Annotated in this window: 51 protein-coding genes and 3 rRNA genes (2 of these 54 cut by a window edge); 33 read left to right on the top strand and 21 right to left on the bottom strand. The window is 70.7% G+C overall.

The window, feature by feature from the left end:
* On the bottom strand, window positions 1-253 hold the beginning of the coding sequence (locus tag ACTXG6_RS26355; protein ID WP_445182065.1) for a hypothetical protein. It extends 497 nt beyond the left edge of the window; the window shows 253 of its 750 coding nt (coding positions 1-253); the start codon lies at window positions 251-253; its stop codon lies off the left edge, out of view.
* 51 nt (window positions 254-304) lie between these two features.
* On the opposite strand from ACTXG6_RS26355, the gene ACTXG6_RS26360 reads away from it, so the two are divergent.
* The 9 genes from ACTXG6_RS26360 to ACTXG6_RS26400 all read left to right on the top strand — a co-directional run bounded on the left by ACTXG6_RS26360 (window position 305) and on the right by ACTXG6_RS26400 (window position 7,652).
* Window positions 305-499, top strand: coding sequence for a hypothetical protein (locus ACTXG6_RS26360; protein WP_445182066.1), 195 nt, complete (start codon window positions 305-307; stop codon window positions 497-499).
* Window positions 500-663: 164 nt separating this feature from the next.
* Window positions 664-1,245: a hypothetical protein gene (locus ACTXG6_RS26365; protein ID WP_445182067.1), complete on the top strand. Its 582-nt coding sequence runs from the start codon at window positions 664-666 to the stop codon at window positions 1,243-1,245.
* Entirely contained in the window at window positions 1,179-1,517 is a 339-nt protein-coding gene (locus ACTXG6_RS26370; protein WP_445182068.1) for a hypothetical protein, read from the top strand. Before ACTXG6_RS26365 ends, ACTXG6_RS26370 begins: the two co-directional genes overlap by 67 nt.
* Window positions 1,518-1,607: 90 nt before the next feature.
* Window positions 1,608-2,555, top strand: coding sequence for a hypothetical protein (locus ACTXG6_RS26375; protein ID WP_445182069.1), 948 nt, complete (start codon window positions 1,608-1,610; stop codon window positions 2,553-2,555).
* Window positions 2,552-3,808: an Ig-like domain-containing protein gene (locus tag ACTXG6_RS26380; protein WP_445182070.1), complete on the top strand. Its 1,257-nt coding sequence runs from the start codon at window positions 2,552-2,554 to the stop codon at window positions 3,806-3,808. The genes ACTXG6_RS26375 and ACTXG6_RS26380 overlap by 4 nt, the downstream gene beginning before the upstream one ends.
* 99 nt (window positions 3,809-3,907) lie before the next feature.
* Window positions 3,908-5,098 carry a nucleotide disphospho-sugar-binding domain-containing protein gene (locus ACTXG6_RS26385; protein ID WP_445182071.1) on the top strand — a complete coding sequence of 397 codons (1,191 nt, stop codon included), beginning with the start codon at window positions 3,908-3,910 and terminating at the stop codon, window positions 5,096-5,098.
* Between the two features lie 587 nt (window positions 5,099-5,685).
* Window positions 5,686-6,447, top strand: a complete 762-nt coding sequence (locus ACTXG6_RS26390; protein ID WP_445182072.1) for an SDR family oxidoreductase — start codon at window positions 5,686-5,688, stop codon at window positions 6,445-6,447.
* Window positions 6,448-6,485: 38 nt separating this feature from the next.
* Window positions 6,486-7,346, top strand: coding sequence for an alpha/beta fold hydrolase (locus ACTXG6_RS26395; RefSeq protein WP_445182073.1), 861 nt, complete (start codon window positions 6,486-6,488; stop codon window positions 7,344-7,346).
* Window positions 7,347-7,433: 87 nt separating this feature from the next.
* Window positions 7,434-7,652: an FDXHR family putative zinc-binding protein gene (locus tag ACTXG6_RS26400; RefSeq protein ID WP_445182074.1), complete on the top strand. Its 219-nt coding sequence runs from the start codon at window positions 7,434-7,436 to the stop codon at window positions 7,650-7,652.
* A 39-nt stretch (window positions 7,653-7,691) separates the two neighbouring features.
* Here the strand turns inward: ACTXG6_RS26400 and deoC are convergent, their stop codons facing one another.
* From deoC to ACTXG6_RS26440, 8 genes are all read right to left on the bottom strand, one after another.
* The gene (gene deoC / locus ACTXG6_RS26405) at window positions 7,692-8,408 is read right to left on the bottom strand and encodes a deoxyribose-phosphate aldolase (protein WP_445182075.1); all 717 of its coding nucleotides are present in this window, start codon (window positions 8,406-8,408) and stop codon (window positions 7,692-7,694) included.
* 100 nt (window positions 8,409-8,508) lie between these two features.
* Window positions 8,509-9,297: a creatininase family protein gene (locus tag ACTXG6_RS26410; RefSeq protein ID WP_445182076.1), complete on the bottom strand. Its 789-nt coding sequence runs from the start codon at window positions 9,295-9,297 to the stop codon at window positions 8,509-8,511.
* Window positions 9,279-10,655 (bottom strand): FAD-binding oxidoreductase, encoded by a 1,377-nt coding sequence (locus ACTXG6_RS26415; RefSeq protein WP_445182077.1) that lies wholly within the window; start codon window positions 10,653-10,655, stop codon window positions 9,279-9,281. The genes ACTXG6_RS26410 and ACTXG6_RS26415 overlap by 19 nt, the downstream gene beginning before the upstream one ends.
* Window positions 10,655-11,830 carry an ABC transporter substrate-binding protein gene (locus tag ACTXG6_RS26420; protein WP_445182078.1) on the bottom strand — a complete coding sequence of 392 codons (1,176 nt, stop codon included), beginning with the start codon at window positions 11,828-11,830 and terminating at the stop codon, window positions 10,655-10,657. The genes ACTXG6_RS26415 and ACTXG6_RS26420 overlap by 1 nt, the downstream gene beginning before the upstream one ends.
* A 29-nt stretch (window positions 11,831-11,859) precedes the next feature.
* Entirely contained in the window at window positions 11,860-12,789 is a 930-nt protein-coding gene (locus ACTXG6_RS26425) for an ABC transporter permease (RefSeq protein WP_445182079.1), read from the bottom strand.
* The gene (locus ACTXG6_RS26430) at window positions 12,786-13,580 is read right to left on the bottom strand and encodes an ABC transporter ATP-binding protein (protein WP_445182080.1); all 795 of its coding nucleotides are present in this window, start codon (window positions 13,578-13,580) and stop codon (window positions 12,786-12,788) included. The genes ACTXG6_RS26425 and ACTXG6_RS26430 overlap by 4 nt, the downstream gene beginning before the upstream one ends.
* The gene (locus tag ACTXG6_RS26435; RefSeq protein ID WP_445182081.1) at window positions 13,577-14,839 is read right to left on the bottom strand and encodes an amidohydrolase family protein; all 1,263 of its coding nucleotides are present in this window, start codon (window positions 14,837-14,839) and stop codon (window positions 13,577-13,579) included. Before ACTXG6_RS26435 ends, ACTXG6_RS26430 begins: the two co-directional genes overlap by 4 nt.
* The gene (locus ACTXG6_RS26440) at window positions 14,836-15,846 is read right to left on the bottom strand and encodes an MBL fold metallo-hydrolase (protein WP_445182082.1); all 1,011 of its coding nucleotides are present in this window, start codon (window positions 15,844-15,846) and stop codon (window positions 14,836-14,838) included. Before ACTXG6_RS26440 ends, ACTXG6_RS26435 begins: the two co-directional genes overlap by 4 nt.
* A gap of 71 nt (window positions 15,847-15,917) precedes the next feature.
* Here ACTXG6_RS26440 and ACTXG6_RS26445 point away from each other — a divergent pair, with 71 nt between their 5' ends.
* Both ACTXG6_RS26445 and ACTXG6_RS26450 read left to right on the top strand, forming a co-directional pair.
* The gene (locus ACTXG6_RS26445) at window positions 15,918-16,595 is read left to right on the top strand and encodes a helix-turn-helix domain-containing protein (protein WP_445182083.1); all 678 of its coding nucleotides are present in this window, start codon (window positions 15,918-15,920) and stop codon (window positions 16,593-16,595) included.
* Window positions 16,596-16,648: 53 nt separating this feature from the next.
* Window positions 16,649-17,281, top strand: a complete 633-nt coding sequence (locus ACTXG6_RS26450; RefSeq protein ID WP_445182084.1) for a pyridoxine/pyridoxamine 5'-phosphate oxidase — start codon at window positions 16,649-16,651, stop codon at window positions 17,279-17,281.
* A gap of 59 nt (window positions 17,282-17,340) precedes the next feature.
* Here ACTXG6_RS26450 and ACTXG6_RS26455 read toward each other — a convergent pair whose 3' ends face one another.
* A complete protein-coding gene (locus tag ACTXG6_RS26455) occupies window positions 17,341-17,787 on the bottom strand; it encodes a cupin domain-containing protein (protein ID WP_445182085.1) in 447 nt (148 codons plus the stop codon).
* A gap of 71 nt (window positions 17,788-17,858) precedes the next feature.
* Here ACTXG6_RS26455 and ACTXG6_RS26460 point away from each other — a divergent pair, with 71 nt between their 5' ends.
* The 5 genes from ACTXG6_RS26460 to rrf all read left to right on the top strand — a co-directional run bounded on the left by ACTXG6_RS26460 (window position 17,859) and on the right by rrf (window position 25,827).
* Window positions 17,859-19,445 (top strand): AtzH-like domain-containing protein, encoded by a 1,587-nt coding sequence (locus ACTXG6_RS26460; protein ID WP_445182086.1) that lies wholly within the window; start codon window positions 17,859-17,861, stop codon window positions 19,443-19,445.
* Between the two features lie 76 nt (window positions 19,446-19,521).
* Complete coding sequence (locus tag ACTXG6_RS26465) at window positions 19,522-20,334, top strand: cysteine hydrolase family protein (RefSeq protein ID WP_445182087.1); 813 nt, start codon at window positions 19,522-19,524, stop codon at window positions 20,332-20,334.
* Window positions 20,335-20,638: 304 nt separating this feature from the next.
* Window positions 20,639-22,163 (top strand): 16S ribosomal RNA (locus ACTXG6_RS26470).
* Between the two features lie 321 nt (window positions 22,164-22,484).
* Window positions 22,485-25,602: ribosomal RNA gene (locus ACTXG6_RS26475) — 23S ribosomal RNA — on the top strand.
* Between the two features lie 108 nt (window positions 25,603-25,710).
* Window positions 25,711-25,827: ribosomal RNA gene (rrf, locus tag ACTXG6_RS26480) — 5S ribosomal RNA — on the top strand.
* The 16S, 23S and 5S rRNA genes sit together here, the layout of an rRNA operon.
* A gap of 66 nt (window positions 25,828-25,893) precedes the next feature.
* Here rrf and ACTXG6_RS26485 read toward each other — a convergent pair.
* Complete coding sequence (locus ACTXG6_RS26485; protein ID WP_445182088.1) at window positions 25,894-26,229, bottom strand: IclR family transcriptional regulator domain-containing protein; 336 nt, start codon at window positions 26,227-26,229, stop codon at window positions 25,894-25,896.
* Between ACTXG6_RS26485 and ACTXG6_RS26490 the strand changes: the two genes are divergently transcribed.
* Entirely contained in the window at window positions 26,154-26,441 is a 288-nt protein-coding gene (locus tag ACTXG6_RS26490) for a CoA transferase (protein ID WP_445182089.1), read from the top strand. The genes ACTXG6_RS26485 and ACTXG6_RS26490 overlap by 76 nt on opposite strands.
* 5 nt (window positions 26,442-26,446) lie before the next feature.
* Window positions 26,447-27,226, top strand: a complete 780-nt coding sequence (locus ACTXG6_RS26495) for an enoyl-CoA hydratase/isomerase family protein (protein ID WP_445182090.1) — start codon at window positions 26,447-26,449, stop codon at window positions 27,224-27,226.
* 12 nt (window positions 27,227-27,238) lie between these two features.
* Here ACTXG6_RS26495 and ACTXG6_RS26500 read toward each other — a convergent pair whose 3' ends face one another.
* Window positions 27,239-27,790: a response regulator gene (locus ACTXG6_RS26500; protein ID WP_445182091.1), complete on the bottom strand. Its 552-nt coding sequence runs from the start codon at window positions 27,788-27,790 to the stop codon at window positions 27,239-27,241.
* Window positions 27,787-31,395, bottom strand: a complete 3,609-nt coding sequence (locus tag ACTXG6_RS26505; protein WP_445182092.1) for a HAMP domain-containing protein — start codon at window positions 31,393-31,395, stop codon at window positions 27,787-27,789. The genes ACTXG6_RS26500 and ACTXG6_RS26505 overlap by 4 nt, the downstream gene beginning before the upstream one ends.
* Window positions 31,396-31,505: 110 nt before the next feature.
* Here ACTXG6_RS26505 and ACTXG6_RS26510 point away from each other — a divergent pair, with 110 nt between their 5' ends.
* On the top strand, window positions 31,506-33,605 hold the full coding sequence (locus tag ACTXG6_RS26510) for a SpoIIE family protein phosphatase (RefSeq protein ID WP_445182093.1): 2,100 nt from the start codon (window positions 31,506-31,508) through the stop codon (window positions 33,603-33,605).
* A 34-nt stretch (window positions 33,606-33,639) separates the two neighbouring features.
* On the opposite strand, the gene ACTXG6_RS26515 is transcribed toward ACTXG6_RS26510, so the two are convergent.
* Complete coding sequence (locus tag ACTXG6_RS26515; RefSeq protein WP_445182094.1) at window positions 33,640-34,770, bottom strand: NYN domain-containing protein; 1,131 nt, start codon at window positions 34,768-34,770, stop codon at window positions 33,640-33,642.
* A 153-nt stretch (window positions 34,771-34,923) separates the two neighbouring features.
* Here ACTXG6_RS26515 and ACTXG6_RS26520 point away from each other — a divergent pair, with 153 nt between their 5' ends.
* Complete coding sequence (locus tag ACTXG6_RS26520) at window positions 34,924-35,877, top strand: hypothetical protein (protein ID WP_445182095.1); 954 nt, start codon at window positions 34,924-34,926, stop codon at window positions 35,875-35,877.
* A gap of 527 nt (window positions 35,878-36,404) precedes the next feature.
* Here the strand turns inward: ACTXG6_RS26520 and ACTXG6_RS26525 are convergent.
* Window positions 36,405-37,016: a TetR/AcrR family transcriptional regulator gene (locus tag ACTXG6_RS26525; protein ID WP_445182096.1), complete on the bottom strand. Its 612-nt coding sequence runs from the start codon at window positions 37,014-37,016 to the stop codon at window positions 36,405-36,407.
* 141 nt (window positions 37,017-37,157) lie between these two features.
* Here ACTXG6_RS26525 and ACTXG6_RS26530 point away from each other — a divergent pair, with 141 nt between their 5' ends.
* Window positions 37,158-37,967 (top strand): class II aldolase/adducin family protein, encoded by an 810-nt coding sequence (locus tag ACTXG6_RS26530; RefSeq protein ID WP_445182097.1) that lies wholly within the window; start codon window positions 37,158-37,160, stop codon window positions 37,965-37,967.
* A gap of 225 nt (window positions 37,968-38,192) precedes the next feature.
* Here the strand turns inward: ACTXG6_RS26530 and kstR are convergent, their stop codons facing one another.
* On the bottom strand, window positions 38,193-38,831 hold the full coding sequence (kstR, locus tag ACTXG6_RS26535; protein ID WP_445182098.1) for a cholesterol catabolism transcriptional regulator KstR: 639 nt from the start codon (window positions 38,829-38,831) through the stop codon (window positions 38,193-38,195).
* 176 nt (window positions 38,832-39,007) lie between these two features.
* On the opposite strand from kstR, the gene ACTXG6_RS26540 reads away from it, so the two are divergent.
* From ACTXG6_RS26540 to ACTXG6_RS26580, 9 genes are all read left to right on the top strand, one after another.
* The gene (locus ACTXG6_RS26540) at window positions 39,008-41,182 is read left to right on the top strand and encodes an acyl-CoA dehydrogenase (protein WP_445182099.1); all 2,175 of its coding nucleotides are present in this window, start codon (window positions 39,008-39,010) and stop codon (window positions 41,180-41,182) included.
* A gap of 68 nt (window positions 41,183-41,250) precedes the next feature.
* A complete protein-coding gene (locus ACTXG6_RS26545) occupies window positions 41,251-42,381 on the top strand; it encodes an acyl-CoA dehydrogenase family protein (RefSeq protein WP_445190112.1) in 1,131 nt (376 codons plus the stop codon).
* Complete coding sequence (locus ACTXG6_RS26550) at window positions 42,366-43,544, top strand: acyl-CoA dehydrogenase family protein (RefSeq protein ID WP_445182100.1); 1,179 nt, start codon at window positions 42,366-42,368, stop codon at window positions 43,542-43,544. The genes ACTXG6_RS26545 and ACTXG6_RS26550 overlap by 16 nt, the downstream gene beginning before the upstream one ends.
* A gap of 129 nt (window positions 43,545-43,673) precedes the next feature.
* Window positions 43,674-44,588 (top strand): alpha/beta hydrolase, encoded by a 915-nt coding sequence (locus ACTXG6_RS26555; RefSeq protein WP_445182101.1) that lies wholly within the window; start codon window positions 43,674-43,676, stop codon window positions 44,586-44,588.
* Window positions 44,563-44,934 carry an MFS transporter gene (locus tag ACTXG6_RS26560; protein WP_445182102.1) on the top strand — a complete coding sequence of 124 codons (372 nt, stop codon included), beginning with the start codon at window positions 44,563-44,565 and terminating at the stop codon, window positions 44,932-44,934. Before ACTXG6_RS26555 ends, ACTXG6_RS26560 begins: the two co-directional genes overlap by 26 nt.
* Window positions 44,931-45,209 carry a hypothetical protein gene (locus ACTXG6_RS26565; protein WP_445182103.1) on the top strand — a complete coding sequence of 93 codons (279 nt, stop codon included), beginning with the start codon at window positions 44,931-44,933 and terminating at the stop codon, window positions 45,207-45,209. Before ACTXG6_RS26560 ends, ACTXG6_RS26565 begins: the two co-directional genes overlap by 4 nt.
* A gap of 106 nt (window positions 45,210-45,315) precedes the next feature.
* On the top strand, window positions 45,316-46,278 hold the full coding sequence (locus ACTXG6_RS26570; RefSeq protein ID WP_445190113.1) for a bifunctional MaoC family dehydratase N-terminal/OB-fold nucleic acid binding domain-containing protein: 963 nt from the start codon (window positions 45,316-45,318) through the stop codon (window positions 46,276-46,278).
* Window positions 46,275-46,712 carry a MaoC/PaaZ C-terminal domain-containing protein gene (locus ACTXG6_RS26575; RefSeq protein ID WP_445182104.1) on the top strand — a complete coding sequence of 146 codons (438 nt, stop codon included), beginning with the start codon at window positions 46,275-46,277 and terminating at the stop codon, window positions 46,710-46,712. Before ACTXG6_RS26570 ends, ACTXG6_RS26575 begins: the two co-directional genes overlap by 4 nt.
* Window positions 46,709-47,881 carry a lipid-transfer protein gene (locus ACTXG6_RS26580; RefSeq protein WP_445182105.1) on the top strand — a complete coding sequence of 391 codons (1,173 nt, stop codon included), beginning with the start codon at window positions 46,709-46,711 and terminating at the stop codon, window positions 47,879-47,881. The genes ACTXG6_RS26575 and ACTXG6_RS26580 overlap by 4 nt, the downstream gene beginning before the upstream one ends.
* 108 nt (window positions 47,882-47,989) lie before the next feature.
* Here the strand turns inward: ACTXG6_RS26580 and ACTXG6_RS26585 are convergent, their stop codons facing one another.
* Genes ACTXG6_RS26585 through kstD form a run of 5 tightly spaced genes read right to left on the bottom strand, consistent with a single transcriptional unit; the run spans window position 47,990 to window position 53,180 of the window.
* The gene (locus ACTXG6_RS26585; protein ID WP_445182106.1) at window positions 47,990-48,850 is read right to left on the bottom strand and encodes a MaoC/PaaZ C-terminal domain-containing protein; all 861 of its coding nucleotides are present in this window, start codon (window positions 48,848-48,850) and stop codon (window positions 47,990-47,992) included.
* A gap of 8 nt (window positions 48,851-48,858) precedes the next feature.
* Window positions 48,859-49,971 (bottom strand): 2Fe-2S iron-sulfur cluster-binding protein, encoded by a 1,113-nt coding sequence (locus ACTXG6_RS26590; RefSeq protein ID WP_445190114.1) that lies wholly within the window; start codon window positions 49,969-49,971, stop codon window positions 48,859-48,861.
* A 1-nt stretch (window position 49,972) separates the two neighbouring features.
* The gene (locus ACTXG6_RS26595; protein WP_445182107.1) at window positions 49,973-50,290 is read right to left on the bottom strand and encodes a hypothetical protein; all 318 of its coding nucleotides are present in this window, start codon (window positions 50,288-50,290) and stop codon (window positions 49,973-49,975) included.
* A complete protein-coding gene (locus ACTXG6_RS26600; RefSeq protein WP_445182108.1) occupies window positions 50,287-51,438 on the bottom strand; it encodes a Rieske 2Fe-2S domain-containing protein in 1,152 nt (383 codons plus the stop codon). Before ACTXG6_RS26600 ends, ACTXG6_RS26595 begins: the two co-directional genes overlap by 4 nt.
* The gene (gene kstD, locus ACTXG6_RS26605; protein WP_445182109.1) at window positions 51,435-53,180 is read right to left on the bottom strand and encodes a 3-oxosteroid 1-dehydrogenase; all 1,746 of its coding nucleotides are present in this window, start codon (window positions 53,178-53,180) and stop codon (window positions 51,435-51,437) included. The genes ACTXG6_RS26600 and kstD overlap by 4 nt, the downstream gene beginning before the upstream one ends.
* A gap of 126 nt (window positions 53,181-53,306) precedes the next feature.
* On the opposite strand from kstD, the gene ACTXG6_RS26610 reads away from it, so the two are divergent.
* The 3 genes from ACTXG6_RS26610 to hsaD all read left to right on the top strand — a co-directional run.
* Window positions 53,307-54,923 (top strand): FAD-binding protein, encoded by a 1,617-nt coding sequence (locus ACTXG6_RS26610; protein ID WP_445182110.1) that lies wholly within the window; start codon window positions 53,307-53,309, stop codon window positions 54,921-54,923.
* A gap of 68 nt (window positions 54,924-54,991) precedes the next feature.
* Window positions 54,992-56,155 (top strand): 3-hydroxy-9,10-secoandrosta-1,3,5(10)-triene-9,17-dione monooxygenase oxygenase subunit, encoded by a 1,164-nt coding sequence (hsaA, locus tag ACTXG6_RS26615; protein ID WP_445182111.1) that lies wholly within the window; start codon window positions 54,992-54,994, stop codon window positions 56,153-56,155.
* A 2-nt stretch (window positions 56,156-56,157) separates the two neighbouring features.
* Window positions 56,158-56,620, top strand: the 5' portion of a protein-coding gene (hsaD, locus tag ACTXG6_RS26620) for a 4,5:9,10-diseco-3-hydroxy-5,9,17-trioxoandrosta-1(10),2-diene-4-oate hydrolase (protein WP_445182112.1). Its footprint extends 392 nt past the window's final position; the window shows 463 of its 855 coding nt (coding positions 1-463); its start codon is at window positions 56,158-56,160; its stop codon lies beyond the right edge, outside the window.

Here is a 56,620-nt window from a genome sequence, read left to right on the forward strand (position 1 = left end):
CCCGCAGCACGTGCAGCTGCACGCCGCGCTGGTGGGTGCCGGCCCACATGTCGGGCAGCGACCTACCGAGCTCGGCGTGCCACATCAGCGGCGGGAGGTCGTCGATCACCACGGACATGCCCACGTGGTTGACCGGGCTGTTCGTGGTGACCCGGATGGCGCGGTCGGCCGCCGAAGTGCCCCGGAACAGCCAGATGTCGCCGGTGCGGGTGAGCTCCAACGCCGCATCGAGCTCGAGGGGTGTGCCGCTCACGGGCGATACCCTAGACAGCTCTACTGTCGCGCAATGCGGTGGTGGAAGGTTGTGGGTCTTGCCGGGCTCGCCGGAGTGGCGGCAACCGGCGTCGTGGTGGCCAGGGCCGAGCGGCAGCGGCGGGCGTACACCCCCGACGAGATCAGGTCCCGGCTGCACGAGCGGGCCGCCGAGATCGACCCCGAGATCGACCCCGAGATCGACCCCGAGATCGACTCCGGCGGACCCGGTGACCAGCACCGCTGACCCGGCGAAATCGCCACGTCAACGGCACTTCCGCGACCCGCCAGATATAACAAAGCAGACCCTAATAACCCGACTCGTGGCAGTAGCCGATCCCGGCCGAGGTCGTTGATGTTGACAGGACCCCCGGCCGCCCCGGCTCGTGGCGGGCTGGGAGGAATCGGGTCGTGGAACGTGTGCTCGAAGGTGTCGATCCCCGGCAGCGGAGCCTGTGGGGTCGGCACACGGTGAAGCTCCGTCACACGCTGGCCGACCGGGCGATGTTCAGCGACGAGTCGCTGGCCGACCTGATCGAGACCATCGAACCGAGACACATGGACATCAGCACCATGGGCGACGACGTGTCGACGTGGGGCCACTGCGACCGAGCCGGGCCGTCCGGTGCGCAGGTGCTCGAAGCCGTCCGGGGCGGCCGCATCTGGATCAACATGATGGCGATCGAGAAGGTCGACCCCCGCTTCGCCGAGGTGCTCGAGGGGATGTACGCCGAGATCGAGGCCGTCGTGCCGGACTTCAAGACCTTCAAGCGCAAGCTCGGCCTGCTGATCTCCTCGCCGGGCGCGAAGGTCTTCTACCACTTCGACGTACCCGGTCAGGGCCTCTGCAGATCCGGGGCCGGAAGCGGATCTGGATCTCGTGGTACGACGAGCACGCCGAGGCCCACGACATGGAGCCCGGCGACATGCTGCACTGGGCACTCAACGGCCCGCACCGGGTGGAGAACTACGACGTTCGAAACGTCTCGCTGACCACCGAGCACTGGACCGACGAGATCCGCTGCTCCTACGCGATGAACTACGGCAACGGCGTGCTGCGCCGGGACGTCAGGTGGCAGCCCCGCTCGCGCAACACCAGCGGCCCGGCGTTCTGGGCCAAGGCCGGACTGACCGCCGCCTACCGGTTCAGCGGAGTCCAGAAGAAGACGAGCTACCAGCGGCTGCTCAGCTACCGCATCGATCCGAGGGCCCCACTCGGCCGCAGGCTGCTCGACGAGAAGGATCGCGTCGCGATCAGCATCTGAGCGCCGGGTGGCCGACCACCGGCGAGGCGGTCGGCCACAACGGGGTCTGTCCAGCTAACATCAACACGCCCGCTCACCCAAGGGACCGCCGTGGACCACGTGCTAGAGAAGATCGACCCGCGCCACGTGGCGTTGTGGGGCCAGCACACCGTGAAGCTGCGCCACACGCTGGCCGATCAGGAGATGTTCTCCGACGAGTCGATCGCGGGCCTGATCGACACTGTCGACCCGTCCCACCTCAAGATCGAGACGATGCCCGACGACGGGTACGACGTGCGGGCCTGGAGTTCCTGCGACCGCACCGGCCTGACCGGGATGCAGGTGCTCGAGGCGGTCCGGAACGGCAGGATCTGGATCGAGCTCAAGGCACTCGAGGAGATTGACGACCGGTTCGCCGACGTGCTGAGCTCGCTGTACGGCGAGCTGGAGACCGACCTGCCGTTCAAGACCTTCAAGCGCAAGCTCAACCTGCTGGTCTCCTCGCCGAACGCGCGGGTTTTCTACCATTTCGACGTGCCCGGCCAGACCCTGGTCCAGCTGCGCGGTCGCAAGCGGATCTGGATCTACCCGCCGACCGCGCCGTTCCTGCGCCCGGAGAGTGTCGAGAACACCGTCCGCAGCGTGGCCACCGAGGGCCTGGACTACCAGGAGTGGTTCGACGACTACGCCGAGGTCCACGACATGGAACCGGGGGACCTGCTGCACTGGGCGCTCAACGGGCCGCACCGGGTGGCCAACTACGACACCTTGAGCGTGTCGCTGACCACCGAGCACTGGACGCCACAGGTCCGCCGCTCGTACGCGCTGAACTACGGCAACGGGATCCTGCGCTCGCACGCGCACTGGCGGCCCCGCTCGCAGGCCACCACCGGCGCCGCCTTCTGGGCGAAGGCCGCGATGACCGCCGCCTGGCGGGCCAGCGGGATGCAGCGCAAGCAGAGCTACCGCTGGGTGCCAGGACACCGGATCGACCCGGACGCGCCGAACGGGGTGCAGCCGATCGAGCCGGCTGAGCCGGCTGCGCAAGCTCAGGGATGAATCGTGGCGCCCGAGCCCCTCGGCCGACCGGTGATCCACACCGGCTCGGCTCGGCAGTGCTCGGCGTCGCCACCGCCCTCGTCGCCGTCCTGGCACTGATCACCGCCACCTGGGGTCCCGCGTCGGTGAGCCGGGCACTGGCCGGCGGCCCGTCGGTGCCGTCCGCGCCGCCGCCACCGGCCGCCGTGGTGACGGTCCTGGCCGGGACCGTCCCGATCCAGCCCGGCGCCGCCCCGGTCAGCCCGGGCGCTCCGCTGAACGTGGCCGTGCAACACGGCGTCCTGCAGGCGGTGCAGGTCACCGATGCCAAGACCGGCCGGCAGGTGGCGGGCACGCTGTCCCCGGACGCGGCGTCCTGGCGTAACTCCGCCCCACTGAGCTACGGCGATACCTACCAGGTGGCGGTCACCGCGGTCGGCGCCGACGGGCAGCCGGTACAGCAGAGCAGCACGCTCAGCACCATCCGCCCGGCGGTGCTCACCGCCGTCTCGTTCCGGCCGACACCCAGCATGACCAGCGTGGGCGTCGGCCAGCCGTTGGTGGTCCGGTTCAACCACCCGGTGACCGACAAAGCCGCCGCCGAGAAGGCCCTCGCGGTCACCAGCACCCCGGCACAGCACGGCGGCTGGTTCTGGATGTCCGCGAACGAGGCCCACTACCGGGCCCAGTCGTACTGGCAGCCGGGCAGCACCCTGCAGCTCAACGCCAACCTTTTCGGGGTCAATCTGGGCAAGGGCGCGTTCGGGCAGGAGAACCGCGCGGTGACGGTGCACGTGCACGACTCCTGGGTGGCCAAGGCCGACGGCCACGCGAAGACGATGCAGATCTTCCACAACGGCGCGGTGGTCAAGTCGATGGCGATCAGCCTCGGCTCGGCGGACCACCCGTCGCACATCGGCCCGCACGTGGTCTCCGACAAGAAGCCCACCATGATCATGGACTCCTGCACCTACGGCGTCTGTGAGGGCGACCCGGGGTACTACAAGGAGAAGGTGGACCTGGATGTGCGGATCTCCGCCGACGGCGAGTTCGTGCACTCGGCGCCGTGGTCGGTGGGGCAGCAGGGGTCGAGCAACGTCTCGCACGGCTGCGTGAACCTCAGCCCGGCGAACGCGCGCTGGTTCTTCGACCACTTCAACCTCGGCGACGTCGTGGAGATCACCAACTCCGGCGGCCCCAAACTGCCGGTCTGGGACACCTACGGCGACTGGGAAGTGCCGTGGAGCGAGTGGCAGGCGGGCAGCGCCACCTGAGCGGAGTGCTTACGGCGTATACCCCGCAGATGGCGTGGACGGCGCGGGGGCGTGGAAATCCGCTGCCTTCGGGGTGCACCGGCTGACAGGGTTGCGGCCATGAGGATGCTGTTCGCCGTGCCACCGGGTTACGGGCTGATGCTGCCGGTGGTCCCGCTGATCTGGGCGGCCCGGCTGGCCGGTCACGAGGTACTGGTGGCCAGCACCGCGGAGATGATCGCGGTCGGCGCCGATGCGGGCCTTCCGATGTACGACGTACTGCCGGACCGCGACGTCTGGGCCGAGCTGATGCGTGCGATCACCAGGGAGGGCGACGACCCGGCGGTGTCCGAGGAGTTCCGGTTCGCCGCGCGCGCCGGTAACCCGTTCGGCCTGTTCACCCTGACCATGGCCGAGGGGACGGTCTCGGTCGGCCGGGACTTCGGTGCCGACCTGGTGGTACACACCTCCGACCACGCGGTGGGCCCGCTGGCCGCGCTGGCGATGGGGGTACCCGCGCTGGAGGTGGGCAACCGGATCTCCTGGTCGATGCGGGACCCGGACTTCCGCGAGGGGCGCGACGCACTGAAGGACGACGACGTGGTGCGGCTGGTCCGGGCGAAGCTGGCCATTCCGGAGGGTCGGCCGACCACGGTCGCGCGGATAGATCCCCGGGCGCCGAGCATGGGCGGCCTCGTCGCGGACGAGCTCGACCCCAGGGATGGCGTGCCCTGGTGGTCGATGCGCTACGTGCCGTTCAACGGCGGCGCCGCGGTGCCGGACTGGGCGCTGCGCGCACCGGACCGCCCCCGGGTGTGTGTCACCTTGGGGACGGTCGTCCCGACATTGAGCGGTACGAGCAGTCTGGCGGTGGTGCTGGACGCGCTCGGCGGGATGGACGTCGAGGTCGTGCTGGCAGCCGGTGCGGCCGATCTGTCCGCGCTGGGTGAGCTGCCCGCCAACGTCCGGTTGGTCGGCTTCCTGGCGCTGTCCGCATTCCTGTCGACCTGCTCGCTGAAGGTGCACCACGGCGGGTCCGGGACCACCGCGACGCCGCTGCACTACGCGGTCCCGCAACTGGTGCTGCCCGCCTTCGCGGACAACCCGATGTCGGCCAGGCGGGTCGCGGACCGGGGCGTCGGGCTGACCCAGGATCCGGCGTCCGCCACCCCGGCGGTGGTCCGCGCGTTGGCGGAGCGGCTGCTCGACGAACCGTCCTTCGCGGCCGCCGCCCGCGAGGTGAGCGCCGAGATGGCGACCCAGCCCGGTCCGTCGGCGATCGTGGCCCGGGTGAGCGCCGCGCTGAACTGACGCCTCGTGCTATACGCCGTACACCGGAGCCAGAGTGTCTACGGTGTACGCAGCCCGACCGAGTCGTGAGCCGAGCAGGCCCCCCGGTCGGCGTTGTTGTTACCGAGCTGCACACCAGGCAGGTTCAGAGGTCGCCAGACCTGCACCCTGTGTAGCTCGGTAACAACGCGCCCTGCGCACCGAACCTCCGGATGAACCCCCGGCGAGTGATCAACGGGACACCAGGGCTGTTCGAGGCCGCGAAAACAACCCTGGGTGTCCCGTTGATCATGGGCCCCTGCTCAGGTGGCCGGCCAAGGGCGGCTCACTGCCCAATGCCTGCGTCATCGGCCATCGAACCGGCCGCCGGCCTGCCGAGGCAGTTGCCTCGGGTTACCGAGCTGCATACCAGGCAGGTTCCGCCAATTACCTGCCTGCTGTGCAGCTCGGTCACAGCGCGCCCGCACGTAATCACGCACGCCGCCATCACGCACGCCGCCATCACGCACGCCGCGTTCGTCGCGTCCGACGGGCGGGTCCCTCGGGGTGCGTGTCAGGTCACGCCGAGCGTTCTTGACGGATCGGTCCAAAATGGGCACTGTGGTCGTATGACAACCAACTCCCGTGAACTCGAAGGCAAGCGCGCACTCGTCACCGGCGGATCCCGGGGCCTCGGCGCGGCGATCGTGCAACGGTTGCTCGACGCCGGCGCCACTGTGGTGGCCGCGGCCCGCTCCGCCACCCCGGACACCCCGGCCGGCGCCAAGTTCGTGACCGCCGACCTCCGTACCCGCGACAGCGTCCGCGCCCTCGCCGATGCGGCACTCGACCAGCTCGGCGGGGTGGACATCCTGGTCGACAACGCCGGCGCCGCACGGTTCTACGCCGAGGGCTCGCTCGCCATCCCGGACGAGGAGTGGCAGGACGCGCTGAACATCAACTTCCGGGCGGCCGTCCGGCTGGACGCCGCCCTGCTGCCGCAGATGCGTGAGCGCGGCGCGGGCGCGATCGTGCACGTCTCCTCGGCGGTCACCCTCGACCCCGGTGGCGCGTTCCTGCACTACGCCGCGGCGAAGGCCGCGCTGGCCACCTACAGCCGGGGCCTGGCCCTCGAGCAGGCACCGAAGGGCATCCGGGTGAACACCATCAGCCCGGGAAACGTGGCCTCGCCCGGCGCCGACGCGGCCCGGCAGACCATGGCCGACGCCGCGGGGATCGACCCGTCGTCCCTCATGGCCAACGCCCCGCTGGGCAGGGGTGGCCGCGCCACCGACGTGGCCGATCTGGTTGGCTTCCTGGTCTCGGACCGGTCGTCCTGGATCACCGGCCGGGACTTCGTCATCGACGGTGGTGAGTTCCCGCGCGGCTGACCCGGTCACCGACCGACCCGCAACGGAAAGGATCCCGCATGCCTCGCGTGAAGGCCGGCGTCGCCGAGCTCGAGTACGACGAGTTCGGCGACGCCGCCGACCCGGCCCTCGTCCTGGTGACCGGGCTGGGCTCCCAGCTGATCGACTGGCCGGAGGAGTTCTGCCGCCAACTGGCCGGTCAGGGCTTCCGGGTCATCCGGTACGACAACCGGGACTCCGGCCTCTCGACCAGCCTGGACCACCTCCCGGTACCGGACCTCGGCGCCGTCCTCAGCGGTACCCAGTCTCCGCCGTACACCCTGTCCGACCTGGCCGGCGACACCATCGGACTGCTCGATGCGCTGGGGATCGACCGTGCGCACGTGGTCGGCGCCTCGATGGGCGGCATGATCGTGCAGACGCTGGCCATCGAGCACCCGGACCGGCTGCGCAGTGTCACGTCGATCATGTCCACCACCGGCGACCCTGCGGTCGGGCATTCCCGGCCGGAGGCGGCGGCGACACTGACCACACCGGCGCCGCCCGAACGCGAGGACGCCATCGAGTATCTGGTGACGCTGCTGCGGCTGATCGGGTCGGCCGAGATGACCGACGACGACCTGCGGGCCAGGGCGACCGCCGGTTACGACCGCGCCCGGCAGCCCGCCGGGATGGCCCGCCAGCTCGCCGCCGTCGTGGGCGGGTCGGACCGCACCGCCGCACTGCGCGGGGTCAACCTCCCGACGCTCGTGGTGCATGGCGAGGCGGACCCGCTGCTGGACGTCAGCGGCGGTCGGGCCACCGCGGCCGCGGTACCGGGCGCCGAGCTGGTCACCGTGCCCGGGATGGGCCACGATCTGCCCCCGAGCGCCTGGCCCACGATCGTCAGCGCGATCGCCAGAACCGCCGCGCGAAGCTGACCCGAGACCGCGCTCACACCGCAACGCCGAGGCGATGTGGGCGCGGTCTCCCCGGATTTGTCCGCTCGGTTAGGTACCGTGCAAATCGTGGGACTGGTCCGAGGCGAGTGCGGTCGCTGTGGTGTGAGCTGGGTCGGTGAGGACCGCTGCCACTGTGCCCGGTGCTGCCAGACCTGGGACGACGTGGAGCTCTTCGACGCGCACCGGCCGGCCGAGACGTGTCTGAACGGGCGCGGGCTTGGCTTGGCACAGACCCGCAACGGCATCTGGTTGCGCGCCATGGACCGCCTCGATACTGCGTCCTGACCTGGGGATACGCCCCCGGGCCCCGGCAGGCCCGCCCACTCAGGCCGACGCGGTGGCCGATTCCCGTCGACGGGCCAGGTCGTCCAGGATCTCCGAGGTGGCGGACGCGCCGAACCGGGTCACCCCTGCGCCGGCCAGCTCGAGCAGCTGGTCCAGCGTGCGTACCCCGCCGGACGCCTTCACCTCGATGTGCGGGGACACCGAGGCGCGCATCAGGGTCACGTCGGCCAGCGTCGCCCCGGTGGGCGCGAAGCCGGTGGAGGTCTTGACGAACGCCGCCCCGGCACGCTCGGCGGCCTGGCAACCTGCCACTTTGTCCTCGTCGGTGAGGTAGGCGTTCTCCAGGATCACCTTCACCGGCGCGGCGCCGGCAGCCTCGACGACGGCGCGGATGTCCGCCTCGACCGCGTCGAGCTCGCCGGACCGCAGCCAGCCGATGTTCAGCACCATGTCGGCCTCGGCAGCGCCCTGCTCGATCGCCAAGGCGGTCTCGGCCGCCTTGACCTGGGTGGCGATGCTGCCGTGTGGGAACCCGATCACGGTGCCGACCAGCACGCCGGTGCCGGCCAGCAGCTCGACGGCGAGCGGGACGTCGCTGGGCCGCACGCACACCGAGATGACCTGGTAGCGGGCGGCCAGCTCACAACCCCGCCGGATGTCGTCGACCGTGAGCTCGGGGCGCAGCAGCGCATGGTCGATCATCTTCGCCACCTGCTCGACCGTCACCGTCGCCGGCGTCAGCGGGGTGGTGGTCATGGTCATCCTCCATCAGTCGTCGAACACGGGGCGCGCAACCCGGGGTCGGCGCTGACGGCAAACCTACGCCCGAAACCGCGGCGCTGTGGTGCAGCGCCGGCTAATCCCCGGTGGTGAACCTCGGGTCGAAACGGGCGATCTCGCCCAGCGCGGCGAGGCACTGCTCAATGCCGTCCTCGAGCAGCTCCTTGCCCTCCTCGGCGGTCGCGCCGCGCGGGTCGCCGATCACGCCGCCGGTGCCGAAGTCGTCGCTGAGCCAGCCGAAGCTGACCGGCTTGCCGAACCCCACGTGCCGGTAGTCGGCGAGGTGCTCCGGCACGCTGCGCACGGCGCGGTCCATGTGCACCAGCTCGGGCCGCAGGTAGAGCAGTACCGAGGTCTCGCCGCGCCCGCCGTGCACGCCCATGCCGAGCTCCTCCGGCGAGGTGGACCGGCCGCCGTGGTCCACCGGCCGGCCGGGGTGCATCAGGAACGTGTACAGGCCGAACTGGCGGCGCAGCTCCCGGCAGGCCACCTGCAGCAGGGCGGAGTTGCCGCCGTGCCCGTTGACGAACACCAGCCGCCGGGCCGGCGTGGTCGCGATCGAGCGGCCCAGGTCGACCAGTACCCGCATCAGGGTGTCCCAGGACAGCCACATCGTGCCGGACGCCCAGGAGTGCTCGTCCGACTTCGTGTAGGCGAGCGTGGGCAGTCGCCACACGTCCAGCTCGGCGGGAGCGCGCTCCACCAGCGCGGCGGTCACGGCGTCGGCCACCAGCAGGTCGGTGGACAGCGGCAGGTGCGGCCCGTGGTGCTCGACCGCCCCGGTGCCGAGCAGGATCACCGAGTCGGCGCTCAACACCTCGGCCGACTCCGGCCCGGTCAGATCGATCAGCTCGCGGGTCGCCACCGGGCGTCCTTTCCGTCGGAGGTGAGCTTGCCAGGGTTCAACAGCCCGCGCGGGTCGGTGCGACCCACCGTCGCGCGCACCTCGTCGAGCCGGCGGTCCAGCATCCAGTTGTGCGGTGAGTGGTAGGACATGCCGATCTCTTCCAGCTCGTCCATCCCGGCGTAGACCTGCTCGGGCGAGACGTACGGCGCCATCAGCATCCCGATCGGCCGCTCGCGCATCAGCTCCAGGTGCAGAGTGGTGCCCGGGTAGATCGCCCGCACGGCGTCCGGGTCGTCCCACAGCGGCGTCCCGGCGACCTCGAGGTGGAAGTACTCGGGGTGGCGTTTCTGCAGGTGGAACGTGGAGTGGTTGTAGGAGAGCGAGGTGATCCGGTCGGCCGCGACCAGTCCGGTCCGCACGCTGAGCACCTCGGCACCGGCCCGGCGCAGCAGTGCGCTCGCCGCGTCCGCCACCTGGGCCGCGACGATCGCCCGCACGCTCACCCGAGCCGGGTCCAGTGCCGGGTCGCGGGGCAGCTCGGCCACGATCGTCGGCTCGTCCAGCGACACCAGCCGGGGCTCCGGGTCCAGCTCCAGCAGCGCGCGCATCGCGTCGGTGCCGGTCGGGTAGTCCGGGGCGGCGGCCCACACGGCCACCCAGTCCCGGCGTGGCGCCAGCAGCACGGTGGCCCTGGCGAGCACGCCGGTGATGCCGTACGCGTGGATGTACGGCACCGTCTCCTCGCCCTCGGCGTGGATCAGCTCACCGCTGCCGTCGCAGGGCGCCACGTCCAGCGCGGTCACCAGGCCGTCCGCGTTGCTGCCGTAGGTGATCGACCCGGTGCCGCCGCTGCCACCGGCCAGGAACCCGCCGAGCGTGGAGCCCTTGGTGGACGGGTAGATGCGCAGCTCTTGTCCGTGCCCGGCGACGGCGTTGTCCAGGTCGCGCATCCGCACGCCCGCCTCGGCCCGCACCCACGCTTGGTCCGCCTGCCAGCCGACCTCCTCGACGGCCCGGCAGGCGCTCACGTCCAGCAGCAGCCCGCCGTGCAGCGGGATGGCCTGCCCGTAGTTGCCCAGCCCGGTCCCGCGCGCGGTCACCGGCACCTCGAGCTGGTAGGCGACCCGGAGGATCTCCGGAATCTGCTCGGCGCGGCTCGGGGTGGCGATCAGGTCCGCCCGCCCGGCCGGCAGTTGGGCGCTGAGGATGGGGGACATGTGCGCCCAGTCCACCGACAGCCGCTCGATCCGGGACGGGTCCACCGACAGCCGTTCCGCGCCGAGCACCGCGGCCAGCCGCTCGGTGAGCTCCCGGGTGCGGGCGCGGCCGATGGACGGGAGCTCGCGGGCCGGCGGTCGCTCGGTGGAGGTGGACATCAGCCCTGTCCCAACTTGATCGACGGGTCGAGGAACTGGTCGGTGGCGATGTCCGCGGCCTTGAGCCCCGGGCGGACCGCCGAGCCGGAGCCGGCCAGGATCGGCGCGAACGTGTCGATGGTGGACTGCACCCGGGCCATGTCCATCCCGCCGAGCGGTCCGGATGAGTCGTTGGCGACGATCCCGAGCTGCTTCATCGTCGTTGCCGAGTAGCCGGCGACCCCCTCGGAGTAGGTCCACCCGTCGTTGTACTGGGTCACCGCGTCGGTGATGAGCTTGTTGGTCGGCCCGGGGTCGGCCAGGTAGTCGGCCTGGGACCGCTGCACGATCGGCACCAACCGCTTCAGGCACGGGGACAGCGCCGCCAGGTCGCCGGTGCGCACCGCCAGCGGCTCCGGGTAGATGTCGTACCCCACGTCGGCCAGCAGCTGGTACTTGATCGGCTTGCCCCAGGACTTCACCTCGTGCTGGTAGATGTACGGCTCGGCGGTCGCGAAACCCTGCTGGGCGATGGTCGGCGCGGTGACGAACCGGGCCGGTGCACCGGTGTACCCGGAGTCCAGCTGGCTCTGCTTGACCAGCCCCTTCGCGACCAGCAGCGGGCTGTAGAAGTTCGCCTTCGCGACCACCACCGGGGCACCGGAGGCGCCGATGTCGGCGATGGTCTGCCAGTCGGGGTGACTCGCCGGGTCCCACATGAGCATCTGCGGGCTCTTCCGCAGCGGGGCGACGACCGCGGTGGTGGGTTGGTTCGCGGAGCTGTTGATCGCGCCGTCGGTGCTGACCGTGCCGAGGGTGATCGACTTGTCGATGTACATCTGCGCCGGGATCGCGGTGAACCCGATGGCCGCGCCGCCGGCCCGCACCTCGACCTTCACACCGGTGTCCTTGCCGGCCACCACCAGTGGCCCGCTGACCCGCTTGTGCGTGGCGTCGACGGTGTAGTCCGGGCCGATCAGGTGGTACATGGCGCCGTGCTCGGCCTCCGGTTCCCAGTCGACCTGGATCGAGACGGTGGCCGGGCAGACCCCGCTCAGCAGCTCGTCACCGGTGGCCGGGGGTAGCGCGGCCGAGCTCGACCCGCCGCCCGGTCCGGAGCTCGAGCAGCCGGCCAGCGTGGCGGCGAGCAGGGCGGCGGCCAGCCCGAAGGCTGCCGGGGCAGGGACACGCTTCATCGACACTCCGAGGGTCGGCGGGGTGGGGGTCAGGCCCGGGCGCGCGAGCCCCGGTACCAGGACCCGACGGCCAGCGAGGTCAGTGCGGTGAACACGGCGAACACCGCGACGCCGTAGAGCGAGGAGAGCAGGATCGCCGCGAACAGGTCGGCCGACTGCACCCTGGCGATGTAGGTGGACAGCAGCGTGCCGAGCCCCGGTTGGCCCTGTACGAAGAAGAAGTCCCCGACCAGGGCGCCGATCACCGACAGCCCGGAGGAGATGCGCAGCCCGGCGAAGATCGACGGCAGCGCGCCGGGCAGCTGGAGCTTGGTCAGCCGCTGCCACCGGGACGCCCTGTGCAGGGTGAACAGGTCGTGCGCGCCCTGCTCGGCGGCGTGGATGCCGAACAGCGTGTTCGCGATCATCGGGAAGATGGCGATGATCACGCAGACCACCACCCGGCCGTTGATGCCGTAGTTGAACCACAGCCCGATGAGCGGCACGATCGCCAGGATGGGCACGACCTGCAGCAGGATGGCGAACGGGTAGAGGCCCCGCTCCAGCCAGGACGCCTGGCTCATCACCACGGCGGCCAGCACCCCGAGCACCACGGCGATGACCAGGCCGACCATCGACACCTCGACGTCCAGCAGGAGGGCGGCCAGCATCGGCCGCAGGTGCGACCACTGCAGCAGCGAGTCGGTGAGCACCTCCTGGGGTGGCGGCACCAGGATCTCGCGGCGCTCCGGGGTGAGCAGCAGGTAGCTGACCGCCAGCCAGAGACACAGGAACACCACGACGGTGGCCAGCACCGGGAGTACCGTGCGGGCCAGCCGCCGGGCCCGTGCGGCCCCGGCGGCGTCGCCGGACAGCTGTCTGCCCGAGGCCGCGCCGACGGTGTCGACGGCGGTGTTCGCCGCGGACCCGGTGGCTTTGCCGATGGTGCGGTTCTCGGTGGTGGTCATCGGGGTGGTCATCGGTGCGCTCCCGTCAGAGCCTCGGAGACGCCGGCCGCGATCCGGCCGAACGCGGGGTCGAACCGCAGGTCCGGGGCCCTGGGGTAGTCGAACGGGACCTCGATCTCGGCCACGATCCGACCCGGCCGGGCGGACATCACCAGCACCCGGTTGGACAGGAACACCGCCTCGGACACGGAGTGGGTGATGAACAGCGTGCTGAACGTGCCGCCGTGCACCAGCCGCTGCAGCTCCTCCTGCATGTTCAGCCGGGTGATCTCGTCCAGCGCGCCGAACGGCTCGTCGAACAGGAACAGGTCCGGCTCCAGTACCAGCGCCCTGGCCAGCGAGACCCGCATCCGCATCCCACCGGACAGGTGCGCCGGCAGCTGCTGCTCGAACCCGGTCAGCCCGACCGTCCCCAGTGCGCGCAGGGCCCGCTCGCGCCGTCGCTGCTTCGGCAGCCGGTGCAGCTCGGTGACCAGCTCGACGTTGCCGAGGGCGGAGCGCCAGGGCAGCAGGGTCGGGTCCTGGAAGACGTAGGCGATCTTGTCCGTCCTGAGCTCGATGCGCCCGGCGGTGGGCAACGACAGTCCGCTGGCCAGCCGCAGCAGGGTGCTCTTGCCGCAGCCGGACGGGCCGACCACGCTGACGAACTCGCCGGGTGCGACGGTCAGGTCGACCTCGGTCAGCGCCTGGGTACCGGTGTCGAACCGTTTGCCGACGCCGGTGAACCGCAGCGCGGCCGCCGTCCCTCCCGCCGGTGGCGCCGAGGTCGCGGCGGGGTCCGCACTGGCTTGGGCCGGGGTCATTCGGACCTCCCGATGGTCGGCGGGCTGAGGTCGGCCGCGGTGTGCCGCTCGACCGTGGTGGCCGCGACGACCCGGCCCCGGCGCAGCACCACGCGGGAGCCGGTGGCGCCGGCCAGCACGTCGGTCAGGTCGTCGGCCTGGACCGCGACGAGGTCGGCGAGGCCGCCCTGGAACGGCCCGGCCGGTGGCAGTCCGAGGACGGTGCGGCCGGCGTCGGTGACCGCGTGCAGCGCCTGCCCCGCGTTCAGGTGCGCGGCGGTGACCAGCAGCGAGGTCGTCTCGAACGGGTCCGCCCTGCCGACCGGGTTGAACGGGTCGCGCACGTTGTCGCCGCCGGCCGCCACCGTGACCCCCGCCGCGAGCAGCTCGCGGACCGCGGGCAGGCCGCGCGGTACCGGCGCGGCCGACTCCCGGCCCTGCAGGTACAGGTTCGTGATCGGCAGCGTCACCACGGCGAGACCGGCGGCGCGCACCTCGGCCAGCACGTCGGCCAGTGCCGAGGGGTCCAGGGAACCCAGGCTGACGCAGTGGCTGGCGGTGACCCGCTGGGTGAGACCGCGCGCGCTGACCTGCCTGGCCAGCTCGCGGATGGTGAGCATGCCGGGGTTGAGCTGCTCGTCGGTGTGTAGGTCGACGTCGATGCCGCGGCGCTCGGCGAGGTCCAGCAGCCGGGTGAGCTCCTTGACCGGGTCGTCGGCCAGGTGCGGGCAGCCGCCGAGCACGTCCACGCCGAGGTCCAGCGCCCGCTCCAGCGCAGCGGTGTCGGCGAGGCTGCTGGCCAGCAGGCAGACCTGTAGGTCGAGCACGTCACGCAGCTGCTCGCGCAGCCCGAGTAGGGCGCGCACGCCGCACAGCGGGTCGTCGGCGTCCCGCGGCAGGTCCACGTGGCTGCGTACCGCCGTGACACCGGCCGCCAGGTACCGGGTCAGCGCGTGCCGGGCCCGGCGGTCGACGTCCTCGGCGGTGAGCCGCCGGGCGTAGCCGCACCAGGAGTCGATGGCCGAGGGCAGGTCGCCGTACGGGGCCTGGCTGGCCGCCCAGCTGAACGCCTTGTCCAGGTGGGCATGCGGTTCCACGGCCGAGGGGAGCAGCACCCAGCCGGGCAGCGCGAGCTCGCCCTCCCGGACCGGCGCCGCGCTCGCCGGGCGTACCTCGGTGACCACCCCGGCCGCGTCGAGGAGCACGTCCACCGCCTCGCCGGCCGCGGTGCGCACCCCGCGCAGCCCCGCGACGGCCGTGCCGATCGCCGGTGCACTCATCGCGGCTGCTCCCCGGGCGCGGTGAAGATCGTGACGCCGGCCAGGTCGTGCCGCCGGACCCCCCGGCCGAGCAGGTCGGTGTCCGGCGTGGGCCGGGTGCGCCCCTCCGCGACCTCCGTCATCGCCAGCGCCGCCCGGCGCACGGCGTCGCCGTCCAGCTCGGCGCGCAGGTTGTGCGCGACCAGCACCCGGCGGGCGCCGAGCTGGTCGAGCCGGCGCAAGGTGTGCGCGAAGGCGGCCACGTCGGCACCGGGCTGGTGGGCCCAGTAGGCCGCGCTGAGCACGGTGTCGCCGCTGAGCAGGGTGCGGGTCTCCGGGTCCCACAGGCAGATGCTGTCCGGCGAGTGCCCGGGGGTGTGCAGGACGGTCAGCGTCCGGTCGCCGAGGTCGATCGTCTCGCCGTCGAGCAGCACCCGGGTCGGCGGCACCGCCGGGATCCGCCAGGTGTCGAGCTCGGGCAGCGGCCGGGGGAACTGGTCCGGGGTCAGGGTGAACGGTCCCTGGCGGTCGAGTGCGGCGAACTGGTCGAACAGTGCGGCCGCCCGAGCCGCCGCCCGCCGGTAACCGGGGTAGAAGTCGGCGGGCGCAGCGTGGTGGCCGTGGCTGGCGGCCGGGTGCACCGCGATGTCCGCCGCGTGTTCGGACAGCTCGTGGTTGCCGCCCCGGTGGTCGAAGTGGTCGTGCGAGTTGACCACGGTGAAGGGCAGCGAGGTCAGTCGGTCGAGTGTCGGCAGCATCGGCCGGATCCCCATGCCGCTATCGAACAGCACCGCCCGCCGGCTGCCCACCACGAGGAAGCTGTTCACGTGCCCGGGCTCGGCGACCAGCGCGATACCCGGGCCGGCGAAGTCGGCAGAGCCGACAGAGCCGGCAGAGTCGACAGGGTCGGCAGAGTCGACAGCGTCGATCGGGCTCGGCTCGGGACCGCCGGACAGCCAGCGGGTGGCGTACCACTCCGGGTGGTCCTGCTTCTCGGCGGCGCCGAGAGACGCTAATGTTGATGACATCAACATTGACGCTAGATGCGCATTGTTTCGGACTGGTGTCGCCGTGTGGCGTTCAGGAAAAAGGGGGCACTGTGACGCGAGGCCCGCGGACCCCAGGCCCGCGCGCGACACCGGACCCGGCGACTCTTGGCCCGCGCGCCACAGCGGCCCCGGGCGCCGAGCCGTCGCCGCCGGCAGTGCGGCTGGGGGAGCGGATCCGGTCCCGGCGCCGCGAGCTGAACCTCACCCTGGTGGAGGTGGCCGAGCGCGCCGAGCTCTCCCACCCGTTCCTGAGCCAGCTGGAACGCGGCCGCGCCCGGCCCAGCATGTCGTCACTGTTCCGCATCGCGCGGGCACTCGGCGTCACCCAGGACTGGCTGCTGGCGGCCGGTAGCCCCCCGGTGCCCGCCGAACCGGTCACCGTGCTGCGCCACGACGAAGGCATCGCGGTGCCGGTCTCCGTCGGCGGTGTTGCCCGGCAGCTGCTCGCCGAGCCCGGCCGGTACACCCCGACCGAGTTCCTCAACCCGCAGGCGACCTTCGAGGAGTTCTTCGAGCACGACGGCACCGAGTTCGTTTACATTGCCCAGGGCGTGCTCGACGTCGAGCTCGGCCCTGGCCGGCTGTTCACCCTCACCGCCGGTGAGTGCCTGCGTTACCCGGGTTCGACGCCGCACCGCTGGCGGGCCGGGTGCCCGGGCCCGGTCCGGGTGCTCATGATCCACAGCGACCTGCCGAGCAGCGCGCTCCCGGAGCGGCACGCGCACTGACCCTGGACACCGACAGCGGAGAGCAGCGCTGCTCTCCGCGAGAGAGGACGAGTGTGGCCATCCAGCTCGACGCCGCGTCGTTGCCGGCCGGGCCGATGCCGTTGCTGGCCGGCTGGTTCGGCGAAGCGCGTGGCGCCGGCCTGGCCGAACCGAGGGCGATGGTGCTCAGCACCGCGGACCCGGGGGGCGCGCCGTCCGCGCGGACGGTGCTCGCCACCGTGATCGACGACAGCGGCGTCACGTTCCACTCCTCGCACCCGACCCGCAAGACCCGCGACCTCGCGGAGAACCCGAGGGCGTGCGCGGTGTTCGGCTGGTACGACATCGGCGCTCAGGTGGTGCTGACCGGCACGGTCGAACGGTTGCCGGTCGCCGAGACCGACGCCGCTTTTGCCGCCCGCCCGCGCTACCTGCAGCTGCTCGCCTGGGCATACGAACGCGACGCCGACCCGGACGACCTCGCCGGCGCGGCGGCCGGTGAGCGGGACCGCTGGGGCGAGCGGATCCCGGACCGCCCGCCCGGCTGGCTCGGCTTCCGGCTCCGCCCCGAGGTGGTCGATTTCTGGCGTGGGCCGGTCGGCGCGGGGCCGGCCGCCGTCGCGGACACCGGAGCGGGCACCGCGCACGAGCGGGTCCGCTACGCCCTCGGCGGCGGTTCGTGGCACCTCAGCCGGGAGTTGCCGTGAGTGGTCCGCCGGCGGTGCGCTGGACCGGCGACCCCGGCGCGCGGTGTCCGGTGAGCCCGTCAGCGCGTCCCGGTGGCCGGCAGAACGGCGCCGAGCGCCGCGAGGTCGCGCTCGTCGAAATCGGCGCGCGGACCGCGGGTGATCAGGTCGGCGAAGCCGCCGTCGGCCTGCATGACGGTCAGCGTGTAGAGCCGCTCGGTGGCCGACTGGTTGACGATGCGGTGTACCGAGCCGGGCATCAGGGTGAGCGTGTCACCGGCCTCGAGGCTCACCACGTCCCGATCGGAGTGCGCGGTCGCCACGCCGGACAGCACCACGAACGTCTCGCTGGACTCCGGGTGCGAGTTCGGCGGCTGCGACCCACCCGGTTCCCACACCTCGAGCACCACGGTCGTCGGCGAACCGGTGGCGGGCCCGGCCAGTACGGCCAGCTTCACCGTGTCACCCGGGGTGATGTGGTGGAACGTGATCTCGCCTCGGCGGGTGATCGACGGCGGCTCAGCCATGGGCCGGACTTCCTCTCGTTCGGGGGGCGACCGCCGACAGTAAGCGCGACTTGTTGCCCGGAGGTAACGCTATGAGCGGGTACGACACCGCTACGGATGATGGCCTGCTCGCCGCTTTCTGGGACTACGAGCGCGCGCTGCGGACCAACGATGTGCCCGCGCTGGAGCACTGGTTCCTGACCGGACCGGACACGCTGCGCTCGGACGGCGGGACCACGCTGGTCGGTGCCGGGCACATCGCACGGTTCCGCCGGTTGCGCCCGCCGCCCGGCCCGCGCCGGGTGGACCGGGTGCATCTGCGCCCGCTCGGCGGCGGCTCGGTGGCGGTGGTGGCCGAGTCCACCCGGCCGGACGGCACGTGGGCGGTGCAGTCCCAGATCTGGGTGCGCAGCGCGGCGGGCTGGCGGATCGCGGTGGCGCACGTGAGCGCGGCCGCCCCGGTGGTCCCGACGATCACCGAGCCGGCCCGGGTCTGGCGGGTGGCCGGCCCGTTGCGCGTCGACCCGGGTCCGGCCGCCGAGGCGGGGCCACTGAGCGGCGTGCGGCTCGCGGTGAAGGACCTCTTCGCCCTGGCCGGCCACGCCATCGGCGGCGGCTCGGCACGGTGGCTGGCCGAGGCGCCGGTGCAGACCACCACGGCCCCTTCGGTGGCGGCGCTGCTGGCCGCCGGGGCGACCGTTGCCGGCATCGCACACACCGATGAGCTGGCGTTCTCGCTGGCTGGGGTCACCCAGAGCTACGGCGCGGTGCCGAACCCCGCCGCGCCCGGGTGCCTGAGCGGGGGATCCACCAGTGGTCCGGCCGCCGCCGTGGCCGGTTTCGCCGCCGACCTTGGCGTCGGCACCGACACGGCCGGCTCGATCCGGGTGCCGGCGTCCTACTGCGGTCTGTTCGGGCTGCGCCCCACCCACGGCGTGATCGACACCGCCGGCGTGCTGCCGCTGGCACCCTCGTTCGACACGGTCGGACTGCTCAGCCGGGACCCCCGGCTGCTGGCCACCGCCGCGGACCTGTTGCTACCGCCCGCCGAGGGGAACAACAGGTCCGAAACTCCGGTGCGGCTGCTGCTGCGTGCGGGCGACCTGCTCGACGGGGCGGATCCGGGCGTGGCCCCGGCCTTCGAGTCCGCCACCGTCGCGCTGGCCGGCCGGACCGGGTGCGAGGTCGAAGCGGCGCCCGGTCTGGCCGAGGCCGTGGACGCCTGGCTGCCCGCGTTCCGCACCGTGCAGGCCGCCGAGGCCTGGGCCGCGCACGGTGAGTTCGTGACCAAGGCCCGATCCGAGCTGCAACCCGAGGTGGTCGCCCGGTTCGAAGCCGGCCGTGAGCTCACCGAGGACGCGGTCGCTCGGGCGCGGGGGGTGCTGGCGGACGCCCGGGACAGGCTCGCCGGGCTGCTGACCCCGGGGCGGGCGCTGTTGCTGCCGGCCACGTCCGGTCCGGCCCTGCCCCTCGACCTCGCCGCCGGAGAGGTCGACTCGGCGCGGATCGCGACGCTCCGCCTGACCTGCCTTGCCTCGCTGGCCGGGTTGCCGGCGGTGGCGGTGCCGACCATGCGGTTGGGCGCCAGGCCGATGGGCCTGTCCCTGATCGGCGCGGCCGGCACGGACCGGTCGCTGCTCCAGCTGATCAACCGTCCGGCCCCCTGGGACCGCCCATGACTGGGACAGCCCAGCGGTGCCCGGATGCCGCCGTCCGCCCTCGGCGGTACCCGATGCCCACGGAAGGCGTTGCCTCATGACCGAGATGACCCGCCCGCTGGGCCCCACCTCCGCGAACAGCTGGCAGGTCCGCCCCGGTGCGGTGGACCTGCGTCGACCGGTGCGGCCACCGGTGCCCCTCGAACTGGCTGCCCTGCCCGAGCGGCTGACCCTCGACCTGGCCCGTACCGCACTCGTCGTGGTCGACATGCAGAACGACTTCTGCCATCCCGACGGTTGGCTCGCCTCCATCGGGGTGGACGTCACACCGGCCCGGGCGCCGATCGCGGTGCTGGCCGAACTGACCGCCGCGCTGCGTGCCCACCAGGTCCCGATCATCTGGCTCAACTGGGGCAACCGGCCGGACCGGGCCAACCTGCCGCCGAACGTGCTGCACGTGTACGACCCCGCCGCCGAAGGGCGCGGCATCGGCAGCCCGCTGCCGACCAACGGCGCCCCGGTGCTCCAGTCGGGGAGTTGGGCCGCCGCCGTGGTCGACGAGCTCACGCCCGCCGAGGCCGACATCCGGGTGGACAAGTACCGGATGAGCGGATTCTTCGACACCCCGCTGGACTCGGTGCTGCGCGGTCTGCGGGTGGACACCGTGCTGTTCGGCGGAGTCAATGCCGACCAGTGCGTGCTGGCCACCCTGACCGACGCGGCCTGCCTCGGCTACGACGTCGTGATGATCGAGGACGCCGTGGCGACCACTTCGCCGGAGTTCTGCATGGCGGCGACCGTCTACAACGTCCGGCAGTGTTTCGGCTTCACCGTGGCCGCCGCCGAGTTGTTGATCGCAATGCCGTCTTCCACCCCCGCCGACCTGCGCATTGAGCACGGGCCGGCCTAATAGGGGGGTGGCTGAACGGCCCCTGAACGGGTCGTGTAACTTTCTCTTTGCCAGCGGGGAACCGGACAGAACAAAGTTCCTCAGAGCTTCAGAAGAGGCCGGCCCGCTGGATAGCGCCAAGTCGCACCCCCTGGATCCGCCAGGATTCGGAGGGTGTAGAGTGGTGTGACAACCCCGGAGGATTCCGCTTAACGGCGGGGTGTGATGGTGTGTGGATGTCTTTTGAGAACTCAACAGTGTGCTGAGCTTTTATTTTTCTGGTTTGTTTATGCCAGTTGTGTTTGTTTATTTTTGAGTTCAGGTTTCTATGGAGAGTTTGATCCTGGCTCAGGACGAACGCTGGCGGCGTGCTTAACACATGCAAGTCGAGCGGTAAGGCCCTTTCGGGGGTACACGAGCGGCGAACGGGTGAGTAACACGTGGGCGACCTACCCTCAGCTTCGGGATAAGCCTGGGAAACTGGGTCTAATACCGGATATGACCACATGTCGCATGGTGTGTGGTGGAAAGTTTTTTCGGCTGGGGATGGGCCCGCGGCCTATCAGCTTGTTGGTGGGGTGATGGCCTACCAAGGCGACGACGGGTAGCCGGCCTGAGAGGGCGACCGGCCACACTGGGACTGAGATACGGCCCAGACTCCTACGGGAGGCAGCAGTGGGGAATATTGCGCAATGGGCGAAAGCCTGACGCAGCGACGCCGCGTGGGGGATGACGGCCTTCGGGTTGTAAACCTCTTTCGCCATCGACGAAGGCCTTCGGGTTGACGGTAGGTGGAGAAGAAGCACCGGCCAACTACGTGCCAGCAGCCGCGGTAATACGTAGGGTGCGAGCGTTGTCCGGAATTATTGGGCGTAAAGAGCTCGTAGGCGGTGTGTCACGTCGATCGTGAAAACGTACAGCTTAACTGTGCGCGTGCGGTCGATACGGGCATCACTGGAGTTCGGCAGGGGAGACTGGAATTCCTGGTGTAGCGGTGAAATGCGCAGATATCAGGAGGAACACCGGTGGCGAAGGCGGGTCTCTGGGCCGATACTGACGCTGAGGAGCGAAAGCGTGGGGAGCGAACAGGATTAGATACCCTGGTAGTCCACGCCGTAAACGGTGGGCGCTAGGTGTGGGGATCATTCCACGGTCTCTGTGCCGCAGCTAACGCATTAAGCGCCCCGCCTGGGGAGTACGGCCGCAAGGCTAAAACTCAAAGGAATTGACGGGGGCCCGCACAAGCGGCGGAGCATGTGGATTAATTCGATGCAACGCGAAGAACCTTACCTGGGTTTGACATGCACTAGACGCGTCTAGAGATAGGCGTTCCCTTGTGGCTGGTGTGCAGGTGGTGCATGGCTGTCGTCAGCTCGTGTCGTGAGATGTTGGGTTAAGTCCCGCAACGAGCGCAACCCCTGTTCCATGTTGCCAGCGCGTAATGGCGGGGACTCATGGGAGACTGCCGGGGTCAACTCGGAGGAAGGTGGGGATGACGTCAAGTCATCATGCCCCTTATGTCCAGGGCTTCACACATGCTACAATGGCTCATACAGAGGGCTGCGAGACCGCGAGGTGGAGCGAATCCCTTAAAGTGAGTCTCAGTTCGGATTGGGGTCTGCAACTCGACCCCATGAAGTCGGAGTCGCTAGTAATCGCGGATCAGCAACGCCGCGGTGAATACGTTCCCGGGCCTTGTACACACCGCCCGTCACGTCATGAAAGTTGGTAACACCCGAAGCCGACGGCCTAACCCGTAAGGGAGGGAGTTGTCGAAGGTGGGACTGGCGATTAGGACGAAGTCGTAACAAGGTAGCCGTACCGGAAGGTGCGGCTGGATCACCTCCTTTCTAAGGAGTTTCCCACATAGGTGGGGAGTTCATCTCCTTTCACTAAAGGTTCGCCCCTGTACACGATGGCCTGTCATGTTTGTGGTGGGTTGTTGGGGGTGGCTGGGTGGAATATGGCAGATCAGATTGGCTTGGCACGCTGTTGGGTCCTGAGAGGACATCCCGTTGTGGGTTGTTTTTTCTGGCCGTGCTCATCATGGATCGTCTAACGCTCGCTGTGGGCTCGTGTGTGTTGCGGGTTTTGTGTGGGTGGTGGTGGTTGGTGTGGTGGGGTGTGGTTGTTTGTTGAGTGTTGCATAGTGGATGCGAGCATCTTGTTGTGGTGAAGTGTTTAAGGGCACATGGTGGATGTCTAGGCATCAGGAGCCGATGAAGGACGTCTGAGACTGCGATATGCCTCGGGGAGTTGTCAACAGAGCTGTGATCCGAGGATTTCCGAATGGGGCAACCCGGCACCCGGATAATAAAGGGGTGTCACCCGCATCTGAATGAAATAGGGTGTGTGGAGGGAACGCGGGGAAGTGAAACATCTCAGTACCCGCAGGAAGAGAAAACAATTGTGATTCCGTGAGTAGTGGCGAGCGAAAGCGGAAGAGGCTAAACCCTGGTCGTGTCAAGCCGGCGGGCGTTGCGGTTGGGGTGTTGTGGGACGTTGTCGTGGATCTCCCGCTGGGGGTCCGAGCGTGGTGTGGTGTGTTAGCGGAAGGCCTCTGGAAAGGGTCGGCGTAGAGGGTGAGACCCCCGTACGTGAAAACGCGCTGTGCTGTGTTGGATGATGTTCCCGAGTAGCAGCGAGCTCGTGGAATTTGCTGTGAATCTGCCGGGACCACCCGGTAAGCCTAAATACTACCTGATGACCGATAGCGGACTAGTACCGTGAGGGAAAGATGAAAAGTACCCCGGGAGGGGAGTGAAATAGTACCTGAAACCGTGTGCCTACAAGCCGTCAGAGCCCTTTAATAAGGTGATGGCGTGCCTTTTGAAGAATGAGCCTGCGAGTTGTGGCATGTGGCGAGGTTAACCCGTGTGGGGAAGCCGTAGCGAAAGCGAGTCTGAATAGGGCGTTTTTAGTCGCGTGTTGCAGACCCGAAGCGGAGTGATCTACCCATGGCCAGGGTGAAGCGCCGGTAAGACGGTGTGGAGGCCCGAACCCACCAGGGTTGAAAACCTGGGGGATGAGCTGTGGGTAGGGGTGAAAGGCCAATCAAACTCCGTGATAGCTGGTTCTCCCCGAAATGCATTTAGGTGCAGCGTTGCGTGTTTCTTCCTGGAGGTAGAGCACTGGATGGTCTAGGGGGCCGACAAGCTTACCGAAATCAACCAAACTCCGAATGCCAGTGAAGTGAAGCGTGGCAGTGAGACTGCGGGCGATAAGGTTCGTAGTCGAGAGGGAAACAGCCCAGATCACCGGCTAAGGCCCCTAAGCGTGCGCTAAGTGGGAAAGGATGTGGGTTCGCCCAGACAACCAGGAGGTTGGCTTAGAAGCAGCCACCCTTGAAAGAGTGCGTAATAGCTCACTGGTCAAGTGGATCCGCGCCGACAATGTAGCGGGGCTCAAGCGCACCGCCGAAGCCGTGGCATGCAGACTTTAATCCGCCAGCTTGCTGGTGCAGTTGTCTGTGTGGGTAGGGGAGCGTCGTACATCTAGTGAAGCGGCGGGGTGACCCAGCCGTGGAGGGTGTACGAGTGAGAATGCAGGCATGAGTAGCGAATGCAGAGTGAGAAACTCTGCCGCCGAATGACCAAGGGTTCCTGGGCCAGGTTAATCCGCCCAGGGTGAGCCGGGACCTAAGGCGAGGCCGACAGGCGTAGTCGATGGACAACGGGTTGATATTCCCGTGCCCGTGCAAGCGCGTCCCTGATGAGGTCGGTGATGCTAACCACCCGTGTGTCGTTTATTGCCTTCGGGTGATTTGCGGTGTGTGGCTGGGATCCGATCCGGTAGTAGTCAAGCGATGGGGTGACGCAGGAGGGTAGCTCCGCCAGTGAATGGTTGTACTGGTGTAAGCGTGTAGCCCGACATCCAGGCAAATCCGGGTGTCGTGAAGGGTGAGACGTGATGCGTAGCCGATTGAGGCGAAGTAGAGTGATCCCATGCTGCCGAGAAAAGCCTCTAGCGAGTTCTTGCGCGGCCCGTACCCTAAACCGACACAGGTGGTCAGGTAGAGAATACCAAGGCGATCGAGCGAACTATGGTTAAGGAACTCGGCAAAATACCTCCGTAACTTCGGGAGAAGGAGGGCCGGTTGCCTTGAAGCCCTTCGCGGGCTAGGGGTGGCCGGTCGCAGAGACCAGGCCCAAGCGACTGTTTACTAAAAACACAGGTCCGTGCGAAGTCGCAAGACGATGTATACGGACTGACGCCTGCCCGGTGCTGGAACGTTAAGAGGACCTGTTAGTCCCGTTCGCGGGGCGAAGCGGAGAATTTAAGCGCCAGTAAACGGCGGTGGTAACTATAACCATCCTAAGGTAGCGAAATTCCTTGTCGGGTAAGTTCCGACCTGCACGAATGGCGTAACGACTTGGGCGCTGTCTCGACCATAGACTCGGCGAAATTGCACTACGAGTAAAGATGCTCGTTACGCGCGGCAGGACGGAAAGACCCCGGGACCTTTACTATAGCTTGGTATTGGTGCTCGGTTCGGATTGTGTAGGATAGGTGGGAGACTGTGAAGCTGTCACGCTAGTGATGGTGGAGTCATCGTTGAAATACCACTCTGTTCGAATTGGGTGTCTAACCTCGGGCCATGATCTGGTTCAGGGACAGTGCCTGGTGGGTAGTTTAACTGGGGCGGTTGCCTCCCAAAATGTAACGGAGGCGCCCAAAGGTTCCCTCAGCCTGGTTGGCAATCAGGTGTTGAGTGTAAGTGCACAAGGGAGCTTGACTGTGAGACCGACAGGTCGAGCAGGGACGAAAGTCGGGACTAGTGATCCGGCACCACCTTGTGGAAGGGGTGTCGCTCAACGGATAAAAGGTACCCCGGGGATAACAGGCTGATCTTGCCCAAGAGTCCATATCGACGGCATGGTTTGGCACCTCGATGTCGGCTCGTCGCATCCTGGGGCTGGAGTAGGTCCCAAGGGTTGGGCTGTTCGCCCATTAAAGCGGCACGCGAGCTGGGTTTAGAACGTCGTGAGACAGTTCGGTCCCTATCCGCCGCGCGCGCAGGAGACTTGAGGAAGGCTGTCCCTAGTACGAGAGGACCGGGACGGACGAACCTCTGGTGTGCCAGTTGTCCCGCCAGGGGCATGGCTGGTTGGCTACGTTCGGAAGGGATAACCGCTGAAGGCATCTAAGCGGGAAGCTCGTTCCAAGATGAGGTCTCCCACCCCCATGCGGGGTTAAGGCCCCCAGTAGACCACTGGGTTGATAGGCCAGAGATGGAAGCACAGTAATGTGTGTAGTTGACTGGTACTAATAGGCCGAGGGCTTCACCGCAACACTTTTGTTGTGCGCATCCACTATGTGACCCTGAGCAAACAACCACCATCACGGTGTATTGTGTGTTCTGTACGGGGTAAGTGTTGTTGATTTGTGAATAGTGTTGTCGGTGGTTTTAGCGTTGGGGAAACGCCCGGTCCCATTCCGAACCCGGAAGCTAAGCCCTTCAGCGCCGATGGTACTGCACTCGGTAGGGTGTGGGAGAGTAGGACACCGCCGGCATTTAACCTGGTAGAAGAGGGTTGGTCCAAGACTTAACAGTCTCGGACCAACCCTCTTTTCGTATGTCTACGTACCCCGGAGCTCGAGGCCGGCGGAGATCTTGGCGGCGGCTTCGGTGACCAGTCGACCCAGCGCGGTAGGGCCGTCCGCCGGGAATCGCTGGATGGGCATGAAGATGCTGAGCGAGGCGACCGGCTGCCCGGCTTGGGCGCAGATGTAGGCGGCGATCGACGCGACGTCGGTACGCAGTTCGCCGCGCTGCACGGCATACCCGCGCCGCCTGATCTCGGCGGGCCCTCGGGCAGGCTCAGGTCGAGGCCAGGGCGATGGTGCTGGACGTCGAGCATCCGAAGATCGGTCCGATGCGCGCGCTGGGTATGCCGGCCAAACTGTCCGAGACACCCGCGACGGTCCGCCGCCCGGCGCCGCTGCTCGGTCAGCACAGCGAGCAGATCCTGGCGGAGGGCGGTTTTGACCACTCCGACGTCCTGAGGTGGATCGAACAGGGCATCGTGGAGCAGGCACCGGTCCCGGGCGACCCGCCGCCGCCGGGCACCGCCGAGCCGACCGAACCCGGACCAGCTGGCGAAGCACCGACCACGACGGACAGGTAGGACCGATGACGCAGGGACTGACCCTCACCCGCAACGGCGACATCGCCGAACTGACGATCAACCAGCCGAGCAGGCGCAACGCCATGTCCTTCGAGATGTGGGAGGCGCTGCCGAAACTGGTCGCCGAGGTGGATGCCGACGAGTCGGTGAAGGTGCTCGTGGTCCGCGGCGCCGGCGACCACTTCTGCGCGGGCGCGGACATCAGTGAGTTCGAGACCCGCAGGGCCACCGCCGAGGGCGCCAGGTTGTACGGCGAGCACGTGGAGTACGCGGCCCACTCGCTCGGTGACATGCGCAAGCCGTCCATCGCGATGATCCAGGGCTTCTGCATCGGCGGCGGCTGCGAGATCGCGCTGGCCTGCGATCTCCGCTTCGCCGGCACCACGGCCAAGCTGGGGATCACGCCGGCGAAGCTGGGTCTGGTCTACACGTTCAGCTCGACCCGCCAGCTGGTCACCGCGGTCGGCCCGTCGTTCGCCAAGTACATCCTGTTCTCCGGCGAACGGCTCAGCGCCGAGGAGGCGCTTCGGGTGCACCTGGTGGACCAGCTGTTCGACCCGGCGGAGCTGGAAGAGCGGACCCTCGCATTCGCGCGGACCGTCTGTTCCCGCTCCCAGGTGTCCGTGCGGGGCGCCAAACTGCTGGTCGAGAAGATCAAGAACGGGATGGACACGCCGGACGAGGAGGCCGCCGAGCTGCCGATCACGTCGGTGTCGAGCGAGGACTACAAGGAGGGCGTCCGCGCCTTCCTGGAGAAGCGACCGCCGGTGTTCCGGGTGCGCTGAGGCCCGCCCGGCTCAGCGGTAGCGCGGCAGGGCCGACTCGGTGGCGGCGAGCCGCTCGCGGGCCCGGGAGAGCAGCTCGGTCCGGTCGGCGGAGGTGTCCGCGCCGGTGAGCAGGGTCAGCGCGTCGGCGACGGCGGCCCGCAGCACGGCGCACTCGGCGGCCCGCTCCGCCAGCTCGGTGTTCAGCTTCCACAGGTCCGCGAACACCTGTACCTTGGACCGCAGCACCCACGGATCCAGCGGCTTGGTCAGGTAGTCGACGGCGCCGAGCTGGTAGCCGCGGAAGGCGAGGTGCGGGTCGTAGTTCGCCGCGGTCAGGAACACGATCGGGATGTGCCGGGTCCGTTCCCGGCGCTTGATGTGGCTGGCGGTCTCGAACCCGTCCATGCCGGGCATCTGGGCGTCCAGCAGGATGACCGCGTAGTCCTCGCTGAGCAACCGCTTGAGCGCCTCGTCGCCGCTGGTCACGGAGTTGATCTCGACCGGGAGGCCCTGCAGGATCGCCTCGAGCGCGATCAGGTTCTCCGGCCTGTCGTCGACGGCGAGCACTTTCGCAACGATCATGAGAACTGGCTGGTGGTGTCGCGGGCGCGGGAGATCCAGGTGGCCATCACGGACAGAAGCTGTTCCTTGTCGACGGGCTTGGTGACGTAGTCGGTGGCGCCGGCGGCGAGGCTGGACTCGCGGTCGCCGGGCATCGCCTTCGCGGTGAGGAACACGACCGGCAGTTCGGCGCCGCCGGGCAGTGCCCTGATCAGCTTGGTGGTCGCGTTGCCGTCCAGGTCGGGCATCATCGCGTCCATCAGGACGATGTCCACCTCGGAGTGTTCGTTGAGCAGCTGGATGCCGTCGGAGCCGTTGTCCGCGTAGAGCACCTTGAGCCCGTGCAGCTCCAGCGCACTGGTCAGGGCGAACACGTTGCGGACGTCGTCGTCCACGATCAGCACCGTCACCCCGGTGAGGTCCATCATCGGCCGCCCGGCGCGCGGCGGGCCGGACTGCGCGCGCAGGATCGGTCGGTTGCGGCCCCCGTTGACCTGGTCGCCGAGCCCCGCGGAGTTGATCGGCCGGTGCGACACCCGGATGGCCGGAGTGGTCGCGTTGGCGGGCAGCTCGTCCGGCAGGAACAGGGTGAAGATCGAACCGGTGCCCACCTCGGAGGTGACCGTGATGATGCCGCTCAGCATCTCGGCCAGCTCCCTGCTGATCTTGAGGCCCAGTCCGGTGCCGCCGTACTTGCGGCTGGTGGTGCCGTCCGCCTGCTGGAACGCCTCGAAGATCATATCCAGCTTGTCGGTGGCGATGCCGATCCCGGTGTCGCGCACCGTGAAGGCGAGCACCGCGCGCGCCGCGTCCAGGGCGGGGGTGCCGAACTTGGTCTGTGGCGACGCGAGCTCCACGCTCAGTGTCACCGAACCACGCGCGGTGAACTTCACCGCGTTGGCGAGCAGGTTGCGCAGAATCTGCTGCAACCGCTGGGCATCGGTGCTGATCGTCGAGGGCAGGTCCGGGGCGAGGTGCACCCGCAGCTCGAGACCCTTGTCCTCGGCCTGCGGCACGAACGCCTGCTCGACGTAGGCCCGGACCTGGGCCAGCTCCACCGGCTCCGGGTCGAGGTCCACCCGGCCGGCCTCGATCTTGGACAGGTCCAGGATGTCGTCGATCAGCAGCAACAGCTCGGAACCGGCGTTGTGGATCGTCGTCGCGAACTCCATCTGCTTCGCGGTCAGGTTGCGCTCGTCGTTGTCGGCGAGCAGCCGCGACAGCAGCAGCAGCGAGTTCAGCGGGGTCCGCAGCTCGTGGCTCATGTTGGCCAGGAACTCGGTCTTGTACTGGCTGGCCCTGGCGAGCTGTTGTGCCTTGTCCTCCACGCCGCGCCGGGCGGCGTCGATCTCCATGTTCTTGATCTCGATGTTGCGGTTCTGCTCGGAGAGCAGCTCCGCCTTCTCCTCCAGCTCGGCGTTGGTGCGCTGCAGCTCGGCGGACTGGTCCTGCAGCTCGACGGCGAGGCGCTGGGACTGCATCAGCAGCTCCTCGGTGCGGCGGTTGGCCTGGATCGTGGTGATGGTGACCCCGATGGCGCTGACCAGGCGCTCCAGGAAGGTCAGGTGCAGGGAGGAGAACGGGGTGACCGAGCCCAGCTCGACGACACCGAGCGACTCGCCCTCGAACAGGACCGGCAAGACCACCACCGCGGTGGGGGAGATGGTGCCGAGGCCGGAGGTGATGGGCAGGTAGTCCGCCGGGATGTTGCTGATCAGGACGACCTGCTTGGTGGCTGCCGCCTGCCCGACGAGGCCCTCGCCGGCCCGGAAGGTCTGTCCGGTGGCGGCCGCGCTCAGGGCGTAGCCGGCGCTCATCCGCCAGGCCGCCTGGTCGGTCGACCCGCTGAGGTCACTGATCTTGTCCACTGGCAGGAAGAAGGCACCGACCTGGGCGTTGACCAGCGGCGCGACCTCGTTCATGATCATCTTGCTGACCTCGCCGAGGTCGCGCTGGCCCTGCAGCAGGCCGCTGATCCGGGCCAGGTTGGAGTCCAGCCAGCCCTGTTCCGCGTTCTCCTTGGTGGTCTCCCGCAGGGTGAGGATCATCTGGTTGATGTTGTCGCGCAGGTCGGCGACCTCGCCGAGTGCGGCGACCTGGATCTGCTGGGTCAGGTCGCCCCTGGCCACCGCGGTGGACACCACCGAGATCGCGCGCAGCTGCGAGGTCAGCGTGGAGGCGAGCTGGTTGACGTTCTCGGTGAGGTCGCGCCAGGTGCCGGCGACGTCCTTGACCTGGGCCTGGCCGCCGAGTTTTCCTTCGGTGCCGACCTCGCGGGCGACGCGGGTGACCTCGTCGGCGAAGCTGGAGAGCTGGTCGACCATCGTGTTGACGGTGGACTTGAGTTCGAGGATCTCGCCCCGGGCGTCGACGGTGATCTTCTGGGACAGGTCGCCCTTGGCCACGGCGGTGGTGACCTGGGCGATGTTGCGGACCTGCCCGGTCAGGTTGTCGGCCAGCTGGTTGACGCTCTCGGTGAGGTCGCGCCAGGTGCCGGCGACGTCCTTGACCTGGGCCTGGCCGCCGAGTTTTCCTTCGGTGCCGACCTCGCGGGCGACGCGGGTGACCTCGTCGGCGAAGCTGGAGAGCTGGTCGACCATCGTGTTGACGGTGGACTTGAGTTCGAGGATCTCGCCCCGGGCGTCGACGGTGATCTTCTGGGACAGGTCGCCCTTGGCCACCGCGGTGGTGACCTGGGCGATGTTGCGGACCTGCCCGGTCAGGTTCGACGCCATGTAGTTGACGTTGTCGGTGAGGTCGCGCCAGGTGCCGGCGACGTCCTTGACCTGGGCCTGGCCGCCGAGTTTTCCTTCGGTGCCGACCTCGCGGGCGACGCGGGTGACCTCGTCGGCGAAGCTGGAGAGCTGGTCGACCATCGTGTTGACGGTGGACTTGAGTTCGAGGATCTCGCCCCGGGCGTCGACGGTGATCTTCTGGGACAGGTCGCCCTTGGCCACGGCGGTGGTGACCTGGGCGATGTTGCGGACCTGCCCGGTCAGGTTGTCGGCCAGCTGGTTCACGTTCTCGGTGAGGTCGCGCCAGGTGCCCGACACGTTCGGCACCGCGGCCTGGCCGCCGAGGCGCCCCTCGGTGCCGACCTCGCGGGCGACCCGGGTGACCTCGTCGGCGAAGCTGGAGAGCTGGTCGACCATCTTGTTGACGGTGCGGCCGATGCGGAGGAACTCCCCGCGCAGCGGCCGGCTCTCGATCTCCAGCGCCATGTGTTCGGACAGGTCGCCCTCGGCCACCGCGACCAGCACGCGGGCGATCTCGGCGGTCGGCCGGGCCAGGTCGTCGATCAACGAGTTGACCGCGTGCGCGCCCTCGTTCCAGGCACCGTCGACGGCGTCCTCGTCGAGCCGCTCCATCATCCGGCCCTCGCGGCCGACCACGCGGCTGATCCGGAGCAGGTCGCGGTTGTGCCGCTCCAGCAGCACCACGAGCTCGTTGAAGTGCTCGCTGACGTCGCCGAGCAGGCCGTCCTGGCGGGACAGCCGGACCCCGAAGTTCCCGCGCTGCAGCTCCACCATGGCGGCGGCGAGCGCGTGCAGCAACGCCTCCCCGGGCTCGACGCCCTCGTCCTGGCTCGCTGTGGCCTTCGCGGTGGCCTTTCGCACCGTGGTCATGATCGACTTCCTCTGTCTGCTCGCAGTGCGCACCCCCGCGACCGGCGGCAATCTGATTCCAGTCACTCTCCTCAGCCCGCCACTCTATGGGGCCCCGCCTCGGGTGCGCCATGGCGGCACCGACTTGGCACACTGCTCAGGTGCCAGATCGGGTTGAACAGCGGCTGCGGCTACCCCCCAACGCAGCATCGACGGGGCGCGCCCGGAGCATGCTGCGTCGCGCCATGGCTGCGGCCGGCCTGATGGACACCGGTGAGGACGATCTTGTCGACACGGTGTTGCTGCTGGCCAGCGAGTTGTGCGACAACGCGACCCTGCATGCCGGTACCGAGTTCGTCGTCGAGCTGAGCATCACTGAGGACGACGTGTACGTCTCGGTCACCGACCACGGCGCCGGCCCGCTGGAGCTCTACCTGGCTCAGCCGCGACCCCGGTTCGGCCGGGCCGCCACCCACGGTCGGGGGCTGATGTTGGTCGAGCAGCTGGCGACATCCTGGGGCACCCGGCACGAGCGCGACGGCAGCCACCGCACCTGGTTCTCGATGACCAGGGGCAAGGCGGAGCAGACCGCCGGGAACACCGGCGAGCTGGCGGTGGTGGCCGACCTCGGCGAACCGCTGCCGGAGTGGCCGGACACCGACCAGGTCCGCCAGTTGCTGCACGTACCCGCTCCGCTGGGGGTCCGGCTCGACATGGCGGTGCTGGTGACGGAGCTGGCCCGGCGGCTGCGCGAGGTCCTGCGGGCCGAGGGCGTGGTGGTGGAGGTCGACCACGGTGACGGCAGCGGCGCCTTTCCGCTGACCCAGGACGGTGCGGACCCGTCCTCGCTGCCCGGTACGCCCGTCGTGGAGATCGGCCTGCCGCTGAGCTCCCCGCTGCGCGGTGTGCTGCGGATCCTGCCCGGCGCCGGGTCCACGGTCGCGCCGGAGATCGCCGAGCTCACCGCGCAGCGGATCGCGCTGGCTGTGGAGATGGACTGGCTGCGCAGCGCCGACCTGCGCCGGCGGGCCTGGATGGCCTACCTGGCCGACGCGAGCGAGCTGTTCGGCCAGACGATGGACGTCGAGCTGGTGGTGGCACTGGTGCCACAGGTGGTGGTGCCCAGGCTGGGCCAGTGGTGCGCGGTGCACCTGCTCGACGACACCGGCCAGCCGCGGCTCGCCGCGCTCACCCACGCGGCGGACGACACCATTCCCGACCTGCGCGCCGCGCTGGACCCCACGCCGCCCGCCGAGCTGAACCGCCAGCTCATCGACATCCTGGACGGCAGCGCGGCGCCGGCCTGGTTCAGCGAGCCCACCGACGGCATCGCGCTCGGGTTGACCGCGCGGGCCCGGCCGATCGGCGCCCTGGTGGTCGGCCGGCCGGCGCAGCGACCGCACACCCCCGAGGACGTCGCCCTGGTCGGGGACATCGCCCGCCGCGCCTCGCTGGCCATCGACAACGCCCGCAACACCGCGGCGCACATCGCCACCTCGCAGGCCCTGCAGCAGGCGTTGCTGCCCCGGGCGCTGCCGGTGGCGCCAGGCGTCGAGTTCGCCGCCGAGTACCTGCCGGCCAGTACCGGCAGCGACGTGGGCGGGGACTTCTACGACGTGCTGGACATCGACTCGACCCGCTGGCTGGCGTCGGTGGGCGACGTCTGCGGCAAGGGAGCCCGCGCGGCGGCCCGCACCGGGATGGTCCGCGACGTGCTGCGGGTGCTCATCCGCGAGGGCCGCTCGCTGACCAGGGCCGTGGAGCTGCTCAACGACGTGATGATGGACGCCGCCGACCCGTCGCAGTTCTGCACGCTGGCCGTCGCCATGATCACCCGCCCGCCCGAGGGCCGGTCCGGGCTCACCGTGGAGCTGGTGCTGGCCGGGCACCCGCAGCCGGTGCTGGTCCGGGCCGACGGGCGAACCGAGCTGATCGGGGAGTACGGGACCGCGGTCGGGCTGATCACCGACCTGCGGCTGAGCGCCACCCTCCACCACCTCGCCCCCGGGGACATCCTGCTGGCCTACACCGACGGCGTCACCGAACGCCGGGCCGGCCGCGAGCAGTTCGGCCCGGAGCGGCTGTTGGCGGCCGCCGGTACCGCCGCCGGCCAGCCCGGGCCGCAGCTCATCGCCACGGTGCGCTCGGCCGTCGAGGCGTTCTCGCAGTCCCCGCGCAGCGACGACATCGCGCTGCTCGCCATCCGCGCCGCCCTGCCGGACAAGACCTGACCGGACTCACCGCGTCAACGTCCTGCGTGCCCGGTCACTCGGGCAGCCGGAGCAGGTAGTCGCCGGTGTCCTCGTCCCACTCCATCTCGATCAGCTCACGTGCCCTCGCCGCCTTGGCGAAGGACAGGAAGCTGTTGAAGCCGTAGCGCTTCTCGCTGAAGTCCGGGGTGTGCTTGCGGAGCTTGTTCTTCAGTCCGCTCAGCTGTGGCGGTGTGCCGGTGGTCTGCAGCTCGGTGACCACGTCGACCAGCAACCGGAACGCGTCGTCCTCGGCCGGCTCGTCCGCCGGGAACGTCACCTCCGGGTCGCCCTTCGCGGATCCCTCGCTCAGCGCGATGACCCGCTGGCCCTCCAGGTGGCGCAGCAGCTCACCGAAACCGCGGAACCCGTGGTCCGCCTCGTCGAAGGTCGGGTCCTTACGCAGGATGGCCCGCTTCACCCGGGAGCCGAGCACGGGGCCGTCGGAGTGCCGTTGCAGGCCGCTGAGGGTGCGGGCGACCAGCGCTCCCACGTCCCGGTCGTCGCTGGTCGGCACGGCCTCGTCCGGCGGCTCGATCTCCGTGACCGGCACCGGCGCGGCCGGCGGTGGGGCCTGGCTGGCCGGTGCGACAGCGGCGGCCGGGGCGGCCGCGGCATGTGCCGGCGCGCGGCCTCGACCTCGGGGGCGGGTGGCGATGAACAGCGGCTCCACCCCGGGCAACCGGTCGTAGAACAGGAACTCGTCGCAGGCCGGCGGCAGCAGGGCCGACGTCGAGGACTGCACGCCGATCCCGATCACCCGCTTGTCCAGCTCACGCAGCTTGTGCACCAGCGGGGTGAAGTCGGAGTCGCCGGTGCCGATGGCGAACGTGGTGACGAACCCGCGCTCGAAGGCCAGCTGGACCGCGTCGACCGCCATCTTGATGTCGGCCGCGTTCTTCCGGGAGGCGCCCATGCGCTGCGGGATCTCGATCAGCTCCACCTGCGCCCTGGCCAGCAACCGACGGTCCTCGTCGAAGTTCGACCAGTCCGCGTAGGCCCGCCGCACAACCACGCGGCCGCGTTCGGCCAGCGCATCGGCGATCGGGCCGAAATCGAACGGGGTGACCCCGAGCCCGTCGCGCGCTCCGATCGCCAGGTTCTCGTAGTCGAGGAACAGGGCGATGCGTTCATCGTCGTTGGCCACAGCACACTCCCGGTGATCAGGCTGGTCGCAGCCTACGGCCCAGGTGTGCCCGGTCCGGGCCCGCGCCAGGTCAGCCCGGCGAGGCCGCCGTCCTGGGTGACCGTGCCCACGACGGGCCCCGCGGGACCGGCGATCTTCGTACCATTCCGCGGTATGACCACCGCCTCGCCGTCGAGCATCGCGCCTCTGCCGGACGCCGGCCTGCTGGCTGATGACCCGAGGGCGCGCGAGGTGCTCGAGAAGGCGCCGGTGCTGCACAGTGCGGTGGACACCGGGCGGGGGCTGCACGTCACGCCCACCGCGTTCAGCTGGAGCGGCGGGGCGCTGTGGGTGGTCACCACCCGGCAGTCGGTCAAGGTGCGGGCGCTGCGCCGGCGCCCACAGCTGGGGTTGTTGCTGCGTACCAGGCGGCACGGCCTGGTACTGACCGGCGAGGCCGAGCTGGTCGACCCGCTGCGGCTGCACGGCGTGGCCCGGCCGGAACGGGTGCTCGACATGCCGTTCGCCGCCGCGCACTACCTGCGGCGCAACTACCGACACGTCGCCGGTGTACTGCGGGATGCCACCCCCGGCCCCGCTATGGTCCTGGACCGACTGGCCATCCGGGTCCGGCCGAACAGGGCGGTCCTGCTGCGCGGTGACTCGCCCGCCGGGGTGAGTGAGGTGTTGGCCGCCTGGGGCGACTGGTCCGACAGCGACCCGGCGGTTGCGCCCGCCCCGACCGCCCCCACCACAGCCCCGCTGGACCTGAGCCTGCTCCCCGTCGAGCTGCGCCCGCTGCTGCGCCGTCCCGGACCGGGCTGCCTGGCCTGGCCGTCCGCGCACGGCCCATTGGCGCTGCCGGTGCACTGGCGCGGCAACGGCGCACCGTCGGACACCGACGCCGGCCTGCTCTCGCTGGTCGGCGGCTGGGGTGGCGGCTCCGCCGGGCTCTCGCTGGGCACCGGGGGATACCGGCTGGTCAGCAAGCGCGGCGTGCTCATCCGCGGTGCCGGCACCGCCTGGCGCCAGAACTCGGCCGGGCACCGGGCGATGATCGCCATCGCGGCCCGCCGGGTGACGTTCTGGGAAGGCGAGCAGAGCTCGACCGTGCCGGTCCCGTCCTGAGCGCGCGCTCACCGCGCTCACACAGCTCTGGTGGCTCGACACAGCGGCCTGGGCGGCTGTGTCGGCGCCACCTGTGCTGTGTGAGCCCCGGGGGCCCGGGGCGATCCCAGCGGAATGCACCCGGCCACCCGCCCGCTCTCCGTGCCCCTGTTGCCCGTCGACTCACACGTGTACCAGTGCTTGTACGGGCCGAGCCGGGATGCTTTGGTCGGCGCGGGCTCCATGGAACTGGCCGGTTGTCCGGCGGGCCGGAGGGTTGTGGGGTCACAGTCGGTGACCGGCCGGTTGACTCGGGCCGCTGATCCAGGGGGATCTTCGTCGAGGTCGACCTGAGTCTGGTTGGCGGCGAAAAATTCCGGACTGGCGTTGGTCTCGGTGACGACGGACGCACCAGAGTCGACACCGGGCCGCTCGGTCGGTGACGTGGCGTCACCCGCAGCGCATACCGGGCGTATCCGCCAGGACAGCAACGCCGCCGGGCATCATCTGGGTGCCGGAACGTTGCTCAGATTTCCGGCGGGGCGGCGCTACGGGCGGGGCTCGGCCACCGAGCGCATGACCGCGGCACCGAAGATGCGCTCCAGCTGCCCGGCCGGGAACTCGGCCGGCTCGACATAGCTCTGCGCCATACCGCCCTCCCGCAGTGCGATGAGCAGCCGCGCGATGAGGTCTAGCTCGACGGCGGGGGCGAGCCCGGCGCGGTCGTACATGTCCCGCAGGATCGGCACGATCGCGGCGCGCAGCTTCGCGTCGTGGTCGGCGAGCACAACGGCGGCCGCCGGGTTGCGGATCGCGTGCAGGGTGAACTCGGTACTGATCAGGAACCAGCGCCGGTCGTCCGGGCCGACCGAGGAGGTCAGCTCGGCGACCTGCCGGGACCACGGCAGATCCCCGTCGACCTGGGCGGCGACCGACTCCATCCGCTCGACCACCCGCGCGGCATTCCGCTCGAACAGCGCGTAGAACAGCTCGTCCTTGGTGGCGAAGTTCGAGTAGAAGGCACCCCGGGTGAACCCGGCGCGTTCGCAGATCTGCTCGATCGTCGCGGCGTGGAAGCCGGTCTCGGCGAAGGTGTCCAGCGCGGCGTCGAGCAGCCTGGCCCGGGTCTCGGGCCGCCGCTTGGTGAGGCCTCTCGGCATGACCGCTCCCTGCCCGACCCTTGACCGGCGCATGCCGGCACCGCAGGATACACAGTTGTATCGGATACATCCGTGTATTGGATGCGACCGTATTCGATTGCGGCTGTACCCAAACCCGCGACGACGCGCTCGGAGGCCCGCATGACCACCACCGTCCAGCCCGAAATCGCCGAGCCGACGGGCCCGTCGGCACAACGCGGCCAGCGACCGGTGCCACCGACGTTCGACTCGATCCCGGAGGAACGCCAGTACCGCAAGGAGCAGCTGGCCGCCGGCTTCCGGCTGTTCGGCAAATTCGGCTTCTCCGAGGGGGTGGCTGGACACATCACGGTGCGCGACCCGGAGAACCCGGAGTGGTTCTGGGTGAACCCCTTCGGTATGAGCTTCACCCAGATCAAGGCGTCCGACCTGCTCCTGGTGGACCACAGCGGCGAGGTGCTGCACGGTGACCGCCCGCTGAACCGGGCCGCCTTCTGCATCCATTCCCAGGTGCACAAGGCCCGGCCGGACGCAATTGCCGCCGCGCACTCGCACTCGTTGTACGGCAAGGCGTTCGCGAGCCTCGGCATCCCGCTCGACCCGATCACCCAGGACGCCTGCGCGTTCTTCGAGGACCACGGCATCTACGCCGACTTCCGGGGCGTGGTGAACCAGCTCGACGAGGGTGAGCGGATCGGCAAGGCGCTGGGGCCCCATAAGGCGGTCATTCTGCGCAACCACGGGCTGCTCACCGTCGGGCAGAGCGTTGCGGAGGCCGTGTGGTGGTTCATCACCATGGAGCGGTCCTGCCAGGCGCAGCTGCTCGCGATGGCCGCCGCCACACCCATCCTGATCGACCGGGAGACCGCGCTGCAGGTGCGCGCGGAGATCGGTACCCCACTGGCCGGCTGGTTCCAGGCCCGCCCGCTGTGGGACCAGATCGTCGCCTCGGACCCGGACCTGTTCGACTGACCTCGGCGGTCAGCCCTGGTCGTTCTCGCTGTACGCGACCACCGACAGGAACCGGATCGGCAGCTCGATCAGCTCCTGTGGCCCGTGCACGCCCTCGCCGTCGAGCTGCAGGGCGTCACCGGGGCCCGTCGGCCTGGCTCATGTGCCCTCCTTGCCGGTGCTCGCCCGGCACGCTCACTGGGGCGTCAGCTTAGACCGTGACGCGCTGAGCAGCGGCGGCCCGACTCAGCGCGGCGGGCGGTGACCGAGCAGCAGTCGGACGGTGAGCTCGAGCCGGTTCGACACGTCCTCGGCGGAGGCGCGCCGGGTGACCCAGGCGACCAGGTTGGACAACCACACGTCACCGATCACCCGGGCGATCGCCTTGTCCTCCTCGGACGGCTCCTCGACGCCCATCGCAATGGTCAGCATCCGCTCCAGCAGCCGGCCGACCTCGACGACCTCGGCGGCCACCGAGGTGTCCGCGAACATGAACGCCCTGGTCATCGCCTCGGTCAGGTGCGGGTCGCGCTGCAGTGAGCGGGTGTTGCGGCTGAGCACGTAGAGCACGCCCTCGGCCGGGGTCTCACCGGGGATCGGGGTCCGCTCGAACCGCTCCAGCGAGCGGCCGAACTCCCGGATGAGCGCGGTGACCAGTAGGTGGATCTTGGAGGGGAAGTAGCGGTAGAGGGTGCCCAGCGCGACGTCGGCCCGCTCCGCGACGGCCCGCATCTGCACCGCCTCGAAGCCGCCCTTGGACGCGAGCGCGAGGGTCGCGTCCAGGATGCGCCTGCGGCGGTCGCGCTGTGCGGGGGAGCCGAGGTCGTCATCGGTCAGTGCGCTCAGCGTGCTGCCGAGCTCGGCCGGTCGTGGCTCTGCGGTCATCTGGCGGCTTCCCTCGCTGGTCCGCGCTGCGTGAAATCAGCGCTAAGTTAGCACCGCCAGTATAAGAACGTGTTCCAGTCGGGCCGCAAGATGCGCGTGTGAGCTGGGTCATCGCGCAGGACCGATTCCGAACTGAGGGTGTCGGCAAAACTGGAACACGTTCTATGCTCGGCGGCGTGCCCGGACCGATCACATCGTCCCTCGACGACTCCCGCGAGCTGCGCGACGCGGTGCGAACCGCGGCCACCCGCACCCGCCCGATCGCCGCGGTGCGCGACGGCGACCCGGCCGCGGCGCGGGCCTGCTGGGCGGCGCTGGCCGAGGTCGGCGTGTTCGGAGCGGCGTTGCCGGTGGACGTCGGCGGCGCGGGCGGCACGGTGTCGGATGTGGCGGCCGCGCTCGAACAGGCCGCCTCGGCGCTGTTCCCCGGGCCGGTGTTGCCCACGGTGCTCGCCGGGCTGCTGATGGCGCGCTGCCCCGACGCGGCGGTGACCAAGGAACTGCTGCCCGAGGTGGCGGAGGGCGGCGTCGCGCTGGCGGTCGCGCTCGAGCACGGCACCCTGCGCGCGCGGTCCGGGCTCGGCGGGGTGGTGGTGACCGGTGAGGTGGCCGCGGTGCTCGGTGCCGGCGACCGCGCGGCCGGCGTCCTGCTCGGTGCCCGGTGCGCGGACGGCGGCGAGCTGTGGTTCGTGCTGGACACCGGGCACCCCGGGTTACTGGTCACCGAGCGGCCCTCGGTGGACCTGTCCCGCGCGGTGTCCCGGGTCGCGCTGCGCGACGTGGTCGTCCCGCCCGGACGGGTGCTGCCCGATCTGACCACCTCGGCGGTGCGGGACCTCGCGGTCACCCTCGCCGCCGCCGAGGCCACCGGGGTGGCGGGCTGGTGCCTGCGTGCGGCGACCGACCACGCCAGGGCGCGCGAGCAGTTCGGCCGGCCGATCGGGTCGTTCCAGGCGGTCAAGCACCTCTGCGTGGCCATGCTGAGCCGCACCGAGCAGGCCGCGGCGCTCAGCTGGGACGCCGCCCGGGCCGCCGAGCAGGCACCGACCGAGTTCCCGCTGGTCGCCGCGGCGACCGCCGCCCTGGCGCTGGACACGGCCGTGGACACCGCCAAGGACGCCATCCAGGTGCTCGGCGGCATCGGTTTCACCTGGGACCACGATGCCCACCTCTACCTGCGCCGGGCGCTCGCGCTGCGCCAGGTGCTCGGGCCGACCGGCGGCTGGCGGACCCGGGCGGCCACCCTGGCGCTGGCCGGGGCGCGCCGCACCCTGCGGGTACCGCTCGAGCCGCGGGTGGAAGCCGGGCGCGGCGAGCTGCGCGCACTGGTCGCCGAGGTGGCGGCACTGCCCGCCGAGCGGCAACGTGCCCGGCTGGCCGAGACCGGGCTGTTGGCCCCGCACTGGCCGGCGCCGTACGGGCAGGACGCGGCGCCGGCCCGGCAGCTGCTGATCGACGAGGAGCTGCACCGTGCCGAGGTGCGCCGCCCGGACCTGGTGATCGGCGCCTGGGCGGTGCCGACGCTGCTGCGGCACGGCACACCGGCCCAGGTCGAGCGGTTCGCGGCACCGACCCTGCGCGGCGAGCTGACCTGGTGCCAGCTGTTCAGTGAGCCGGAGGCTGGTTCCGACCTCGCCGCGCTGCGCACCAGGGCCGAGCGGGTCGACGGCGGTTGGCGGCTCACCGGCCAGAAGGTGTGGACCTCGCTGGCCCGGCAGGCCGACTGGGCGATCTGCCTGGCCCGCACCGATCCCGACGTACCCCGCCACCGCGGCATCAGCTACTTCCTGGTGGACATGCGCAGCCCTGGCATCGAGGTGCGGCCGCTGCGCGAGATCACCGGTGACGCAATGTTCAACGAGGTGTTCCTGGACGGCGTCCTGGTGCCGGACGACTGCGTTGTCGGCGAGGTGGGCGGCGGGTGGGCGCTGGCCCGCACCACGCTGGCGAACGAACGGGTTGCGATGGGTGGCGGATCGTCGCTGGGCGCGGCGGTCGAGCGTCTGCTGGCCGCCGCGCCCGGTCCGGACGAGCGGCTCGGTGCGCTGATCGCCGAGGGGCTCTCGGTCTCGCTGCTCGACCTGCGCGCCACCCTGCGCGCCCTGGACGGCCGGGATCCCGGCGCGGAGTCCTCGGTACGCAAGCTGATCGGCGTGCGGCACCGCCAGGACGTCGCGGAGGCCGCGCTGGAGCTGGCCGGCCCGGAGGGGGCGGCGGACGACGGCGACAGCGCCGCACTGGTGCACGAGTTCCTACTCAGCCGGTGCCACTCCATCGCCGGCGGCACCACCCAGATCCTGAGCACGCTGGTCGGCGAACGGATCCTGCGGCTGCCCCGGGAGCCGGCCTGAGCCTTGCGGTGCCCGCTGTGGCCGACTACAAAGACTAGAACACGTTTCAGTTTGGATCGGGGGTGGGCGTGGACTTCAACCTCGACGAGACCCAGCGCGAGATCGCCGACCTCGCCCGCGAGGTGCTCGGCAGGGAGCCCGACCCGGCGACGTCGTGGAAGGCACTCGGCCGGGCCGGCCTGCTGAGCCTGGCGGTGCCCGAGGACCTTGGCGGCGCCGGCCTCGGCGTGCTGGAGACGGCCGTCGTGCTGGCCGAGGTCGGCCGGGTCACCGCCGCCGTGCCGGCGCTGGAGACGCTCGCGCTCGGCGTGCTTCCGGTGGCCCGCACCGGCACCGACCACCAGCGCCGGGAGCTGCTGACCGCGGTCGCCGACGGCGCGGTGCTCACCGGGGCGCTGCACGAGCCGTCCGCCCCGATGCCCATCGCGCCGCGCACCGCCGCCGCGCCGGAGCCCGACGGGGACGGCTGGACGGTGTCCGGCACCGTGGTCGGGGTGCGCTCGGCGGCCGAGGCGCACCGGGTGCTGGTACCCGCCTCGCTGGGTGAGCGGGGCGTCGGAGTGCTGCTGGTCGACCCGAACGCGCCCGGGATGTCGCTGACCCCGACGCGCTCGTCCGCCGCGCTGCCCGAGGCCACAGTGCGGCTGGACGGCGTGCGGGTCGGGCGCGACGGGCTGCTCGGTGCCGACGAGACCGGGCGGGTGCTCGCCGAGCTGTACCGGTCGGCACTGGTCGGGGCGTGTGCCGTCGGGGACGGTGTGCTGGCCGGGGCGCTCGAGCTCACCGCCGCCCACCTGCGCACCCGCGAGCAGTTCGGCCGCCCGCTGGCCACCTTCCAGGCCGTGGCGCAGCAGGTCGCCGACGTCTACCTGGCGTCCCGCACACTGCACCTGGCCAGCCTGGCGGCCTGCTGGGCGCTGGACTCGGCGGCCGGCAACCCGGACACCGCCTCAGGTGCCGGCCCGGTCGGCGACTCGGACGCCGACCCGGATGAGCACTCGGACGACATCGAGGTGGCCGGCTACTGGCTGGCCGAGCAGGCGCTGCCCGCGCTGCACACCTGCCAGCACCTGCACGGCGGCCTGGGGATGGACATCGGCTACCCGTTGCACCGCCACTACGCCTGGGGCAGGGACCTGGCCCGCTTCGTCGGCGGCGTCGACCACCGGCTGGAGGCGATCGCGTGTATCCCGAGCTGACCGCCGCGCAGCGGCACCTGCGCGCCGAGCTGCGGGAGTACTTCACCGGGCTGGTCTCCCCGGGCGAGCGCACCACCATGCTCACCGAGCGGCACGGGCCGGTCTACCGGGACGTGGTGCGGCGGATGGGCCGGGACGGCTGGCTCGGCGTCGGCTGGCCGGTCGAGCACGGCGGCCGGGGCTTCGGCCAGGTGGAGCAGCAGATCTTCGCCAACGAGGCGGCCAGGGCGGACGTGCCGCTGCCCTCGGTGACCCTGCAGACGGTCGGCCCGACCTTGCAGCAGTACGGCACGCCGGAGCAGCGGCGGCGGTTCCTGCCGTCGATCCTGGCCGGCGAGGTGCATTTCGCCATCGGCTACACCGAGCCGGAGGCCGGCACCGACCTCGCCGCGCTGCGCACCACCGCGGTGCGGGACGGCTCCTCGGCCGACGCGGACTACCTGGTGAACGGGCAGAAGATCTTCACCACCGGCGGGCACGACGCCGACTTCATCTGGCTGGCCGCCCGGACCGACCCGGCCGCGCGGGCGCACCGGGGCATCTCGATCCTGATCGTGGACACCCGCGACCCGGGCTACTCGTGGACCCCGATCATCACCTGCGACGGGGCGCACCACGTCAACGCCACCTACTACGCCGACGTGCGGGTGCCGACGTCGATGCTGGTCGGCGAGGAGAACGCCGGCTGGCGTCTGATCACCACCCAGCTCAACCACGAGCGGGTCATGCTCGGGCCGGCCGGTCGGGTCGCGGTGCTTCACGAGCGGGTGCGCGACTGGGCGGCCGGCCGCGCCACTCCGGACGGGGTACCGCTGCTCGCGCTGCCGGAGGTCCGCCGCGCGCTGGCCAGGGGGCATGCCGCGCGGCGGGTCAACGAGCTGCTCAACTGGCAGGTGGCGTCGGTTGCCGGTGCGGTGGACGTGGCGGATGCGTCCGCGACCAAGGTGTTCGGCTCCGAGGCCGTGCAGTGGCTCGGGCGGGATCTGGCGGAGATCGTCGGCCGGCACGGCGACCCGGCCGAGGAGGCCACCGCCGAGCTGTCGCACTGGCTCGACGTGCAGCTCAAGCGCAACCTCGTGCTGACCTTCGGCGGCGGGGTCAACGAGATCCAGCGCGAGTTCATCGCGTCGGCCGGGCTGGGGCTGCCGAGGGTGCCGCGCTGACCGGGGCGTCATGCCCGAGGGGACATACCTTGCCGCCAGTTAGGCATTGGACAGGGCATAGGACCACTCCGCACCATTGTGCATCCCTCTCGGCGCGAGCCGGATCTCCAGGACAGTAGGGCGTGCGTCTTGGTTCAGAGCAGCGACATTCGTACGGCTGACCCGACACAGTTCTTCACCTATCAGAATCCCGGGGACTACTTTCCGGACTGGAAAGGGTTCTACGAGTCCGCGCTGCGCCGACGCGAGGCGGTACAGCGGCAGTACCAGCACGAACTGGATCTCAAGTACGGTGCGGACCCGCACCAGATCGCGAATGTCTATTTCCCGCCGGGCCAGGGCAACCCGGTCATCGTGTACTTCCACGGCGGCCGGTGGCGGGAGGGGCATCCCGCTTTCTACGACCATTTCGGCGCGCCGTGGGTCGAGGCCGGCGCTGTGTTCCTGTCCTGCGGATACCGGCTCGCCCCGGAGCACACTGTCGCGGACGCGGTCGACGACGCGGTGCGTGCTATCGACTGGGTCGCACGAACCGTCGCGCGCTACGGCGGCGATCCGCACCGGCTGACCGTCGCCGGGCACTCCTCCGGTGGCCATCTCACCGCCATGGCCACGATGACCGACTGGGCCCCGGGTCCGACGGCCGGGACTGTGCTCGGCGCGGTGTGCATGAGCGCGCCGGTGGATCTGCGACCCCGGATGGTCGGCGACCCGGACGTGGAACGGCTGAGCCCGGCGCTGCGGATCACCCACGCGCCGGCGGGGGTCGTCGTCTCCTATGGCGAACCCGAGCCGAACAAGAGATCCGAGGACGACGCCTTCCTGACCCGCCAGGGGCAACTGCTGTCGAGCACGCTGGGTGCGACCGGGCTGCCCGCGACCACGGTGTCGCTCGGTCGGGCCGACCACGTGGCCACGGCCGCGGCGTTCGCCGACCCCGGTTCGCCGCTGTTCGCGGCCGCGCACGACGTCGTGTTCGCCACCGGCTCCGGCGTCGGGTCCGATGCTCGCCGGTCCGATGCCGGGCGGAACGGAGCAGCATGACCGCCGAGTCCACGCCGACTGCACCGACCCCGAGCACACCGACCCCGAGCACACCCACGCGGACCGAGGGGCACCGCGAGCCGGGCCGGGTGCGCTGGCTGGTGGTCGTGCTGGCATTCCTGGCGGTGCCCGGTTCGGCCGGCGGACCATGCTGATCAGCGGCGTCGCCCTGTTCGCGCTGATGACCGGAGCTACCGCGCTGGCGCTGCCGGCCGAGTCGATCGCCGCCCTGAGCGTGCTGCGGTTCGCCACCGGGCTGGGGCTGGGTATGGCGCTGCCGCTCGCGGTGTCGCTGGCCACCGACCACAGCCCGGACCGGCGGCGCGAGCTGTCTGCGTCCGGGTGACCGGATCGGCCGGCGCGTTACTGCTGGTCGGCGATGTGCTGCACCACCCGTTGCAGCTGCGCCACCCGGACTGGAGCACCCGCTACTGCGTCGACCCGGCGCTGGCCACCGTCACCCGGCGCGCGCTGCTGGCGGAGCTCGCGCGGTCGCGCACCCCGCTGCTGCCGGCGCACTTCGCGTCGCCGTCGGCCGGTCGGGTCGCGCCGGCCGGGGAGGGCTACGACTTCGAGCCGGCGACGGACCTGGTCCGGTACGGCCGGTACCCGCGGCGCTGAGCTTCGCGTGGTGTTGCGGTGCGCCGCGGATCCGACTACAAATACTAGAACACGTTGCAGTTTGGCGGTCGGGAGGGATGGCGTGCCGGTCGACCTCGACGGGGCCGTGACGAACGGAGCTGGGGCGGCTGCCGCGCCCAACGCGGCGGTGCTGGCGGCGGCACGGCGGATCCGGGAGCAGGGCGACAGTGCGCCCCGACTGGCCCGCGACCCGGTGAACCGGGCCATGATCCGCAACTGGACCGAGGCCCTCGGCGACGCTGATCCGCGCTATCCCGAGCTGGCGCCGCCGGCGATGGTTCAGGTGTGGACCATGCACGGCCTGCACGGCCAACGCGCCGCGGACGACCCGCTCGGCGCGATGACCGCGGTGCTCGACGAGGTCGGTTACACCTCGGTGGTGGCCACCGACTGCGAGCAGAGCTACCACCGCTACCTGGTGCCCGGCGAGCAGCTGGCGGTGCGCACCCGGCTGACGGACGTGGTCGGGCCGAAGCGCACCGCACTGGGTGAGGGCTGGTTCGTCACCACAGTGAGCACCTGGAGCGTCGGTGCGGAGCCGGTCGCGGAGATGATGTTCCGGGTGCTCAAGTTCCGCCCGCCGGCACCCTCGGCCGTCCCGGAACCGCTGACGGCGCCGGATCCGCCGGAACCGCCGACGCTGCCGACTCCGCCGAGGAACGTGCTGCGCCCGACGGTCACCCGGGACACCGAGTACTTCTGGGCCGGCACCTCGGCCGGCGAGCTGCGGGTGTGGCGGTGCGGCGGCTGCGGGCTGCTGCGTCACCCGCCGGGGCCGATGTGCCCGCGCTGCGGCGCGACCCGGCCGGAGTACCTGGTCGCGTCCGGGTTGGGTGCGGTCTACAGCTTCGTGGTGCACCACCACCCGCCGGTGCCCGGACGCGAGCTGCCGTTCGTGGTCGCGCTGGTGGAGCTGGCGGAGGGCGTGCGGGTGCTGGGGGAGCTGCGCGGTGTCGAGCCGTCGGAGGTCCGGGTCGGGCTGCCGGTGGAGATCGACTTCGACCGGGTGGACGACGAGTTGACGTTGCCCGCCTGGCGGCCCCGATGACCGCGACGCGGGCGCCCGCGGTCGGCGACCTGCTGCCCGAGCTGACCTTCGAGGTCACCGCCACCTTCGTGGTGTCCACCGCGATCGCCACCCGTGACTTCCAGGACGTGCACCACGACCGGGACGCGGCGGTGGCGCGCGGCTCGAAGGACATCTTCCTGAACATCCTCACCACCACCGGACTGGTGCAGCGCTGTGTCACCGACTGGGCCGGACCCCGAGCGCGGGTGCGCGGGGTCAAGGTCCGGCTCGGGGTGCCCTGCTACGCCGGCGACACGCTCGTGCTCGCCGGGCGGGTCGTCGAGGTCGGCCCAGCGGTGCGGGACGGTTCCGGATCCGGAGACGGAGACGGAGGTGAGGTGGTGGTCGAGGTGATCGGGCGTTGCGGGCTGGGGGACCACGTCACCGGCCGGGTCCGGGTGGTCTGGGCATGACGGCGCTGTCCGGGGCGGCCGCGATCGCCGGTATCGGGGCGACCGACTTCTCCAAGGACTCCGGGCGCAGCGAGCTGCAGCTGGCCGCCGAGGCGGTGCGCGCCGCGCTCGCCGACGCCGGGCTGGAGCCCTCCGACGTGGACGGCATGGTCACCTTTGCGATGGACGCCAACGCGGAGATCGCGGTGGCGCGGGAGCTCGGTGTGCCCGAGCTGAGGTTCTTCAGCCGGATCCCGTACGGCGGCGGCGCGGCCTGCGCGACCGTGCAGCACGCCGCGATGGCGGTCGCCACCGGGATCGCCGACGTGGTGGTCTGCTACCGCGCGTTCAACGAGCGGTCGGGCTCGCGGTTCGGTCGGGTGCAGGCGGCCGCGGTGGCCGCGGGCACCTCCAGCGGTATCGACAACGGCTGGCACTACCCGGTCGGGTTGAGCACGCCGGCCGCCACGGTGGCCATGTTCGCCAGGCGGTACCAGCACGAGTTCGGCGCGACCAGCGAGGACTTCGGCCGCGTCGCGGTGGCGATGCGCCGGCACGCGGCGACCAACCCCAACGCCTGGTTCCACGGCCGGCCGATCACCCTGGAGGAACACCAGGCGTCCCGCTGGATCGTCGAACCGCTGCACCTGCTGGACTGCTGCCAGGAGACCGACGGCGCGGTGGCCATCGTGGTGACGAGCGCTTCGCGGGCCCGGGATCTGCCGCACCGCCCGGCGGTGATCACCGGCGCCGCCCAGGGCAGCGGGTCCGACCAGTTCACCATGACCAGCTACTACCGCGAGGACCTGGCCGGACTGCCGGAGATGGGGCTGGTCGGACGCCAGCTGTGGCAACAGGCGGGGATCGGGCCGGCGGATGTCCAGGTCGCCCTGCTCTACGACCATTTCACCCCGTTCGTACTGGTCCAGCTCGAGGAGCTGGGGTTCTGCGGGCGCGGCGAGGCGCGGCACCTGGTTGCCGACGGCGGCATCGAGCTGGACGGTGCACTGCCGGTGAACCCGCACGGCGGCCAGCTCGGCGAGGCCTACATCCACGGCATGAACGGCATCGCCGAGGCCGTCCGCCAGCTGCGCGGCGACTCGGTGAACCAGGTCGCCGACGTGGCGCACGTCGTGGTCACCGCCGGCACCGGCGTCCCCACCAGCGGCCTGGTCCTGGCGGCGGGTTGACCGAGGCCCTGGTCGCCGGCCGGTGATTCCCGCCGAGAGCTACACCAGCGGGGTTTTGATCACGGCGGAGAGCCCGGCGCGGTAGATCTCAGCGAGGACGGGCGGCGGTTAGGCGACGGTGAGCATCGCGTCGCTCAGGACGGGCGCATCGTCGCGTTCGATGACGGTGGTGACCAGCGCGAACCCGTCGTCGACCCGCCAGACCCGGGTGCGCAGTGTCTCCCCGGGCAGCACCGTGCCGGCGAACCGGGCCCGGTAGTGGCGCGCCTGGCCGACATCCCCGTCGAGCAGGCCGTCCACCACGGCCTTGCAGACCATGCCCCAGGTGCACAGCCCGTGCAGGATCGGCCGGTCGAAGCCGGCGCGCGCGGCGAACGCCGGGTCGGCGTGCAGCGGGTTCCGATCGCCGCAGAGCCGGTACCAGAGCGCCTGCTGGGGCAGTGTCGGGGTGAGCAACTCAGCGTCCGGCGCGCGCGAGGGCAGCACGACCCGCGCCGCCGTGCCGCGCGAGCCGCCGAAGCCGCCCTCACCCCGGGCGAAGATGCTGGACCGCGCCGTCCACAGCAGTACGCCGGACGGGTCGCGCACCTCGGTCTCCTGCACGATCACCGCCGCCGACCCCTTGTCCTGCAGGTCGGCGATCCGGCCCCGGGCCACCCCGGTGCCGGCCACCGGGAGCGGGCCGGGCACGGTGATCTCCTGGTGGCCGTGCAGCACCGAAGCCAGGTCGAGCTCGATCCCGGGCAGCGCCACCTTCGGCGGTTCGGTGTCCCGCAGGGTCGGCGCCACGATCCCGAACGTGGGCAGCACCCGCAGGTCGTCCTCGTAGGCGTAGCGCAGCTCGCGGGGGTCCACCGGGTCCGCCCCGGCGCCCACTCCCAGGTGGTAGAGCAGCACGTCCGAGGCGGTCCATTCGAAGGTCCGAGGCGGCAGCTCGGCGCCGAGGGCGCGCTCCGGGTCAATCGGCACGCCGACCCCTACTCGTCGTAGCTGACCGACACCGACTCGGTGATCGGCAGGGCTTGGCAGGCCAGCACGTAGCCCTCGTCCAGGTCGGTCTGGTCGAGCACCTCGTTGCGGCGCATCTTCACCTCGCCGGCGGTGACCCGGCAGGCACACGCGCTGCACGCACCCTCCCGGCAGGAGAACGGCGCGTCCAGGCCCCGATCGCGGAGCAGGTCCAGCAGCACCGTGCCGGCCGGCCACCGGAACGTGTGGTGCTCGCCGTCGAGCCGCACCTCCACCGAACTGTCCATCTCCCCGGAGTCCTCGGCTGAGTCCTCGGCAGGGCTCCCGTCCGAACTCTCGGCCGGGCTCTCGACGGAACCCGCCGCGGCGACGGAGGCGTCCGCCAGCGCGGCGAACGGGTCCTCGGTGAGCGAGACGAACCGCTCGATGTGCAGCCGTTTGCGCGGTACGCCCAGGTCGCGCAGCGCGTGCGTCATCGCGTCCATGAACGGCGCCGGACCGCAGAGGAACACCTCGCGCTCGGCGTGCGGGGCGGCCAGCGCGGCGAGCGCGGCCCGACCGGGCAGGCCCTGCAGCGACTCCAGCCAGTGCAGCACGACCAGCCGGGCCGGGTACGCGGCGGCCAGCTCGCGCAGCTCGTCGGCGAAGATCACCGAGCGCTCGTCGCGGTTGGCGTAGAGCAGCACCAGCCGGCCACTCCCGGCGGCCAGCGCGGCGCGCAGGATCGACATCACCGGCGTGATCCCGCTGCCGGCGGCGACCAGCAACAGGTCCGCGTCGAGCGAGCGCGGGGTGAACGTGCCGGCCGGGGGCATCGTGTCCAGCTCCACGCCCACCTCGACGTGGTCGCACAGCCAGTTGGAGCCGCGCCCCTCGGCGACCCGCTTGACGGTCACGGTGAGGTCGGCGCCTGGATTGACAGGGTGCGGGGAGCTGGACAGCGAGTAGCAGCGGGCCAGCGCGGAGCCGTCGGCGGTCGGGATGCGCAGGGTGAGGAACTGCCCGGGCCGGTAGGCGTAGCGCGGCGCCAGCTCCGGCGGCACGCGCAGGGTGAGCGACACGGCATCGACCGTCTCGGCGGTCACCTCGCTCACCCGGAGCCGGTGGAACCCAGCCCCCAACTCAGCCACTGGGGTGCACCAGCCTGCCCCGCGGGATCTCGAGCGGGTCCTCCGGCACCTCCAGCCAGCCGTCCGCCACGGCGGAGTCCACGCTGCGCCGCAGGTGCGGGCAGCCGTCCCGGATGGCGTAGGCCGGGCAGCGCCGGACCGCGTCGGCGGTCCACTGGATGCTGGTGTGCGCGAGGCTGTTCTTCTTCACCCGGACCACGCCGCCGCAGTGCCCGCAGTCCAGCTCGGAGAGCCCGTCCTCCAGCTGCGCCCGCCGGTCGGCCATCGTCGCGGCGGCGAGCTCCTCGGGCCGACCCGCCGGCCCGGTCACGTCGGCTGCCCGCTCGGTTCGCGCGCGGCCCGGTGGGCCAGGTTCTGCCGGACCTCCTCCTCCCACGCCTGCACCGCACGGGTGGTGTCGACCTCGAACTCGAAGCGCTGCGTCATCTCCTCGGTGACGTCCTCGGCGTCGACGTAGAACTGCTCGTACCAGCGGCGCAGCTGGTACACCGGACCGTCCTCCTCGCAGAGCAGCGGGTTGTCGATCCGGCTCTTGTTCCTCCAGATCTCCACGTCCTGCAGGAAGCCGACGCCGGTGCCCTTGGCGAACCGTTCGGCCAATTTGTTGCCCTGCTCGTGGGTCAGCCCCGGCGGCTTGTGCACGATCACGCCCCACTGCAGCACGAACGACGTCGGGCTGATCGGGTAGTGGGTGTTGATCAGGACGGTGTCGATGGTGAAGCCGCTGAAGTCGTGCCACAGGTAGTCGATCATGTACGACGGGCCGTAGTAGGACGCCTCGGACCGCAGCAGGCTGTCCTCCGTGTACGCGGTCTTCTTGCCCACGTCCGGGCGACCCTTGGTGTGCAGGTACTGGGTGGCGACGTGGCCCTCGAAGACGTTCTTGAAAAACGTCGGGAACGCGAAGTGCACGTAGAAGAAGTGCGCCATGTCCACGACGTTGTCGATGATCTCCCGGCAGTGCGAGCCGTCGATCACCAGCGTGTCCCAGGTCCAGTCGCTCCACTCGTCGGAGAAGGCACCCTCGATCTTGGGGATGGCCAGCTCCGGACCGGGCGGGCGGCCCTGCGGGTCGTGCCAGACGAACAGCTGCCGGTTCTGCTCGCAGGTCAGCCAGGTCCGGGTGCGGGCGCGCGGCGGCACCCGCTTCGCGTACGGGATGCCCACACAGCGCCCGTTGCCGGCCCACCGCCAGTCGTGGAACGGGCAGGCCACGGCGTCGCCCTTGATGCTGCCCTGGGTCAGGTCGCCGCCCATGTGCCGGCAGTAGCCGTCCAGCACCTTCAGCTCGCCCGCGCTGTCCGCGAACACCACCAGCTTGGTGCCGAAGGCCTGCACCGCGTGTGGCTTGCCGTCCCGGAACGGCTCGGCCAACCCGAGGCAGTGCCAGCCCCTGGCGAACCGGGTCGGCGGCACACCGACGTCGATCGTCCGCACCCCGTCCTCGGTTTCGCTCATGCCGACCCTCCGCTGTTCGCGAGATCGCCCGGCGCGACCTTCGCGGCCGACCCGGGCGCCGCCAGGTCCAGCGCCCCCGGGTCCGTCGCCCCCGGGTCCAGCGCCGCCAGCTCCAGCGCCGCGACGTAGCCGCCGGTCATGGCGGGACCGATGGTGGCGCCGGCACCGGCGTAGGTGCGCCCCATCACCGACGCGCTGACGTTGCCGGCGGCGTACAACCCGGCGATCACCGAGCCGTCGTCGCGGAGTACCCGGGACCGCTCGTCCACGCAGAGCCCGCCCTTGGTGCCCAGGTCGCCGGGCACGATGCGCACCGCGTGGAACGGCGCGACCTCGAGCGGGCCGAGGCAGGGGTTCGGCCGGTGCCTCGGATCGCCGTAGTAGCGGTCGTAGGCGCTCTCGCCGCGGTGGAACTGCTCGTCACGGCCGTTGCGCGCGGCGACGTTGAAGGCGTTCACCGTGGCTCGCAGGCCGTCGGCGGGCACCTCGATGGCGGCCGCCAACTCGTCCAGGCTGGCCGCGCTGTGCACCGCGCCGGCCTCGTACCAGCGGCCCGGGAACGCCTGCCCCGGCCGCAGCCCGGCGAACGGGTACCGCTGCCGGTAGCGCTGGTCGGCGATCAGCCAGGACGGCACGTGGGAGACGCCGGTGGCGTGCCCGTCGTACATCGCGTGCACCGCATCGACGTACGGGGCGGCCTCGTTCACGAACCGCTCGCCGGCCCCGTTGACCATGATGCAGCCGGGCAGCGTCCGTTCGTTGAGGCAGAAGTACGGGCCGCCGGTGAGCGGGATGGACGGCCCCCACCACGCGTCGTCCATCAGGTCGACCGCCGCCCCGGCGCGCTGACCGGCCTCGATCCCGTCGCCGGTGTTCTCCGCGGCGCCGGTGGTCCATTCGGTGCCGATCGGCGCCGCCTGGTAGCGCGACCGCATCGCCGCGTTGTGCTCGAAGCCGCCGCAGGCCAGCACCACCCCCCGCCGCGCCCGCAGCTCCTCCTCGGCGCGGCCCTGCCGGACCCGGACCCCGGTCACCCGATCGCCGTCGCGGCGCAGCTCGACCAGCGGGGTGTCCAGCCAGACGGGCACCTCCAGCGCCAGCAGCCCCGCGCGCAGCCCGGCGATCAGCGCCTGACCCATGACCAGGGTGTGCTGGCGGCGCAGCGCACCGAGCACCCGCCGCCCGGCCACCCGCCCGACACGCAGCACACCGCGGGGATGACGGGCGATCAGGCACAGCCAGCGGTAGTCGGCGGCGGTCACCGTGATGCCGCCGGGACTGCGGATGTACGGCGGGTTCAGCCGCGCCAGCTCGGCACCGAGCACCCGGCCGTCCATCGGCTTCGGCTCGATGGTGCGCCCGCGCGGTATTCCGCCGGGCAGCTCCGGGTAGTAGTCGGCATAGCCGGGCACCCACGCGAAGTCGAGCGGGGTGAGCGCCCGGACCAGATCGAGCATGGCCGGGCCGTGCTCCAGCAGCGCCTGGCGCCGCGCCGCCGACACCGAGTCGCCGAGCAGGTGCGCGAGGTAGCTCGCGGCCAGCGCCGGGCTGTCCGGCACCCTGGCGCGGCGCAGCACGCTGTTGTTCGGCACCCACACCCCGCCGCCGGAGCGTGCGGTGGAGCCGCCGAACCGGGCGGCCTTCTCCACCACGACGACGGTGAGCCCTCGGTGTGCCGCGGTGAGCGCCGCGGTCAGCCCGGCCGCGCCACTGCCCACCACAATCACGTCACACTCGCGCATGTCACCTCCCGGTCCGGTCGGGCAGACTGAAACATGTTATAGAAACGTCTCAGCGGTGCCACGTCAGGTTCGAGACCTGTCGGCCCGGAGTCTACTAGAACGTGTTCCAGTTTGGGGAGGTGTCGAGTGGGCGGGGACGACGAGCTGGTCGCGGACGTGGTGGTGGTCGGGTTCGGCGCGGCGGGAGCGTGCGCGGCGATCGAGGCGGCCAGGGCCGGCGCGGACGTGATCGTGCTGGACCGGTTCGGCGGGGGAGGGTCGTCGGCGCTGTCCGGCGGCGTGGTCTACGCCGGCGGTGGCACCAGCGTGCAGCGAGCGGCCGGCGTCACCGACACCCCGGACGCGATGTTCGAGTACCTGCGCCGGGAGGTCGGCGACGTGGTGTCCGCCTCGACGCTGCGCCGGTTCTGCGACGGCAGCGTGGACATGGTCACCTGGCTGGCCGATCTCGGGGTGCCGTTCGAGGCCAGCCTGTGCCCGTACAAGACGTCGTACCCGAGCAACCGGCACTACCTGTACTACTCCGGCAGTGAGGCCGCCGGCGGCTTCCGGGACGCGGCGCCGCCCGCCCCGCGCGGACACCGGGCCCGGGGTCGGGGTATCTCCGGTGGGGTGCTGTTCGCCCAGCTCGCGCGCGGCGCACGGGCCGCCGGGGTCCGGGTGCTCACCCAGTCCTCGGCGGCCGAGCTGGTCACCGGCCCGGACGGGCGGGTGGTCGGGGTGGACTGCCGGCGGCTCACCGGGCGGCCGGCCGCGACGCACCGCTGGCTGTCGAAGTACGCGGCCAAGCCGGGCATCTACTACCCGCCGCTGCGCCGGGCACTGCACCCGCGCGCCGAGGCGCTGGAACGCCGGCACGCCCGGCCACTGCGGATCCACGCCCGCCACGGGGTGGTCCTCGCCGCCGGCGGCTTCATCGAGAACCGTGCGTTGCTGCGCCAGCACGCCCCCGCGTTCCGGGGCGGCCTGGCGCTGGGTACCCCGGGCGACGACGGCAGTGGCATCCGGCTGGGGACGGCGGCCGGTGCGGCGACCGCGGAGCTCGGTTCGGTCTCGGTGTGGCGGTTCATCAGCCCGCCCAGTGCCTTCCTGGGCTCGGTGCTGGTGGACGCGGCCGGGCGCCGGGTGTGCGACGAGTCCCGGTACGGGGCCGCGCTGGGCGACGCGCTGATCGCCAGGCACGGCGGGCGCGGCTGGCTGCTGGTGGACGCCGGGCTGGTTCGCGACGCCCGCCGGCAGCTGCGCTCGCAGACCGTGTGGTTCCAGCGGATGCAGACGGAGTACCTGCTGCGCTCGCGCCGGGTCGACGGGGCAACCCTGGACGAGGTGGCCGGCAAGGCCGGGGTGGACGCCGCTGGGCTGCGCGCGACCGTCGCCGCGCACAACGACGCGGCCGCCGCCGGCCTGGCCGACCCGGCGGGCAAACCGGCCGAGTTCGTCCGACCACTGGTCCAGCCGCCGTACGCTCTGCTGGACATCTCGATCGGGCCGAGCATGTACTACCCGTGCCCGATGTTGACCCTCGGCGGCCTGGTCGTCGACGAGGACACCGGCGCGGTGCTGCGCCAGGGCGGCGAACCGGTCCACGGGCTGTTCGCCGCCGGCCGCAGCGCCGTCGGGATCTGCTCGCGCTCCTACGTCAGCGGGCTGTCACTGGCCGACTGCATCTTCTCCGGTCGCCGGGCCGGGCGGAGCGCGACGGACGCCGCCACCGGGCTCGACACAAACGAGAACGTGTTCTAGTCTCGGCCTCGGGACGGACCGTGTTCCACCGGCGGCCGGGCACGCCGCGAACGCGAACGGAGCAACGCATGGGCGAGAAGGTCATCGAGGCCGTGCGGGACCTGCTGCCGATCTTCCGGGACCGCGCGCAGGATGTCGAGGACGCCCGCCGGCTGCCCGAGGACTCGGTCAAGGCGCTGCAGGAAGCGGGGCTGTTCCGGCTGCTGCAGCCGGCCCGGTTCGGCGGCTACGAGGCCGACCCCCTCACCTTCTACACCGCGGTGCGGCTGGTCGCCGGCGCCTGCGGCTCGACCGGCTGGGTGGCCTCGGTGGTCGGCGTGCACGCCTGGCAGATGGCGCTGTTCCCGGCACAGGCCCAGGACGACGTGTGGGGCGACGACCCGCACACCCGGATGTCGTCGTCGTACGCGCCGACCGGCAAGGCCGTGCTGGTGGACGGCGGCTACCGGCTGTCCGGGCGGTGGAGCTTCTCCTCGGGCTGCGACCACGCCAGCTGGGTGCTGCTCGGCGGTCTCGTGACCGACGGCGAGGGCAACCAGGTCGACTTCAAGACCTTCCTGCTGCCGTTGGCCGACTACACCATCGACGACGTCTGGGACACCGTCGGACTGCGCGGCACCGGTAGCAACGACATCGTGGTGGACGACGTGTTCGTGCCCGCGCACCGCTCGCTGAGCTTCCTGGACACCTCGCGCTGCCGCTGTCCCGGGCAGGAGGTCAACCCCGGGCCGCTGTACCGGCTGCCGTTCGGCTCGGTGTTCTCGTACACGATCACCACCCCGATCATCGGCATGGCCACCGGCGCCTACGAGGCGCACGTCGAGCTCACCCGCAACCGGATCCGGGTGTCCTACGGGAACAAGGCAGCCGCCGACCCGTTCGCCCAGGTCCGGATCGGTGAGGCGGCCAGTGACATCGACGCCGCCTGGCTGCAGCTGGAGCATCACATGACCGAGCTGATGCGCCTGGCCAGGGCGGGGGAGAAGATGCCGATGCCGCTGCGGCTGGCAATCCGCCGCGACCAGGTCCGGGGCACCGGGCGGTCGATCGCCGCCATCGACAAGCTGTTCGAGAGCTCCGGCGGACGGGCGCTGCGCACCGGCACGCCGATCCAGCGGTTCTGGCGGGACGCGCACGCCGGGCGGGTGCACGCGATCAACGACCCGGAGCGGGCCCTGGCCCTGTACGGCACCGGGGAGCTCGGCCTCCCGGTGCAGGACGCGATGGTGTGATCATGACAACCACGTTCGCCGAGGGGCGGCTCGTCGAGGTGGGGCCCGGCCTGACCCTGCACTACCACCAGGCCGGCGAGGAGCACCCCGAGGCGGTGGTGCTGCTGCACGGCGGCGGCCCCGGCGCCTCGGCGTGGAGCAACTTCGGACCCAACGTGCCGGTGTTCGCCGGCTCGCTGCGCACCGTCGCGGTCGACCAGCCCGGGTTCGGCCGCTCCGGTGGGCCGCTGGAGGGCAGTCACTACTTCGCGCACAGCGCCGACGCGCTGGCCGGTCTGCTGGACAGCCTCGGCATCGAGCGGGCCCATCTGGTCGGGAACTCCCTGGGCGGCGGTACCGCGGTCCGGTTCGCGCTGCGCCACCCGGACCGCGCCGGGCGGCTGGTGCTGATGGCACCCGGTGGGCTGAGCATGAACGTGTTCGCGCCGGAACCCACCGAGGGCATCAAACGGCTGTACGGGTTCG

It is taken from the genome of Pseudonocardia sp. Cha107L01 (genome assembly GCF_052566575.1).

Bases quoted from the DNA above. Each gene is read 5' to 3' on its own strand.
- ACTXG6_RS26370 (WP_445182068.1), top strand. From the start codon at position 1,179: ATGCTGCACTGGGCACTCAACGGCCCGCACCGGGTGGAGAACTACGAC.
- ACTXG6_RS26380 (WP_445182070.1), top strand. From the start codon at position 2,552: ATGAATCGTGGCGCCCGAGCCCCTCGGCCGACCGGTGATCCACACCGG.
- ACTXG6_RS26385 (WP_445182071.1), top strand. From the start codon at position 3,908: ATGAGGATGCTGTTCGCCGTGCCACCGGGTTACGGGCTGATGCTGCCG.
- ACTXG6_RS26390 (WP_445182072.1), top strand. From the start codon at position 5,686: ATGACAACCAACTCCCGTGAACTCGAAGGCAAGCGCGCACTCGTCACC.
- ACTXG6_RS26395 (WP_445182073.1), top strand. From the start codon at position 6,486: ATGCCTCGCGTGAAGGCCGGCGTCGCCGAGCTCGAGTACGACGAGTTC.
- deoC (WP_445182075.1), bottom strand. From the start codon at position 8,408: ATGACCACCACCCCGCTGACGCCGGCGACGGTGACGGTCGAGCAGGTG.
- ACTXG6_RS26415 (WP_445182077.1), bottom strand. From the start codon at position 10,655: ATGTCCACCTCCACCGAGCGACCGCCGGCCCGCGAGCTCCCGTCCATC.
- ACTXG6_RS26420 (WP_445182078.1), bottom strand. From the start codon at position 11,830: ATGAAGCGTGTCCCTGCCCCGGCAGCCTTCGGGCTGGCCGCCGCCCTG.
- ACTXG6_RS26425 (WP_445182079.1), bottom strand. From the start codon at position 12,789: ATGACCACCCCGATGACCACCACCGAGAACCGCACCATCGGCAAAGCC.
- ACTXG6_RS26430 (WP_445182080.1), bottom strand. From the start codon at position 13,580: ATGACCCCGGCCCAAGCCAGTGCGGACCCCGCCGCGACCTCGGCGCCA.
- ACTXG6_RS26435 (WP_445182081.1), bottom strand. From the start codon at position 14,839: ATGAGTGCACCGGCGATCGGCACGGCCGTCGCGGGGCTGCGCGGGGTG.
- ACTXG6_RS26440 (WP_445182082.1), bottom strand. From the start codon at position 15,846: ATGTCATCAACATTAGCGTCTCTCGGCGCCGCCGAGAAGCAGGACCAC.
- ACTXG6_RS26455 (WP_445182085.1), bottom strand. From the start codon at position 17,787: ATGGCTGAGCCGCCGTCGATCACCCGCCGAGGCGAGATCACGTTCCAC.
- ACTXG6_RS26460 (WP_445182086.1), top strand. From the start codon at position 17,859: ATGAGCGGGTACGACACCGCTACGGATGATGGCCTGCTCGCCGCTTTC.
- ACTXG6_RS26465 (WP_445182087.1), top strand. From the start codon at position 19,522: ATGACCGAGATGACCCGCCCGCTGGGCCCCACCTCCGCGAACAGCTGG.
- ACTXG6_RS26490 (WP_445182089.1), top strand. From the start codon at position 26,154: ATGGTGCTGGACGTCGAGCATCCGAAGATCGGTCCGATGCGCGCGCTG.
- ACTXG6_RS26495 (WP_445182090.1), top strand. From the start codon at position 26,447: ATGACGCAGGGACTGACCCTCACCCGCAACGGCGACATCGCCGAACTG.
- ACTXG6_RS26500 (WP_445182091.1), bottom strand. From the start codon at position 27,790: ATGATCGTTGCGAAAGTGCTCGCCGTCGACGACAGGCCGGAGAACCTG.
- ACTXG6_RS26505 (WP_445182092.1), bottom strand. From the start codon at position 31,395: ATGACCACGGTGCGAAAGGCCACCGCGAAGGCCACAGCGAGCCAGGAC.
- ACTXG6_RS26510 (WP_445182093.1), top strand. From the start codon at position 31,506: ATGGCGGCACCGACTTGGCACACTGCTCAGGTGCCAGATCGGGTTGAA.
- ACTXG6_RS26520 (WP_445182095.1), top strand. From the start codon at position 34,924: ATGACCACCGCCTCGCCGTCGAGCATCGCGCCTCTGCCGGACGCCGGC.
- ACTXG6_RS26525 (WP_445182096.1), bottom strand. From the start codon at position 37,016: ATGCCGAGAGGCCTCACCAAGCGGCGGCCCGAGACCCGGGCCAGGCTG.
- ACTXG6_RS26530 (WP_445182097.1), top strand. From the start codon at position 37,158: ATGACCACCACCGTCCAGCCCGAAATCGCCGAGCCGACGGGCCCGTCG.
- kstR (WP_445182098.1), bottom strand. From the start codon at position 38,831: ATGACCGCAGAGCCACGACCGGCCGAGCTCGGCAGCACGCTGAGCGCA.
- ACTXG6_RS26560 (WP_445182102.1), top strand. From the start codon at position 44,563: ATGCCGGGCGGAACGGAGCAGCATGACCGCCGAGTCCACGCCGACTGC.
- ACTXG6_RS26575 (WP_445182104.1), top strand. From the start codon at position 46,275: ATGACCGCGACGCGGGCGCCCGCGGTCGGCGACCTGCTGCCCGAGCTG.
- ACTXG6_RS26580 (WP_445182105.1), top strand. From the start codon at position 46,709: ATGACGGCGCTGTCCGGGGCGGCCGCGATCGCCGGTATCGGGGCGACC.
- ACTXG6_RS26600 (WP_445182108.1), bottom strand. From the start codon at position 51,438: ATGAGCGAAACCGAGGACGGGGTGCGGACGATCGACGTCGGTGTGCCG.
- kstD (WP_445182109.1), bottom strand. From the start codon at position 53,180: ATGCGCGAGTGTGACGTGATTGTGGTGGGCAGTGGCGCGGCCGGGCTG.
- hsaA (WP_445182111.1), top strand. From the start codon at position 54,992: ATGGGCGAGAAGGTCATCGAGGCCGTGCGGGACCTGCTGCCGATCTTC.